Source organism: Paraburkholderia suaedae, from assembly GCF_040812055.1.
GTDB lineage: Bacteria > Pseudomonadota > Gammaproteobacteria > Burkholderiales > Burkholderiaceae > Paraburkholderia.
The window spans coordinates 113,913-171,583 of record NZ_JBFOAH010000011.1; the positions used below are offsets into that span (position 1 = coordinate 113,913).

Annotated in this window: 48 protein-coding genes, 1 tRNA gene and 1 pseudogene (2 of these 50 cut by a window edge); 32 read left to right on the forward strand and 18 right to left on the reverse strand. The window is 61.8% G+C overall.

Going from position 1 to position 57,671, the window contains the following annotated elements; genetic code table 11:
* Positions 1 to 516, reverse strand: the 5' portion of a protein-coding gene (locus ABQJ48_RS17125; RefSeq protein WP_367839190.1) for a hypothetical protein. It extends 228 nt beyond the left edge of the window; the window shows 516 of its 744 coding nt (coding positions 1–516); the start codon lies at positions 514 to 516; its stop codon lies off the left edge, out of view.
* Between the two features lie 604 nt (positions 517 to 1,120).
* Here ABQJ48_RS17125 and ABQJ48_RS17130 point away from each other — a divergent pair.
* On the forward strand, positions 1,121 to 2,152 hold the full coding sequence (locus tag ABQJ48_RS17130; protein ID WP_367839191.1) for an SGNH/GDSL hydrolase family protein: 1,032 nt from the start codon (positions 1,121 to 1,123) through the stop codon (positions 2,150 to 2,152).
* Positions 2,153 to 2,199: 47 nt separating this feature from the next.
* On the opposite strand, the gene ABQJ48_RS17135 is transcribed toward ABQJ48_RS17130, so the two are convergent.
* Positions 2,200 to 2,640 carry a YciI family protein gene (locus ABQJ48_RS17135; protein WP_367839192.1) on the reverse strand — a complete coding sequence of 147 codons (441 nt, stop codon included), beginning with the start codon at positions 2,638 to 2,640 and terminating at the stop codon, positions 2,200 to 2,202.
* Between the two features lie 399 nt (positions 2,641 to 3,039).
* Between ABQJ48_RS17135 and ABQJ48_RS17140 the strand changes: the two genes are divergently transcribed.
* A complete protein-coding gene (locus tag ABQJ48_RS17140; RefSeq protein WP_367839193.1) occupies positions 3,040 to 3,309 on the forward strand; it encodes a hypothetical protein in 270 nt (89 codons plus the stop codon).
* A 311-nt stretch (positions 3,310 to 3,620) separates the two neighbouring features.
* Here the strand turns inward: ABQJ48_RS17140 and ABQJ48_RS17145 are convergent, their stop codons facing one another.
* Entirely contained in the window at positions 3,621 to 4,148 is a 528-nt protein-coding gene (locus tag ABQJ48_RS17145; RefSeq protein WP_473094144.1) for a PRC-barrel domain-containing protein, read from the reverse strand.
* Between the two features lie 72 nt (positions 4,149 to 4,220).
* Positions 4,221 to 4,373 (reverse strand): hypothetical protein, encoded by a 153-nt coding sequence (locus tag ABQJ48_RS17150; RefSeq protein ID WP_367839194.1) that lies wholly within the window; start codon positions 4,371 to 4,373, stop codon positions 4,221 to 4,223.
* A 105-nt stretch (positions 4,374 to 4,478) separates the two neighbouring features.
* Here ABQJ48_RS17150 and ABQJ48_RS17155 point away from each other — a divergent pair, with 105 nt between their 5' ends.
* Positions 4,479 to 4,733, forward strand: a complete 255-nt coding sequence (locus tag ABQJ48_RS17155; RefSeq protein WP_367839195.1) for a hypothetical protein — start codon at positions 4,479 to 4,481, stop codon at positions 4,731 to 4,733.
* A gap of 38 nt (positions 4,734 to 4,771) precedes the next feature.
* On the opposite strand, the gene ABQJ48_RS17160 is transcribed toward ABQJ48_RS17155, so the two are convergent.
* The gene (locus ABQJ48_RS17160) at positions 4,772 to 5,230 is read right to left on the reverse strand and encodes a zinc-finger-containing protein (protein WP_367839196.1); all 459 of its coding nucleotides are present in this window, start codon (positions 5,228 to 5,230) and stop codon (positions 4,772 to 4,774) included.
* Positions 5,231 to 6,177: 947 nt separating this feature from the next.
* Here ABQJ48_RS17160 and ABQJ48_RS17165 point away from each other — a divergent pair.
* The gene (locus tag ABQJ48_RS17165) at positions 6,178 to 6,576 is read left to right on the forward strand and encodes an RT0821/Lpp0805 family surface protein (RefSeq protein WP_367839197.1); all 399 of its coding nucleotides are present in this window, start codon (positions 6,178 to 6,180) and stop codon (positions 6,574 to 6,576) included.
* Between the two features lie 29 nt (positions 6,577 to 6,605).
* Here the strand turns inward: ABQJ48_RS17165 and ABQJ48_RS17170 are convergent, their stop codons facing one another.
* The gene (locus tag ABQJ48_RS17170) at positions 6,606 to 6,956 is read right to left on the reverse strand and encodes a hypothetical protein (protein ID WP_367839198.1); all 351 of its coding nucleotides are present in this window, start codon (positions 6,954 to 6,956) and stop codon (positions 6,606 to 6,608) included.
* 147 nt (positions 6,957 to 7,103) lie between these two features.
* On the opposite strand from ABQJ48_RS17170, the gene ABQJ48_RS17175 reads away from it, so the two are divergent.
* From ABQJ48_RS17175 to ABQJ48_RS17225, 11 genes are all read left to right on the forward strand, one after another.
* A complete protein-coding gene (locus ABQJ48_RS17175) occupies positions 7,104 to 7,571 on the forward strand; it encodes an Hsp20/alpha crystallin family protein (protein ID WP_367839199.1) in 468 nt (155 codons plus the stop codon).
* Between the two features lie 24 nt (positions 7,572 to 7,595).
* A complete protein-coding gene (locus tag ABQJ48_RS17180; RefSeq protein ID WP_367839200.1) occupies positions 7,596 to 8,003 on the forward strand; it encodes an Hsp20/alpha crystallin family protein in 408 nt (135 codons plus the stop codon).
* 188 nt (positions 8,004 to 8,191) lie between these two features.
* A complete protein-coding gene (locus ABQJ48_RS17185; protein ID WP_367839201.1) occupies positions 8,192 to 8,761 on the forward strand; it encodes an Hsp20/alpha crystallin family protein in 570 nt (189 codons plus the stop codon).
* Between the two features lie 47 nt (positions 8,762 to 8,808).
* Positions 8,809 to 8,881: transfer RNA gene (locus ABQJ48_RS17190), tRNA-Lys, on the forward strand.
* 243 nt (positions 8,882 to 9,124) lie between these two features.
* Positions 9,125 to 9,832 carry a translesion DNA synthesis-associated protein ImuA gene (gene imuA, locus ABQJ48_RS17195; RefSeq protein WP_367839202.1) on the forward strand — a complete coding sequence of 236 codons (708 nt, stop codon included), beginning with the start codon at positions 9,125 to 9,127 and terminating at the stop codon, positions 9,830 to 9,832.
* Positions 9,762 to 11,231, forward strand: a complete 1,470-nt coding sequence (locus ABQJ48_RS17200; RefSeq protein ID WP_367839203.1) for a Y-family DNA polymerase — start codon at positions 9,762 to 9,764, stop codon at positions 11,229 to 11,231. The genes imuA and ABQJ48_RS17200 overlap by 71 nt, the downstream gene beginning before the upstream one ends.
* 6 nt (positions 11,232 to 11,237) lie before the next feature.
* The gene (locus ABQJ48_RS17205; protein WP_367839204.1) at positions 11,238 to 14,387 is read left to right on the forward strand and encodes an error-prone DNA polymerase; all 3,150 of its coding nucleotides are present in this window, start codon (positions 11,238 to 11,240) and stop codon (positions 14,385 to 14,387) included.
* 910 nt (positions 14,388 to 15,297) lie between these two features.
* Positions 15,298 to 16,620 carry an FAD-binding oxidoreductase gene (locus ABQJ48_RS17210; RefSeq protein WP_367839262.1) on the forward strand — a complete coding sequence of 441 codons (1,323 nt, stop codon included), beginning with the start codon at positions 15,298 to 15,300 and terminating at the stop codon, positions 16,618 to 16,620.
* Positions 16,617 to 17,357, forward strand: coding sequence for an SDR family oxidoreductase (locus ABQJ48_RS17215; protein WP_367839205.1), 741 nt, complete (start codon positions 16,617 to 16,619; stop codon positions 17,355 to 17,357). Before ABQJ48_RS17210 ends, ABQJ48_RS17215 begins: the two co-directional genes overlap by 4 nt.
* A 77-nt stretch (positions 17,358 to 17,434) precedes the next feature.
* A complete protein-coding gene (locus ABQJ48_RS17220) occupies positions 17,435 to 17,848 on the forward strand; it encodes a GtrA family protein (protein ID WP_367839206.1) in 414 nt (137 codons plus the stop codon).
* Positions 17,849 to 18,033: 185 nt separating this feature from the next.
* Positions 18,034 to 19,446, forward strand: a complete 1,413-nt coding sequence (locus tag ABQJ48_RS17225) for a UbiA family prenyltransferase (protein ID WP_367839263.1) — start codon at positions 18,034 to 18,036, stop codon at positions 19,444 to 19,446.
* Between the two features lie 125 nt (positions 19,447 to 19,571).
* Here the strand turns inward: ABQJ48_RS17225 and ABQJ48_RS17230 are convergent, their stop codons facing one another.
* The 3 genes from ABQJ48_RS17230 to ABQJ48_RS17240 all read right to left on the reverse strand — a co-directional run bounded on the left by ABQJ48_RS17230 (position 19,572) and on the right by ABQJ48_RS17240 (position 23,769).
* Positions 19,572 to 21,230, reverse strand: coding sequence for a hypothetical protein (locus ABQJ48_RS17230; RefSeq protein WP_367839207.1), 1,659 nt, complete (start codon positions 21,228 to 21,230; stop codon positions 19,572 to 19,574).
* A 480-nt stretch (positions 21,231 to 21,710) separates the two neighbouring features.
* Positions 21,711 to 23,117, reverse strand: a complete 1,407-nt coding sequence (locus tag ABQJ48_RS17235) for a sensor histidine kinase (protein ID WP_367839208.1) — start codon at positions 23,115 to 23,117, stop codon at positions 21,711 to 21,713.
* On the reverse strand, positions 23,104 to 23,769 hold the full coding sequence (locus tag ABQJ48_RS17240; RefSeq protein WP_367839209.1) for a response regulator transcription factor: 666 nt from the start codon (positions 23,767 to 23,769) through the stop codon (positions 23,104 to 23,106). Before ABQJ48_RS17240 ends, ABQJ48_RS17235 begins: the two co-directional genes overlap by 14 nt.
* Before the next feature lie 149 nt (positions 23,770 to 23,918).
* Here ABQJ48_RS17240 and ABQJ48_RS17245 point away from each other — a divergent pair, with 149 nt between their 5' ends.
* Positions 23,919 to 24,977: an ABC transporter substrate-binding protein gene (locus tag ABQJ48_RS17245; RefSeq protein WP_473094145.1), complete on the forward strand. Its 1,059-nt coding sequence runs from the start codon at positions 23,919 to 23,921 to the stop codon at positions 24,975 to 24,977.
* Positions 24,978 to 25,060: 83 nt separating this feature from the next.
* Positions 25,061 to 26,371: an MFS transporter gene (locus ABQJ48_RS17250; RefSeq protein ID WP_367839264.1), complete on the forward strand. Its 1,311-nt coding sequence runs from the start codon at positions 25,061 to 25,063 to the stop codon at positions 26,369 to 26,371.
* Between the two features lie 79 nt (positions 26,372 to 26,450).
* On the opposite strand, the gene ABQJ48_RS17255 is transcribed toward ABQJ48_RS17250, so the two are convergent.
* Together ABQJ48_RS17255 and ABQJ48_RS17260 are read right to left on the reverse strand one after the other, a co-directional pair.
* Entirely contained in the window at positions 26,451 to 27,494 is a 1,044-nt protein-coding gene (locus tag ABQJ48_RS17255; protein ID WP_367839211.1) for a YncE family protein, read from the reverse strand.
* A complete protein-coding gene (locus tag ABQJ48_RS17260; RefSeq protein ID WP_367839212.1) occupies positions 27,491 to 28,756 on the reverse strand; it encodes an MFS transporter in 1,266 nt (421 codons plus the stop codon). Before ABQJ48_RS17260 ends, ABQJ48_RS17255 begins: the two co-directional genes overlap by 4 nt.
* Before the next feature lie 59 nt (positions 28,757 to 28,815).
* On the opposite strand from ABQJ48_RS17260, the gene ABQJ48_RS17265 reads away from it, so the two are divergent.
* Together ABQJ48_RS17265 and ABQJ48_RS17270 are read left to right on the forward strand one after the other, a co-directional pair.
* Complete coding sequence (locus tag ABQJ48_RS17265) at positions 28,816 to 29,052, forward strand: hypothetical protein (RefSeq protein WP_367839213.1); 237 nt, start codon at positions 28,816 to 28,818, stop codon at positions 29,050 to 29,052.
* A 111-nt stretch (positions 29,053 to 29,163) separates the two neighbouring features.
* Positions 29,164 to 29,580, forward strand: coding sequence for a cupredoxin domain-containing protein (locus tag ABQJ48_RS17270; protein WP_367839214.1), 417 nt, complete (start codon positions 29,164 to 29,166; stop codon positions 29,578 to 29,580).
* 136 nt (positions 29,581 to 29,716) lie between these two features.
* On the opposite strand, the gene ABQJ48_RS17275 is transcribed toward ABQJ48_RS17270, so the two are convergent.
* From ABQJ48_RS17275 to ABQJ48_RS17285, 3 genes are all read right to left on the reverse strand, one after another.
* Complete coding sequence (locus ABQJ48_RS17275; protein WP_367839215.1) at positions 29,717 to 30,052, reverse strand: chaperone modulator CbpM; 336 nt, start codon at positions 30,050 to 30,052, stop codon at positions 29,717 to 29,719.
* 6 nt (positions 30,053 to 30,058) lie between these two features.
* The gene (locus tag ABQJ48_RS17280) at positions 30,059 to 30,988 is read right to left on the reverse strand and encodes a DnaJ C-terminal domain-containing protein (protein WP_367839265.1); all 930 of its coding nucleotides are present in this window, start codon (positions 30,986 to 30,988) and stop codon (positions 30,059 to 30,061) included.
* 273 nt (positions 30,989 to 31,261) lie between these two features.
* On the reverse strand, positions 31,262 to 32,014 hold the full coding sequence (locus ABQJ48_RS17285; RefSeq protein WP_367839216.1) for a TetR/AcrR family transcriptional regulator: 753 nt from the start codon (positions 32,012 to 32,014) through the stop codon (positions 31,262 to 31,264).
* 477 nt (positions 32,015 to 32,491) lie between these two features.
* Between ABQJ48_RS17285 and ABQJ48_RS17290 the strand changes: the two genes are divergently transcribed.
* Genes ABQJ48_RS17290 through ABQJ48_RS17300 form a run of 3 tightly spaced genes read left to right on the forward strand, consistent with a single transcriptional unit; the run spans position 32,492 to position 38,306 of the window.
* A complete protein-coding gene (locus ABQJ48_RS17290; protein ID WP_473094146.1) occupies positions 32,492 to 33,670 on the forward strand; it encodes an efflux RND transporter periplasmic adaptor subunit in 1,179 nt (392 codons plus the stop codon).
* Positions 33,667 to 36,840, forward strand: a complete 3,174-nt coding sequence (locus ABQJ48_RS17295; protein ID WP_367839217.1) for an efflux RND transporter permease subunit — start codon at positions 33,667 to 33,669, stop codon at positions 36,838 to 36,840. The genes ABQJ48_RS17290 and ABQJ48_RS17295 overlap by 4 nt, the downstream gene beginning before the upstream one ends.
* A gap of 2 nt (positions 36,841 to 36,842) precedes the next feature.
* Positions 36,843 to 38,306: an efflux transporter outer membrane subunit gene (locus ABQJ48_RS17300; RefSeq protein WP_367839218.1), complete on the forward strand. Its 1,464-nt coding sequence runs from the start codon at positions 36,843 to 36,845 to the stop codon at positions 38,304 to 38,306.
* 287 nt (positions 38,307 to 38,593) lie between these two features.
* On the opposite strand, the gene ABQJ48_RS17305 is transcribed toward ABQJ48_RS17300, so the two are convergent.
* Positions 38,594 to 39,349 (reverse strand): TetR/AcrR family transcriptional regulator, encoded by a 756-nt coding sequence (locus ABQJ48_RS17305; RefSeq protein WP_367839219.1) that lies wholly within the window; start codon positions 39,347 to 39,349, stop codon positions 38,594 to 38,596.
* A 373-nt stretch (positions 39,350 to 39,722) separates the two neighbouring features.
* On the opposite strand from ABQJ48_RS17305, the gene ABQJ48_RS17310 reads away from it, so the two are divergent.
* The 9 genes from ABQJ48_RS17310 (at position 39,723) to ABQJ48_RS17350 (ending at position 50,253) form a co-directional block, all read left to right on the forward strand.
* The gene (locus tag ABQJ48_RS17310; protein WP_367839220.1) at positions 39,723 to 40,793 is read left to right on the forward strand and encodes a VOC family protein; all 1,071 of its coding nucleotides are present in this window, start codon (positions 39,723 to 39,725) and stop codon (positions 40,791 to 40,793) included.
* Between the two features lie 35 nt (positions 40,794 to 40,828).
* Positions 40,829 to 41,785: a fumarylacetoacetate hydrolase family protein gene (locus tag ABQJ48_RS17315; RefSeq protein WP_367839221.1), complete on the forward strand. Its 957-nt coding sequence runs from the start codon at positions 40,829 to 40,831 to the stop codon at positions 41,783 to 41,785.
* Positions 41,782 to 43,752, forward strand: coding sequence for an acyl-CoA synthetase (locus ABQJ48_RS17320; protein WP_367839222.1), 1,971 nt, complete (start codon positions 41,782 to 41,784; stop codon positions 43,750 to 43,752). The genes ABQJ48_RS17315 and ABQJ48_RS17320 overlap by 4 nt, the downstream gene beginning before the upstream one ends.
* Before the next feature lie 273 nt (positions 43,753 to 44,025).
* Positions 44,026 to 44,766, forward strand: a complete 741-nt coding sequence (locus ABQJ48_RS17325; RefSeq protein WP_367839223.1) for an OmpW/AlkL family protein — start codon at positions 44,026 to 44,028, stop codon at positions 44,764 to 44,766.
* 163 nt (positions 44,767 to 44,929) lie between these two features.
* The gene (locus ABQJ48_RS17330) at positions 44,930 to 47,908 is read left to right on the forward strand and encodes a molybdopterin-dependent oxidoreductase (RefSeq protein ID WP_367839224.1); all 2,979 of its coding nucleotides are present in this window, start codon (positions 44,930 to 44,932) and stop codon (positions 47,906 to 47,908) included.
* A 10-nt stretch (positions 47,909 to 47,918) separates the two neighbouring features.
* Positions 47,919 to 48,782 carry a 4Fe-4S dicluster domain-containing protein gene (locus tag ABQJ48_RS17335; protein ID WP_367839225.1) on the forward strand — a complete coding sequence of 288 codons (864 nt, stop codon included), beginning with the start codon at positions 47,919 to 47,921 and terminating at the stop codon, positions 48,780 to 48,782.
* A gap of 181 nt (positions 48,783 to 48,963) precedes the next feature.
* Entirely contained in the window at positions 48,964 to 49,350 is a 387-nt protein-coding gene (locus ABQJ48_RS17340) for an MAPEG family protein (RefSeq protein WP_367839226.1), read from the forward strand.
* Between the two features lie 20 nt (positions 49,351 to 49,370).
* Positions 49,371 to 49,514, forward strand: coding sequence for a hypothetical protein (locus tag ABQJ48_RS17345; RefSeq protein WP_367839227.1), 144 nt, complete (start codon positions 49,371 to 49,373; stop codon positions 49,512 to 49,514).
* A gap of 142 nt (positions 49,515 to 49,656) precedes the next feature.
* Complete coding sequence (locus ABQJ48_RS17350) at positions 49,657 to 50,253, forward strand: TetR/AcrR family transcriptional regulator (protein WP_367839228.1); 597 nt, start codon at positions 49,657 to 49,659, stop codon at positions 50,251 to 50,253.
* Positions 50,254 to 50,341: 88 nt separating this feature from the next.
* Here the strand turns inward: ABQJ48_RS17350 and ABQJ48_RS17355 are convergent, their stop codons facing one another.
* A complete protein-coding gene (locus ABQJ48_RS17355) occupies positions 50,342 to 52,279 on the reverse strand; it encodes a DUF3772 domain-containing protein (protein ID WP_367839229.1) in 1,938 nt (645 codons plus the stop codon).
* Between the two features lie 811 nt (positions 52,280 to 53,090).
* Here ABQJ48_RS17355 and ABQJ48_RS17360 point away from each other — a divergent pair.
* On the forward strand, positions 53,091 to 55,172 hold the full coding sequence (locus tag ABQJ48_RS17360; protein ID WP_367839230.1) for a beta-galactosidase: 2,082 nt from the start codon (positions 53,091 to 53,093) through the stop codon (positions 55,170 to 55,172).
* Between the two features lie 46 nt (positions 55,173 to 55,218).
* Here the strand turns inward: ABQJ48_RS17360 and ABQJ48_RS17365 are convergent, their stop codons facing one another.
* Together ABQJ48_RS17365 and ABQJ48_RS17370 are read right to left on the reverse strand one after the other, a co-directional pair.
* Entirely contained in the window at positions 55,219 to 57,180 is a 1,962-nt protein-coding gene (locus ABQJ48_RS17365; protein ID WP_367839231.1) for an alpha-galactosidase, read from the reverse strand.
* 392 nt (positions 57,181 to 57,572) lie between these two features.
* A pseudogene (locus tag ABQJ48_RS17370) lies at positions 57,573 to 57,671 on the reverse strand (IS3 family transposase); its annotated part runs 51 nt beyond the window's last position; the annotation flags it as partial.

Sequence of the window (57,671 nt, forward strand, 5' to 3'; positions counted from 1 at the left end):
CCATTTGAACGGCAGACTGCGCTGCAGACCGTGACGCGCCTTGCATATCATGTTGCCCAGCGTGGAGACCGACAGACGGGGCCGCCGATACATGACCAGGTCGCCGTTGCACACGCCATCCGGCGCGAGCTGCAACGGAATCAGCAAGGTCAGCAGGTGGGAATCGTAATGGCGGCAATGACTCTCCGCGAGCGTTGCGCTGCTCGCAAACCGCAGCACGTGAAACGGTTCCAAAGGCAACCCGGTTTGCCCGGTCCTCGCGGCGGCCGCTCGTGCATTAGCACAGATGGTTGCCTCGAGCCGCCGAAAGGCATCGTCACGACGTAGCATCGCGGCCACCATGGCGCCCGACTGGGAACGTTGCGGCACGTTACCGAACGAATGATCGATGGCCTTGTTGATCTCGGCGATCGTTTCGGCAGGAATCACGCTGTGAAAAGATTTGAGAGCGACCCCGTCGTCGATTCGAATGCGCTTTGCGACGCTATGACTCCGTTCGTCCGGCATGGCTTGCATAGTTGACGTCCTACAGTCTTCGAAACCTGATCGTCATGAAAACTATTCTTTTGCATTCCGACATGATGTGCGCAACCGAACAGATGACGACGATGGGTAGTAGCGACCTGTACTGTGCGGTTTCTTGCAGATGGCGGAAACCCTGTCGCAACGCGGCATTTGCGGCTCTGAGTTGTGGCTCTGAATTCGAAGATCCGGCATCACATTGTTTGGAAGATCGTTTAAATGTCTGGATTGAAACTTCTAATGTATTCGACCTTGGTACTTTGGCACTTTTGATCAGACGACGTTGTCGACCCCACCGAGTCTCGTTTTGAAAATGAGCTCGTCGCGCCGCCCACTTAGTTCTGACAAGTTAGTACCTGCCGGTATGACGCGCTGCAAAGTTTTCGTCATTCATCGCTGTTCGCACACAGTTTCAATTTCCGCCGCAGCGTCGCACCCATTCGACTGAACGATCCGCACGACGCCGGACGTAAGGGGTAGTCGGCACTGCGCGCGAGGGCGCACGCTTTTTGCGTCATTGGGATGCTTATCGCGATAGCGCGGCCGGGCGAACCTCGTCACATGGCTGAAGCGCCCGACCGTTCAGGCAGGAGGAATGATGCGAGGAATCAACGACCAGGCACGTGCTGCAGTTTTTGCCATCACGATCTCACTGCTTGCGGCATGCGGCGGAGGGCACGGCAGTGGTACGAGCAGCGCGAGCAGTAGCGGCAGCCCCTTGCCTGCGGGCGGCGTCCATCTGCAAATCGTCTCGTTCGGCGACAGCCTGTCGGACGTCGGGACTTACCAGCCGATCGCCAACGCGGTTGGCGGCGGACGGTTCACGACGAATCCCGGCCAGGTGTGGACCCAGAATGTCGCGCAATACTACGGCGATACGCTCAGCGCGGCTTACACGATCGACGTCACACACAAGCTCAGTGCGCAAAGTGGCCTCGGCTACGCGGAAGGTGGCGCGACGGTGGCGACGCCGGCGAACCAGAGCGCCTTCCTGACCAGCGTGATCGGCAACATCGAGATGCCCGTCAATCAGCAGATTTCCAGCTATTTGAGCGCCCACCAGAGCTTCAATGCGAATCAGCTGGTGCTCGTATGGGCCGGGGCGAACGATGTGCTCAGGGCCGGCCAATTGCCGGCCGCCGCCCAGCCTGTCCAGACGGCGGCGATCACGCTGGCCCAGCTCGTCGGGCAGATCGTGCAGAACGGCGCCGCTCATGTGGTTGTGGTGAATCTGCCGAACGTCGGATTGTCACCCAGCGGCATCGCGTCGTCCGACGGCGGGGCCAACCTGACACAGCTTTCCCAACTCTTCAACGGCACGCTCAATGGCGCGTTGCAGAGCGATGGGCTGCAAGGCAAGGTGATCCAGATCGACGCCTACACATGGCTGAACCAGATCATCGCGAACTTCCGGGCCAATGGCTTTACCGTGTCGAACACCGGCGTTGCCTGCGATCCGAAGAAAACGCCCGACCAGACAGCACTGCTGTGCTCGCCGGCAACTTACATTGCGCCCAACGCTGACCAGACCTACATGTTTGCCGACGACCTGCATCCGACGACGCGTCTGCACGCGTTATTCGCCCAATTCGTGGAGCATCAGATTGCCAGCGCCGGTCTGGGGCATTAAACGCAAATGCGCGACGACCCCCGGACCGTGCTGTCGCGCGTTGCTGATCAACTACGCGCTGTACCCTGATTGGTTTCGATCTGCTGCCGCAGCTGTTGTTCGCGCTCCTGAAGCTCGGGCGTGAACGCTTCGCCAAAATCCGCAGCCTCGAAGAACGGGCGGATTTCGATTTCGGAGTCGCTGACCATCGGATTCGGGCAGCGGCGTACCCATTCGACCGCTTCGTCCATAGATTGCACTTGCCAGATCCAGTAGCCGGCGAGGAGTTCTTTGGTTTCGGCGAACGGGCCGTCGACGACCGTGCGTTCCTTGCCGGAAAATTTCACGCGCACGCCGTTCACGCTCGGTTTCAGTCCGTCGCCGCTGAGCATGATGCCCGCCTTGACCAGTTCTTCGTTGTATCGGCCCATCGCCTCGATGAGTTCCGTGCTGGGCATTTGACCCGCTTCCGATTCCGGGGACGCCTTGACCATGACCATCACGCGCATTGGTTTTCTCCAGTCAAAAGATGGGTTTCGGATCGTGTCGAAAGAGATTCGACGCCTTCATCAGCACGACGAACGGGGCGCAGCAAAATCGACATCTCCAAGGTGTCATGCGGTCGGAATTTTATAGGCGTTAGCAACGCCCGCATAGGCGTGACCGAATGGGGTCGAAATTTATGGGGCCTTCTTAAGACTCAAAGACGCTCGACGAAGAAGCGACGGGTGCTGAACATCGGGCCCGTTAGCGCCGCATCGCCGCTTGGTCGGCGCATCTTCCGGATGGGCAGCCGGGCGGCGGCATAGCGCTTGCTCGCTTGCCCGTCGCCGCGCGCCCCGAAACTGTCTGGCCAGGGCGTCGGTATTTCCTTCAATGCTAGCTGGCCAGAACTTCCCGGAGTCGTGATGAAACAAAACGCTATCTTTTGTGTGGTGGGCGCATTCGCCATGTTTTCTTCCAGTGCGTTTGCGCAAGGCAATCAGCCAAGTTCTTCCCAGAGCCTCAATGCAGGGGACAATGTGCAGACAGCGCCCGCACATAAAGCCACGCACGATCGCAAAATGAAATCCGGCAAGTCGTCGGCCGGCGCCGCCGGGCCCGCGACGCAGCCGGGTGGCACGCCCACGCCAAGCGGTCCCAATGCGCCGGTGAGCGCGAGCGGCTCCGGACAATAACCGGTGGCGGGCATGTGTGCCTGACGCGGTGCGCGCGCCGTCTCGCGTCTGAACGCAGGAACGTCGCGCGCGGAGCAATGCCATGCGCTAAGAGAAAAGCGCCGAACGCGACCCGGGCGTGACAACGTGCCGGTGCCAATCGCCCTCAGGCCAGCCCTCCATGCCGCGAACGGCGATCAACGCACGCCGGGTCATCCGGCGTTCAGCGAACGGCCGCAGCGCAAGCGCCGGCGGCTCAGGTCGGTCGTCGGGACCGGCCTCGCGACTCCCGACGCCAGGGCGGCGCTCGCGAGGCCGGGTTCACCTCGTTTCTAGATATCCCTCATCGGATCGACGCGGATGTCGGGATCGCTTTCGACGCCGCCGCGCGTCGCGCTCCAGTACGGCTCGCGCTCGTAGAACTGGTGGACCGAGGTGCCCCACTGCGGATCCGCCATCGACGGCCAATGGTCCTTGTCGAACCCCGGCGCGCTTTTCACGCGTTCTGCGGTTGCATCGAGATGGAAGCATTTTTCGTCGGTATCGAGCGTCAGGGCGCTCCACGGGATGGCGTGCAAGGTGCCGCCCATGCCGAGAAAGCCACCCGCCTTCAGAACGGCATAAGCGATCCGGCCGCCCCGCACGTCGAGCATGATGTCCGAGATATTGCCGAGGTCCTCCCCATCGGACGACAGCACCTTGTTGCCGTCGAGGCTTGCAGCCGCCATGACGTCCGGACCTGGGCCTTCGCCCACACCGGAGCCGGCAATACGCGCGCCCGCGGAACCGGACTGCGCTCCGGTCATCGGGGCATTCTGGGCAAGCGGGTCAACGGGATCGACTGGGTCGAGCGGGTCCATGATGTGTCTCCGTGATCATGATTGGACGTTCTAACCCGCAAGCATTGTGCCCGGGACGGTGCGTTCGATCGCTCATGCGTAGACGGTCCTGCGCGCTGGCGCGCGGTCGGTTTCGAATCCGCTGGGCGCGCCCTCGGTGAAGGGGCCGGGCTCGCCCGCGAAGCCGATCTCACGCACCTGGGCGGCGATGTAAGCCATACCGGCAAGGTCTGCCAGGCTTTTCATGACAGGCAGCCCAAAGGCCGTGAGCGATCCGCGAGAATCCTCTCCTCCGTCTCTGGCGCGGCATTTGCGCGCAAAGGTATCCCAGGTTCATCGTTGCAAGCCGCCATGAAAACTCGCTCGATCACCCATGTGCGCTGTCCATGCGGGCACCGCGGTTCGATTATTGAAAGCGTCGATGACGAAGCCGCGCCCAACGGTTGGCACTTCAGTTGTCTGCGTGACCTGAAGCACGAAGGCGACTATGAGGGACTCGATCCGCTATTCGCGGACACCATGCCAGCGTGTCCGGCCTGCGGACGATCTCTGGGCCCGGAACATGTCGTTGAGCGTGGCGAGCTGACGGCCGCCATGCCGGATTAGCCGTACCAGGCTGCGCATCGAATCGTGCCGAGCCCTGATCAGGACTGCGCGTTCTCTGGCGCAGCGCGGCGCGCTGCCAGGAAAGCATCCACGTAGCGCAGTGCCTGCTCGCATTGATCGAGCGTGAGGAGATGAACGGAGCCCGGCAGCGGATCGAACCCGAGTTCGGTTGCTACCCAGCGGATCGCCTTGGCACGCGCCTCGAACGGGTTGACGTTGTCGCGGCGCACCTTGCCCGCGACCAGCGGTTCGAGGGCGTCGTGCAGGCGGCTCTTCGCTTCGCGAAGCTGTGCATTCGCCAGTCGTCCGAGCGGCACATTGCGCGTGCTGCGCGAATGCACGCCAATCCAGGCCTGACAGGATGTGCAGATCCACACCGGCCCATGATCTTCGCGATACGGGTACGACGCTTCGCCACTGCGGGCGAGCAGCGCGCGCGCGCCGCAGTAGTCGCACAGCGGTTGCGGTAACGCCTTTACAGGTTTGCCAACGCGCATCAGGGCGCCTCCGGGGAAAGTGCAGGGAACCGCATAACATAGCTTGGATCGGCGGTACGCTTGTGGAATATGCGATTTTAGCGGCGTTGGGTTGGAATGCCCTTGAAGCCGGGCGGGGCGCGAGCTACGCCGCCCCGTTGGAGCAATTGATCGCGGCGAGGCGTGCGGTTCGGCCGGGGCACGATTCAAGTCATCAGACGTTACGTCGGTCGATAACTCCAGTGCAACGACTCCTAGCTACGGCCATCCATTGGCGACGGTTTGAATATCTTCCTTTCGGACCGAAATGCGGCCGACCTCGCCGCGCCCCGCACGCGCTAACCGCCGCCCACTGCCGGTCCGGAAGGCGCGGCCGGGGAGTTGGCGAGCGCGGCGGGGTGCACGCGGGCATTGCTGTTAGCCCACGAATGACATCCGGCTATGCGGCTTCATCTTGCTGGTTCTGCGGGCCTTGTCTTTGGCGGGGTAGGCAATGGGCCTGCCTTGCGCAATGCCATCGGGGACAACCAGCCTGCCAGCGCGGCGCGAAGCAAGTACTTTGTCAGTCTACTTGTCGCGACCGCTTGCGTGAGCGCACGCCAGTGGAAACCGCCGGCTTCGTGTTCGGACGGCGTTGAGCTGAAAGCGGCAGGGGTCGTCGGGATCCTGGCAGGATGGAGCGCTGCGCTACACCGCGTGTGCGCAGCAATGGCAGTTTCGCTGCCAGCATTGGGCCCAGCCATGCGGCGCGCAATCGGACCAAGGTCGTATTTGCAATACGGCGCATCTTCGGCCGAAACTGTATCTGTACGGCAGGGCCGCGTATCGTTTCGATTGGTTCGGATAACTGTCTTTTTCGAAAATCGCGAACGAATTCCAGTCGGATCAGGGCATCGCCGATGGCCCTGACGTGTGCCACGGGCCACCACATACCGTGTGGCCGAACCCGTTATCGACGGAGATGATCCATGCAAGCCCAGTTCCGCGTGACCGTACACCTGTTCCCGCACTGCATCGTGGGCGCTGCGCTGCTGGTGGGCGCGACGCTCGGCCATGCGGCGAACCTGAATTTCCTGCGCGATACGCCGATCAGCTACATGAAGGACGGTGACCGCAAGGCACTGAACGAGGCAGCACAGGTGGCGCTCGAAACGAAGAAGGATGGCGAATCGCTGCAATGGAGCAATGCGGGCACAGGCAACTCGGTCTCGATCACCGGCACGGTGACGCCGCAGTCGACGACCAAGGAGGGGGATAAAACCTGTCGGACTGCCACGCTGGTCGCGATTGCCAAAGGCCAGACGCAAACCTGGACGCCGACTGTCTGCAAGGTGGGCAGCGGACCCTGGAAGATCCTCAAGCAATGACAGCGATCGTGACAGATGCCTGGTGGCGCTTACGCTGCATGTGCATGTATCGTGACGGCGAAGTCCTGCATCGAGCTGCCGCAACGCGCTTCGAACCACCCAGCGTTCGGGATGAAGGTCGTATTGTCCGCTGTGCGCAGATCGGAGAATTCTTCCGGTGAAAACTGGCAGCCATGCCTCAAGGCGAGCCGCTCCAATGAACCGGCAAGCTCAATCGATTGCCGCCTAGCCCGACCCCGGACCAGAACAAAGCCATATCGCAAGGCAAAAAGCCCGCCCGCTGCAACCCGCGTGGCGCTGCGGCAATGCACTGCAATAAAAGATTCTGGCAGGCCATTTCCAGGCCCCTGACTTCGCCCGCCGCCCCTTGAAATTTCCACAGCAAGTCCTATCTTTGGTTTCGCTCAGGCAGACGCGCCCGCGGTATCGGGCGCGCTGTGTGCTTCGATTTGTTTGCCAACAGCTGGCGGGCGAACTGCAGCGCGTAGGCCCGTTCGCCTCCATGCTCCATTTGCGAGGATACGACCATGAGTGATCTCTATTCCGGAACCGACCTGTTCAGCGAATTCGACCGTCTGCAGCGCGAGATGGCGAGTCTGTTCGGCGGCTTTCCGTCCAGCATCCGCGCCGGCCGCCTCGGCGCCTTTCCGCAAATCAACATTGGCGCCACCGACGACTCCATCGAGATCGTCGCGTTCGCGCCCGGCATCAACCCCGCTGAACTCGAAGTCTCGATCGACAAAGGGTTGCTGACGATTGCCGGCGAGCGCAAGCCAGCGCGGCCCGAGGGCAGCGCCGGCAGCGGCGGCGAGCAGGCCTCCGACGACCTGCGCACCTACGCCCAGGAGCGCTTTGCCGGGTCGTTTCGCCGCGTGATCGAACTGCCGCAGAACGCCGACGCCGACAAGGTGCAGGCGCGCTACACCAACGGCTGCCTGTCGATTACCGTCGGCAAGCGCGAGGCATCGAAGCCCCGGGCCATCACCGTCCAGTAACGTCCGTTATTCGAGGAGCAAACCATGAACGACAAGACTCGGGTTGCCGAGCGCGACCAGGAAGCGGTAGCACGACGCGAGGGCGGCCGGCCGGCACGGCGGACGACGCTCACGCCGGCAGTCGACATCTTCGAGGACAGCCAGGGCATCACGCTGTGGGCGGACCTGCCAGGCGTCACCAAGGACAAGCTCGACGTGAAGGTGCACGACGGCAATCTTTATATCGAGGCCGAAGCGGTCGTGCCAACCCCCGCCGGTCTGCGGCTGCAGCACGCCGAAATCCGTGAACCGCGTTTCGCCCGTGCGTTCTCGCTGAGCCCCGACTTCGACACATCGAAGATCGACGCCAATCTGCAGGACGGCGTGCTGAAACTGACGATTCCGCGGCGCGATGAAGCAAGGCCGCGACGGATCGAGGTGCAGACCAGCTGAGCCGAAAGCCGGCGCTGCGCGACGCGCCGCCGCTCGCTGTCAGGTTGCCTGCGAAGGGGGGATTCGCGGGTGCTGACGCGAGGTGACGGCGGCTGCTCGCGGGGCAGTCTGGCACGTCGGCGCAACTGCGTCGCCTGAGTGCGATGAAGGACTTCCGGTTCTCCTGCCAGCTCATCGAGGAGGAAACGATGAACACCGAGCCGAAAAAGTGGAACCTTTTCAAATTTCTCCGCGGTTCAGGGCGCAAAGCCGATTCCGACTCGGACAGTGCGCAAAGTTCGCCGGCCAGTGAATCGGGACGTGTTTCATGGCCTGACCTTCCGCGTCTTTTCTCTCGCGATCCGTGGCGTGCCATGGAAGACTTTTTTCACGATCCGTTTGCAGCGCGCGGCACGCTGGAGCGATGGTTTGGCGACTTCAGCTCATCGCGTTTCCAGCCGCGGATCGACGTGGTCGACGAGGGGAAGATACTGCGCGTGACCGTCGAACTGCCAGGCATGGAAAAGGACGATCTGAAGATCACCGTCGAGGATGGCGCGCTGATGTTGCGCGGCGAGAAAAAACAGGATGTGCATAGCGAGGAAGACGGCTGCTACCGGCTCGAGCGGGCCTATGGAGCGTTCACGCGCACGATCCCGATGCCGGAATATGCCGATGCGGAGCACGCTCTCGCTAAGTTCGACAAGGGCGTGCTGACGTTGAGCGTGCCGAAGCAGGAGCCGCCGCGCGCTGTGAGCCGCACGATCGATATCGGGTGACGTGGATCGAGGCCGCGCGCTTGCGGGGTGAATCAGAGGAGTAGCTCGGGTCGTTAGCTCAGCCGGTAGAGCAGCGGACTTTTAATCCGTCGGTCACTGGTTCGAATCCAGTACGGCCCATTTCCCGCGCGCCTGGCGCGCGCGTGGCCCGTTTTGCGCAACGGACATCCATGGCACGTCGGCGCTGGCGGGTTGTCCGCCACGCCGATCTGTTGCTGTGCGAACGTCCGTGGAAGTTCAGACGCGCGCATCCTGATCCAGCCTTCGACCAGCCTTCGACCAGCCTCCCATTAAAAGTGTCAGTTCGCTGTCTCAAAATTGAGTGTAGGATACTGTATAAATATACAGGTTTTGAGCAGCCCCATGTCCACCGCTACCGTTCCGGCTGAAGAGATACACCCGTCCCTGTGGCGGGCGTCCCAGCTCGCCCGGGGTCGTGGGCAAGTCGTTGAGACGGGCTACCCGGCGCTATCCGCCGAATTGCCGGGCGGCGGCTGGCCGCTCGGCGCGCTCGTGGACCTGCTGGTGCAGCAGGCGGGCGTCGGGGAGTTGCGGCTACTGCAACCCGCGCTGAGCGCCGCCGGAAACCGGCCGATCGCTTTCGTGCAGCCGCCGCACACGCCAGACGGGCTCGGTCTGAGCTACATCGGCCTTGCCATCGAACAGGTGCTGCGCATCGATGCGCAGAAGACCGCTGATGCCCTGTGGTCGGCGGAGCAAATTCTGCGCGCGGGCAGTTGCAGCGCACTGGTTTTCTGGGCGCAGTACGCGAAATCGTCGTCGCTCAGGCGCCTGCACCTTGCTGCGCAGTCTTCCAGGACGCTGTTCGTGATGGTGAGGCCGCTCGCCGCCGCGCAGCATTCGTCGCCTGCACTGCTGCGCTTGGCGTTGCGGCCTTCACCGGACGGCCTGAGCGTCGACATCGTGAAACGACGAGGGCCCGCTCGCGCCGAGCCCCTCTCGATTCCCCTTCAACCTACTCCTGTTCTGCTTTCCCGACATGCGCGTCTTTCTCGCCGTCCACTTGCCGAAGTTGCCGCTCGAAGTCTTCCGACCGAAGTGGTCGCCTGAGCCGTCTCACGGGAGTGTCGTGCTTGAGAAAGACCAGGTGATCATCGCCGATGGCGTCGCCAGAGCCGCCGGAATACGTCTGGGCATGAAGCGCGGCGGCGTGCTCACGCTGTCGCCCGAGACGGCAATGCACGAACGGGACATGGGGCGGGAGGAAGCCGCGCAGCGGGAGGTCGGCGTGGCCTTGATGCGCTTCTCACCCGAAGTCGCGCTGCTCGATGAGGCGACTGTCGTCGTCGAAGTCGGCGCAAGCTTGCGTCTGTTCGGTGGACTGCTCGCGTTGTGCCGGGAGGCGAAAGCCGTGCTCGCGACGCTCGGGCTCAGCGCGCGCATCAGCGCGGCGCCGACCGGACAGGGTGCATGGCTCCTGGCGAAATACGGCAACCGGCGCGTGCTCAAGCTCGCTTCGCTCGAACAGCGGTTGTCCGCGCTGCCGATGGACGCCATGCCGGAAATCCGCCGCTTCGCCGACTGGTTCTCCGGTCTTGGCTGCGAGACCATTGCCGACGTCAGACGCCTGCCGCGTGCGGGCTTGCAGCGCCGCTGCGGCGAGCATCTGCTCGATTCGCTCGACCGCGCATTCGGCACCGCGCCCGAACTCTTCGACTGGCTTGAATTGCCGCCGACGTTCTCTGCGCGCATCGAAATGCCTGATCGGCTCGAACACGCAGACGGTGCCGTGTTCGGCGCGCATCGGCTCATCGTGCAGCTTTGCGGCTGGCTTTGCGCGAAGCAACTGGCGCTCACGGCGTTCAGGCTCCTGCTGGAGCACGAGCGGGGACGCGACGCCATCGAACCGACCACCATCGACATCGCGCTGGGCGAGCCGACATGGCGGGAAGAACATCTCGTCCGGCTACTCAAGGAGCGGCTGCATCGTATCGAATTGAGCGCACCGGTGCTGGCGCTTCGTCTTGAAGCGTCGAAGGTGGAGTCCGCCGCGCCGGCATCGGATACGCTTTTTCCCGAGCCCGGCGGCTCCAAAGAAGATCATGCACGCCTGCTCGAACTGCTCGTCGCGCGGCTCGGCGAAGAGCATGTCCTGCGACCTGCGCCGAGCGCGGACCACCGGCCTGAAATCGCCAACCGCTGGGTGCCGGTGACCCAGCAGGTAAGGCTTCAGGAACTGCCGCAAGGGCTGCCAAGGCCGACATGGATGCTGGACAATCCGGTGCGCCTGTTGATGCGCCAGCATCGTCCGTTCTACGGCTCGCCGCTGCGCATGGTCTCGCCGGGCGAGCGGATCGAGAGCGGCTGGTTCGATGGCGAGCTGGTCACGCGCGACTACTTCGTCGCCCAGGCGGACGACCAGAGCTGCTACTGGATTTATCGCGAGCGCGTGAGCAGCCGTGACGCGGAAGAAGAGCCGCGCTGGTTTCTACATGGCCTGTTTGGATGAAGCGCCATGGACTCGACTTTCAATATTCTGCCGGCGTACGCCGAGCTTTTCTGCTTTTCGAATTTCACCTTCCTGCAGGGTGCATCGCACGCTGAAGAGCTATCGGAACGTGCGGCGCAACTCGGCTATTCGGCGCTCGCCGTGACCGACGAATGTTCACTGGCCGGAGTCGTGCGTGCGCACGTTGCAGCGAAGGAAGCAGAGCTGCCGTTTATCGTCGGTTCGTATTTTCGACTCGTGAACGCTGACGGATCTCCTGCGTTCGGATTGATTCTTCTCGCCAGAAACCGTGAGGGATACGGCAATCTGTCCGAGCTCATTACGCTGGCGCGCACACGGGCGCCGAAGGGCGAATACAGGCTCACACCTCAGGACCTGTCACGACCGGAAAAGGAAAACCGGCATCTGTGCGGTATGCCGGATTGCTTTGCGATTCTGGTGCCGGACTTTCCCGCCAAAGAAGACGTGCTCGCCGCCCAGGTCGAATGGCTCGACCAGACGTTCACGGGCCGGGCATGGGTGGGTCTCGTGCTCCATCAGCGGGCGATGGACGACATCCATCGGGGCGCAGTCGAATTCGTCGCCCGCAATCAGGATGTGCCTGTCGTGGCGCTGGGGAACGTCGTGATGCACGTGCGTTCGCGCAAGCCGCTGCAGGACACCATGACGGCGATCCGCGTCGGCAAGCCGGTACAGGAATGCGGATACGATCTCGCGCCGAACGCCGAGCAGCATCTGCGCTCCAGGCTGCGGCTTGCGAATCTGTATCCCGCCGAGGCGCTTGCGGCGACCGTGGACATTGCAAGCCGCTGCACGTTTTCACTGGATGAGTTGCGCTACGAGTATCCGGACGAGCTGGTCCCGGCGGGCTTCACTCCAGCGGCTTACCTTCGGCAGGAAACCTACATCGGCGCGCAGCGGCGCTTTCCCTCCGGCATTGCGCACGCCGTGCAGGAGCAGATCGAGCACGAACTGGAACTCATCGCCGAACTGCAGTACGAGCCGTATTTCCTCACGGTGTACGACATCGTGCGCTTCGCACGAAGCCAGCACATCCTCTGCCAGGGACGCGGCTCCGCGGCAAACTCGGCGGTCTGTTACTGCCTTGGCGTGACCGAGGTGGATCCGGCGCGCGGCAACATGCTGTTCGAGCGTTTCATTTCGAAGGAGCGGGGCGAGCCGCCCGACATCGACGTCGACTTCGAGCATCAACGGCGCGAAGAAGTCATCCAGTACATCTACCGGAAATATGGGCGCGACCGCGCCGCCATTGCGGCGGCGGTCTCCACCTATCGGCCACGCGGCGCGCTGCGCGAAACCGGCAAGGCACTGGGCGTGGACCCGCAGATCGTCGATCTCGTCGCCAAATCGCATCACTGGTTCGACACCAGTCATGACCTGCTCAAGCGTTTCGCCGAGTCAGGACTCGATCCGCAGAAGCCTTTGATCCAGGCCTGGGCCAGGCTGGCGTCGCAACTGCTCGGTTTCCCGCGCCACCTGTCGCAGCATTCGGGCGGCTTCGTGATCAGTCGCGGCAAGCTCACCCGTCTCGTGCCCGTTGAGAATGCCGCGATGGCGGAGCGGTCCGTCATCGAGTGGGACAAGGACGACCTCGAATCGCTTGGCCTGCTGAAAATCGACGTGCTTGCACTCGGCATGCTGTCGGCCATCCGGCGCACGCTGGACCTCGTGTCGGAGCGGCGCGGGGAACGCTTCGAGATGCAGGACATTCCCGCCGAGGATTCGCAGACCTACGACATGATTTCGGCCGCGGACACGGTCGGTGTATTCCAGATCGAGTCGCGTGCCCAGATGAGCATGCTGCCGCGCATGCAGCCACGCATCTTCTACGATCTGGTCATCGAAGTCGCGATCGTGCGGCCAGGCCCGATTCAGGGCGGCGCTGTGCATCCGTATCTGCAGCGCAGGCAGCGCTTCGAGCCGGTGACTTATCCGAGCGACGCACTCAAGACAGCGCTCGGGCGAACGCTCGGCGTGCCGATCTTCCAGGAGCAGGTGATGCAGGTCGCGATTCTCGCGGCCGGTTTCACCGCGGGCGAAGCCGATCAGCTACGGCGTGCGATGGCCGCATGGAAGCGCAAGGGTGGCCTGGAGAAGTATTACGACCGGATCGTCAACGGCATGCAGCAGCGCGGCTACGACCTGGCCTTCGCCGAAGCGATCTTCGAGCAGATCAAGGGTTTTGGGGAGTACGGCTTCCCGGAAAGCCATGCGGCCAGTTTTGCGTTACTGGTCTACGCGAGTAGCTGGCTGAAGTGCCATGAGCCCGAGGCGTTTCTTGCCGCGATGTTGAACAGCCAGCCCATGGGCTTCTACTCGCCGTCGCAGCTCGTACAGGACGCACGGCGCCACGGTGTCAGGGTCTTGCCCGTCGACGTGACGGTGAGCAACTGGGACTCGCTATTGATCACGTTGCCGGACGCCGCGCGACCGGCAGTGCGCCTCGGTATGTCGTTGTTGCGCGGCATGAAGGAGGGTGTCGCGGAGCGCATCGAAAATGCGAGAGCGGTGCGGCCATTCAGCGGCGTGAAGGATCTGGCGCGCCGCGCGCAACTGGACCGGAAGGACTTGCATGTGCTGGCCGATGCGAATGCGCTTGCATCGCTTGCCGGTAATCGCCGTGAAGCGCTGTGGCAGTCGGTGGCCGCGGTGCCGGATAAGGACATGCTCGCGGTGGCCGCAGTGGAGGACGAAACACCGGAGCTGGGCACGCCGGACGAGGCCAACGACATCGTGGCCGACTACCGGTCCGTTGGCCTGACGCTCGGTCGCCATCCGCTCGAACTGCTGCGGCCGCAGTTGCTTGCCAACCGGTTGATGCCGGCGTCGACATTGCGCGGTTATCGCGACGGGCGTCTCGCGCGCGGATGCGGGATCGTCACGGTGCGTCAACGGCCCGGTACCGCGAAGGGCGTGATGTTCGTGACGCTCGAAGACGAGACGGGCAACGTCAATGTGATCGTGTGGCCGGGTTTGCTCGAGACGCAGCGCAAGGAAGCATTGGGCGCATCGCTGCTCGCGGTCTATGGCGTCTGGCAATGCCAGGGGGAAGTGCGCCATCTGGTTGCGCAGCGGCTCGTCGACATGTCGCATCTGCTGGGCGGTTTGGTCAGCACGAGCAGGGACTTCTGCTGAACCGGCCATCATCTGACTGTCAGCGAGTCCAGTTCGCGTTGGCCCTTTGCAAAGCGCATTCGCAGGTCTTTTCCGCAAAGCGGCGAAACAGGACACCGACCTGCATCTATTGGTCATCACCGCGGGCGAACTGCGGTGTGGTGTGGCGATAGTCCGGCATCGAGACGATAAGACGCAAACGGCCATTCCAGAACCGGGAACGTTCGTTCAATTGTTCGGGAAGAACAGTCACTGTCACGCCAGGCGTTGTCGCTCCGTTTATCTTTATGTGCACCCTTCACATGCAAGAGCACCGCCGATGGCGCTGTACCTGGTGAAGCTACCACCCGTGCACACACCGACCAATCCGACATAGATCGCCATAAGCTCAACCGATCGCGCCATCAATGCTGTGGCGCAACGAGACATGCCTATGATTGCACAAGGGACCAGGGCTTTTCCTGGCGTTAGTTTCTCGTTGACCGGTTACGCCGCTTTTGCACAAGCGCTCTGCCGGTGAAGAGCGGACCAGGCGCCGAACGCTGGCGAACTCGTTCAAAGAACTATCAGTTTTCGCACTGGCGACGCCGGCAAACATCGCGCGGCAAATGGGGCTCGCCAATGGCGACGAGCTCGGCACCTGTTTCGCCAGTACTTTGGTATGTCCCTATCGGAGTATCGCAGTTCTCACGGAGTCTGTTTCTCGCCTTGCATTGTGCTTTCGGCGCGAATCCCGGATTTGGCGTACCGCATCCGGTGGAGCGTGAAAAGGCCCTTCCAGGACGAGAATCCGACAATTGACGGCACACCGGCTCAGCAAAATGCTTGTTGCCTGAACAGTCGCCACCCGCCCATCCCCGATTCGACAATTGCTCCGCTCACATTTATGTTTTCCTCATCCGGCCCACTGCTTCGTGATTCCGCTACCGCTATGAGCGCATCGAAACTCTGGTCGTGGGGACACTATCCGCCAGCACCACAGATCGGCGATTCCGTGCGGTGGCGGGATGAACTTCAGCACTCGCTGGCAAATGCGCGCACGCGCAACGAAACAACGCTTCCCTATGGCAACGGCCGCAGTTACGGTGACAGTTGCCTTGCCGCAACCGGTCGCGTGATTGATCTAGGCAAACTGAACCGGTTTATCGATGCGGACTGGACCAGCGGGGTGCTGCGAGCCGAAGCAGGCGTCACGCTCGGCGAAGTGCTCTCGGTGGCCGTGGCGCGGGGCTGGATGCTGCCCGTCACTCCGGGCACTCAGTTCGCGACGCTTGGCGGAGCGGTAGCGAACGATGTACACGGGAAGAATCATCACCTGCGTGGAACATTTGGCAGACATGTCCGCCGATTCTCCTTGCTTCGATCCGATCGTCCTCGCGTCGAGTGCGCTTGTGGTGAAAACGACGCCTTGTTTCGCGCGACAATTGGCGGACTCGGACTGACGGGCGTGATCGAATGGATCGAAATTCAGCTCATGCCCATTCGCTCCAGCTGCATAGCGTTAAGCCGTGTGCGATTCGGCAACCTGAGCGAATTTTTCGCCCTGTCTGACGCGTTCGACCGCGAACACGAGTACGGCGTCGCGTGGGTCGACTGTCTCGGAGAGAAGCAAAATCTCGGACGGGGTGTCTATTTCTCTGGTGACCACGCGACCGACAACGATTTCTCGACACCAGGTCGACGCAAGCATCGGGTGCCGTTCACGCCGCCTTGCTCACCCGTCAACAGATATACGCTGAAGGCATTCAACGCATTCTATTTCGGGCGACAGCCTCGCCAGGTAGAACATGGCAAGGTCGACTTCGAGCGATTCTTCTACCCGCTCGACGCAATACAGGACTGGAACCGGCTTTACGGCCGACGGGGATTTCAGCAATACCAATGCGTGGTTCCAGAGGCGACAGCCAGCGATTCACTAACGGAAATACTTTCGACAATATCCCGTAGCGGCACCGGTTCCTTTCTCGCTGTGCTCAAGCGCTGTGGCGGCCTCGTGTCTCCAGGCCTGCTGTCCTTTCCCATGCCCGGAACCTCACTTGCACTCGACTTTCCGCAACGGGACCAACGCAACGAAGCACTTTTTAGCCGGCTCGACACTATCGTTCGTCAAGCGGGCGGCCGGCAATATCCAGCGAAGGATGCGCACATGAGCAGCGAAGATTTTCGCACCGCGTACCCTCAATGGCATGAACTGGAACGCCAGCGCGACCCCGCGCTTATGTCGCGCTTCTGGAAACGGACCACGCACTCATGAAAAACATTCTGATCGTCGGCGGCACCTCTGCCATCGCGGGCGCCTGCGCGCGGATCTGGGCGAGGGAAGGCGCGAACATCTTTCTGACGGGCCGCCAGAGCTCCCGACTCGAAGAGACCGCAAATGACCTTCGTGTGCGCGGTGCGAAGGAGGTGAGGACCTATGTTCTCGACGTGACTGACTACGCTCAGCACGCCGCAATGGTCGCGGCCTGTAATAGCGCACTTGGACGGATCGATATCGTTCTGATCGCCCACGGCACCCTGTCGGACCAGGCCCACTGCGAACGCGATGCCGAAGCGACAGTCCGCGAATTTTCGACGAACGCGACGGCAACCATCAGTCTGCTGACCTTGCTGGCGCGAACGCTCGAGAAACAGCGATCCGGTACGATCGCCGTCATCTCTTCGGTGGCTGGCGATCGTGGTCGTCCGTCGAACTATGTCTACGGCGCGGCCAAGGCTGCGGTGACGACATTCTGCGAGGGTCTGCGGGCGCGCGTGTTCAAGGCCGGCGTGCGCGTGCTGACAGTCAAACCTGGATTTGTCGATACCCCGATGACAGCCGGAATTGCGTTACCCGCGCTGCTCGTCGCTTCGCCTGAGCGGGTCGCCTCCGACATCATCCGTGCGATACAGCGTGGCAAAGATTGCTTGTACACGCCCTGGTTCTGGGCGGCGATCATGCTCATCATTCGCTCTCTGCCCGGCTACATCTTCAAGAGGGTCACACTGTGACGTTAACATCGTCCCGCACACGTCCCACGAACGCCGGCGAGAACAGACCGGCGCACCACGATAAATCCGTAGCCACTTTGGGCAACTCCCGGCTGGTGGTTGTATACGCGCTCTTTGCCGCTCTGTCCATTGCAGCCAATCTTGGCAGCCAGAAGCTGGCTTTCTGGATCTATCAAGGTCCGAGGGCAGTACTTCTGTCAGTGTGTGCAGGTACTGCCGTGGGCCTCGTCGTCAAATACGTACTCGACAAGGCGTGGATCTTTCGCTACGCGCATGACAGTGTCGCGCACGGCGTTCGAACGTTTTCCCTGTATGTCGTGATGGGTCTTGGGACAACCGCTATTTTCTGGTTCTTCGAGTTTGCAGCCGATGCTCTGTTCCATACGGAATCGGTGCGTCTTGCTGGTGGCGCAATCGGCCTGGTGCTTGGCTACCTTACCAAGTACCGGCTCGACAAGCGCTTTGTATTCACTGATCGCCGAATACGCTAATGCATGGATTGCCGATTAGCGCATCTCTGGCATGAAGGATGAACAATGTGTGCCGCGTCCGCGCCGCATGTGCGACGAGCAGCACAGCGACGCCCGCGAACGCTTCTATCGCCCAATTGCGATGATTGCTGTAGATCAGGATTAAGTCGCGGATCTCTGACCGAGTGAGCCTATCCATGTCGAACATGACCATACCATTGTGCGTAGACCTTGACGGCACGTTGACACGAACGGATTTCCTGATGGAAGGACTGCTCGTGCTTTTCAAACAAAACCCCTGGTCGATCGTCCTGTGCTTCGTCTGGATACTGCGAGGCAAGGCGTACATGAAAGAGCAGATTGCGCGGCGCGTCAATATCGACGTCGGCGTATTGCCCTACAACACGAAGCTGCTCGACTATCTGCGCAACGAACGTTCAACGGGTCGACCGCTCTATCTGTGCACGGCATCCAACGAGCGCTTCGCACGTCAGGTCGCGAGCCACTTCGGCATGTTCGACGGTGTCATGGCAAGCACGGAGCAACACAACCTTCTCGGGATAAACAAGGTCAAAGCGCTTGTCGAGCAGTTTGGCGATCAAGGCTTCGACTACTGTGGCGACGCCCGTTCCGATATTCCCGTTTGGCGCCAGGCGCGACGCGCGATAGTCGTTGGTGACAGTCACCTGGCCGCCTCGGCCCGCAAGGTCAATGCGGCAACAATCTATTTTGAACAGAAGAGGCACTATGTGCCCCTCCTGCTGGAGGAAATGCGCGTCTATCAATGGGTGAAGAATGTGTTGATATTTCTTCCGCTCCTCACGGCTCACCGTTTTACGGATATCCGCGCCGTGACGGCTACGTGTGTGGCCTTCGCGTCCTTCAGCCTGTGCGCCTCGTCCGTTTACCTGCTCAACGACATGCTGGACCTCGACGCCGATCGCAGGCACGAAAGGAAGCGCGGCAGGCCGTTTGCAGCGGGCAAGCTTCCTCTGTCTTTCGGCATTGCGATGACTGTCGCGCTGCTGGCCGGCAGTGCGATGCTGGCGACGCTCCTGCCCTGGCGATTCGGCGCCGTTCTTGCGGCGTACTTCGCCACCACGGTGGCTTACTCGTTCGCGCTGAAACGCCTCGCGCTTATCGACGTTTTTACGCTCGCCTGCCTTTACACAGTGCGCGTCGTTGCGGGCGGCGCAGCAAATGACATCTATCTGTCTTATTGGCTCATTCTTTTCTGCGTGCCGGTTTTTCTGAGCCTTGCGATGGTCAAACGATACGTGGAACTCGACAGCATCCTTCACGCTGGAAAAACGGAAGTAGCGGGCCGGGGATACATTACGCAAGATCTGTCAATTTTGCGCTCGTTCGGGACGGAATCTGGCTATCTGGCCGTGCTGGTTTTCGCCCTTTACCTCAATTCGCCGGAACTCCAGACTTTGTACCGCCATCCGAAGGCGCTCTGGGCACTGTTTCCCCTGACTTTGTACTGGATTAGCCGTATCTGGATGTTTGCGTTCCGCCGGCGCATGAACGACGACCCGATCGTATTCGCGTTCAAGGACAAGGTCAGTTGCGCGGTTATGGGACTGTGCGCAATCGCCATGTTTCTGGCAATTTAGCGGCATGGCCGCCGGTGTATGCGGGCTCTTACGCTCTCGCCGTACAGTGGGTGCGGCTTTGGCCTCGGTCGGCCACGGTGATGCACCTCATCTCGCGGAGAAACCCCCGCTTGTGCGAACTGAAATCAAAATGGGCAGGCAACGTACTGGCCAGGCTGAAACGTCGCCAGCAAAAGAGACCGCAGTGAAGGATCAAGACGTTGTCGCTGGACGATTACTGGAACATGCGGGAAGGAACGGAAGCTGAATCCGACTGGAAACGACTCGTCGAGAACCTTCTCGAAGGCCCCTTTATCCTTGAACCCTGTGAAATCAAAAACGCACGACCGCGCGTGCGCCTTCTCGATTCTTTGTTTCAAGCCGGCGACGGTATCGGGTATCGCATAGGGCGCTGTATCGATCCGGAGGATCAAGGCGTGTTGCGGATAATAAAGATTCGGCATCCCGTCCATGGTCGGACCCACATCCGGTGCACGTAAGATGACGATCAGATCCGCATCCGTGCCCACATTGCGATAGCGCTCAAGTGCATGGGTGGGCGACACATATCGGTGGTTGAAGACAGCTCCTGCCAACGTCGTAATGAATTCCGCCTGCGCAACAAGCAGGCAGAATGCCCCGTAGATCATTACGGGTATCGTAGGATAGTAGTTCTTTCTCGCACGGGTAACCAGACCGACGAGCCCAGCCATCACAAATACGAGACCGTAGCTTATAGTGCGCGGCGAATAGATATCGTAGTGAGTCAGGGTCCGCAGAAAGAATGCCGCCAAAAGGTAGCCTACGCCACATAGCGCCAGCAGGCGGCAAGCCTGCGCATCGATGTCTACCTGTGCGCACGGCGCGCAAGCCCATCCTCGGATTCGCCTCAAACCCCATAGCAGGATCAGCAGCAACGCCCCCGCGATAACAAGCTCCTTCCCGAGCTGACGTATGAACCTGAACAGCAGAAAAACGAACGTTTCTGGCGCGGGGACACGCCGCATACCGGTGCCAAAACCTGTCAAAGCCGTATTGAATTGTTGATACGCGACAAAAAAAATTGCGGCGGCTATGAATGCAGGCAATGTCTTCATGGCCGTCGTTCTACCGTACGAAATCCAGGTCGCGGCGAAAATCACCATTGCAAACGGCCCAAAAAAATACCGCGACGAACATCCGAGAATAAGCGCGCACGCGAGCAAGACTCCATACCGGCGCGATGAAGCATTGTTCCCTATTCTGGAGATCGCATAGACGGACAGGCAAAATGCGAACAGTAAGAGATTCTCAGACCATGTGTACTGGTAAAGCTCAAGGGTCAACGGGCTTATGATGATCAAAACTGGAACCAGCACGTTCCTGAAGGTCTTCATCAGGAAAAAAAAGCCAACGAACAGGAGGATAAGGTCGGTAACCTTGCTGCTTATGATCAACGCACCAAGGTTGGCCGAAGGCGCCGTCAAGGCGAGCACCAGCGGATAACCGCAAGGAAAGGTTGCGAAGTAGGCGCCGCCCACCGAGCAGCCTTGCCCGTCCCTGATCGATTGAGCAAGAAGCAGGTAATTCCAGGAGTCGATGGTTAGATAACCAAACGTGCTCGCCCAAACGGCACTAATGCCCAACACCCCAAAAACCGCGGCGGCATAAGCCCACTTCGTGGCATGCCATGGGATGGCGGCGCGCGCAGTATTCGGCGCAAGCCTGTCTTGAGTTTGGCACTCCGAACTGGAGGAACTGCCGTTCTCTCGGTACTGCGGCTCTAATAAGCCTGCAAGACGTTGAAGAGACCTGACTCTTTTCATCCTTCAGTTCCTCCAATATCACTCCCGTCGATTCGATCACTATGCAGCCATGCACGAACATTGCGCGCAGGTTGCCGCGGCGCGAGCAACGATAATGCGGATCCAGGCGAAGCATGGGTAGATCGATCCGATTGTGTCGTTTGCCAACGGAGCGGGGGAGATTTGCGCCGCGACCGTTTTGAAGCGCGCGCTTTCTGGATCTTGACGACCAACCAGCCGATGACTGCACTCGGTGGAACGGCGCGAACGGCATTGGAAGACCGAGGGACAACCTTGCGCTCGAACCATTCTTCCGCCGCAATGCGCTCGCGGAAAGTTACCTCGCAGACGAGCCATCGCGCCAGTTGAGAACGCGCCAAACGTTACGATGAAGCATAGAACCGTCGAGGACAATGCGCGCGGAACAGGCTGGAAATCAGGTGGGAATGTCCGATATCGTTGACATTCCAGGCTCTGCTGTCAGTCAGACACGCGTTCATGTCAACGTTGTTGCGCTTGTGCATGATGCGCCAACACCAGCGTCACAGCAAACCCGCCGGCCTCGGGGAAAGCGAAAGCGACTCGTCCGCCGTGCGCCTTCATTACTTCCTGCACGATCGCGAGTCCGAGGCCCGAGCCTGTGCGACGCTCGGCGCCGTCTTCGCCGAGCCGCTCGAATGGGCGCAGCACCGCCTCCCAGTGTTCGCGCGGAATGCCGCGACCGTTGTCAGTCACGGTCAGTGTCACGGCGTCACCCTGCGCCTGGACGCACACACGGATCTCGTCGGCCTTGCCATGCAGCAGCGCGTTGTGCAGTACGTTTGAGAGCGCTTCCTGCAGGCTGATCGGATCGCCGGCAATCACGACCTGCGGCGCGTCGCTCTCGAACGACACGCGCACGTCGCGCTCGTCGGCGAGCGGGATCGTGCGGCCGAGCACTTCCCTGGCGAGCCCGACCAGTTCCACCGGCTGCATGGGAACGGCTTCCTTGCGGTGGGTCACCATCGCGTGATTCAGCAACTGCCCGGTGAGCCGGCCGACGTCCGAGCAGGTTGCGCGCAGCGCGTCCAGACGCGTTGCGTAGCGTGCAGGATCGGTTTCGCAACTGAGCAGTTCGATCTGCGCATCGAGCCGCGCGAGCGGCGTGCGCATCTGGTGCGCGGCGTCGGCGATGAAGCGCTGCATGGCCGTCATCCGCACCGCGAGGTGGCGCATCAGACCGTTGATCGCGCCGATGATGGCGTCGATTTCACTCGGTGTGTCGGCGGCGACGGGCCGCAGGTCGGCGGGATCGCGCGCGGCGATGATGGTCTCGATCTGCGCGAGCGGACGCAAACCGCGCCGGATCGCGAGGCCGCTTGCGCCGATCGCGAGGACGCTCATCAGCAGAATCAGTGTCCACACCTTGAGGCTCATGTCGTTGGTCAACTGCTGGCGTGCGTGCGTCGTCTGCGCGACGGTCACGACGGCCCACCCCGGCGTGCGCTCCTCGGGCATATAGCGGGCGATGGTTGCCATGCGGATGCGCTGCTGCTGGTATGTGCCGTTCGCGAACTCGGGACCCTGTCGTCCGGCGACGGCGCTAGCCGGGCTCTGCAGATCGCCGTAGCCGGCCACCACGACGCCGCGCGAATCGACCACCTTGTAGTAGACGAGGTCGTAGCGCGACAGGGTGGACAGCGCCGCCACCGGCGGATTGAGCGCAAGCACGCCGCCCTGCACGTAGAGGTTCTCCGCCACCTGGATGACCGCGCCGGCCAGCAACTGGTCGTAGGCGCGCTCGGACGCGACGCCCGCGTAGTACCGCGCGATCACCGCAAGTGCCGCCGCACCCGACGCCACGACCAGCGCGATGAAAAGCAGCGTGCGGCCAAATAGCGTCTTCGGGAACCAGTCAGAGCGTCGCAATCTGATACCCCACGCCGCGCGCAGTGCGAATCTCGACCGAGCTTCCGAGCAGCTTCTTGCGCACTCGCGTCACGTATTGCTCGACGGCGTTCGGGGTCGGTTCGTTGCCGAAGCTGAACAGTTGGTTCAGCAGATCTTCCTTCGGGAAAACGCGCTGCGGACGGCTCGCGAGAATTTCCAGCAGCGCAAATTCCTGGCGCGACAGTGACAGCGGTTTGCCGTCGAGCTCGGCGAGCCGGCTGGCGCGGTCGATCACGAGGCCGCCGAGTTTGACGAGGTCGTTCGCCTGGCCGCTGTTGCGGCGCAACAGCGCTTGCACGCGAGCCTCGAGCTCGCGATAGTCGAATGGCTTGACGAGATAGTCGTCCGCACCGAGCCCGAGGCCGCTCACGCGATCGTCGATGGCCGAGCGTGCGGTCACGAGCAGCACCGGCACCGTGGAGCCCGCTGCGCGCAGGTTGCGCAGAATCGCGAAGCCATTCATGGAAGGCAGCATCACGTCGAGCACGAGCAGATCGAAGCGCTCGACGCCCAGCAGGCTGTTCGCCGTTGCACCGTCCTTTTCCAGGTCCACTGCATGCCCGAGCCGCGTCAGGCGGCTGCGGATTGCCGCGCCGATCTCCGCATCGTCCTCTACCACCAGAATGCGCATGATGACGTTCCTGCCGATCTGTTCAACTGTTCGATTGCGGGTTTTCCCGGGGAGCCGATGTCAGCATTTTCTCAGACTCGCCCGATAATCTTGCGACTTATGGAGTATGCAGCGACGGCATCAATACCAGAACTAGAGGAGACAGCAAGATGCAGCAGCGCGAGAGCGACGGAAATGATCGCGTGAGACCTTCATCGCGACGTCGTGCGCTGGTGGCCGCCGGTCTTGGCGCGGCGCTGTCGCCTGCGCTGGTGCTCGCCAGTCCGCCGCGCCGGGTGCGCGTCTCGAAGGGCTACGGCTTGCTCTATCTGCCGCTCCTCGTCATGGAGAAGCAACGGCTTTTCGAGCGGCATGCGGCCGGGCAAGGTCTGCGGGAGCTGAGCGTCGATTGGGTGCTGCTCGACGGCGGCAATTCGGTCGACGACGCCATGATGGCCGGCACGCTCGACTTCGCCGCCGCCGGTGCGCCCGGGTTCATCGAGCTTTGGGCGCGAGCGCGCGGCATTCCGAACGTCGAGGTGATCGGCATCAGTGGCCTGTCGACGACCTCGCTGTCGCTGAACACCAACCGGCCGCAGATCGTCTCGCTCGCGGACTTGGCTTCCTCGGACCGGATTGCGGTGCCGGGCATCCGCACGTCGCTCTCGGCGGTGGTGCTGCAGATGATCGCAAGCAAGCTGCTCGGGCCTGCGCATTTCGCCCAGCTGGACGCGATCACGGTCAACCTGCCGCATCCGCAGGCGATGCAGGCGCTGATCCGGCGCGAGAACGGCATTACAGCGCACTTCACGTCACCGCCATTTTCGACGCTCGAATTGCGGCAGCCGGGCATTCATCGCGTCGTCAATTCGAACGACGTTCTTGGCCCCATCACGCTCGATGTCGTGTTCGCGCCCAAGCGCCTGATGGATGCCGAGCCCGCGCTCGTGCGGGCCTTCCTAGGCGCGCTCGACGAGGCCAACCGCCTGATCGCGCAGGACCGGCAAGCCGCGGCGGCGATCTATGTCGCCGCGTCGGGCCTCGCGGTATCGCGCGACGGCGTGATGCAGATGCTGGCTGCGCCGCAGACGCGCTTTTCGGTGTGGCCCGACCAGCTGATGGACTACGTCGAGTTTCTGTACATGGTCGGCACGATCAAGGCCAAGCCGCGCACCTGGAGTGAGATGTTCGTGAGCCTGCTCGGCGATTTCCATCCCCCGACAACCTGACCTGCGCTGTGTGTTTTTCCATTTGCGCGCGACCGGTCAGGCGCGGCAAACGATAGACGACCAAAATATCGGAGAACTAAATGATGAAAACCGCCGCAACATTTGAACCTGAAGCCGCCGAAGAGCGGCATGTGATGTCGAAGATGGCGCGCCGCCTGATGCCGATCCTCGTCGTGATGTTCCTGATCTCCTTCATCGACCGGCAGAACGTCGGCTTCGCGAAGCTGCAGATGATGCAAAGCCTTGGTATGACCGAGACCGCGTTCGCTCTCGCGTCCTCACTGTTCTTCATCGGCTATTTGCTGTTCGAGGTGCCCAGCACGCTCGCACTGCACCGCTTCGGCGCGCGCGTGTGGCTCGCGCGCATCATGCTCACGTGGGGCGTCATTACGGTGTTGATGGGCTTCACGACGTCGATGCCAGTGTTTTGCGCACTACGCTTCGCGCTGGGCGTCGCCGAGGCGGGCTTTTACCCGGGCGTCATCTATTATCTGACGCTGTGGTTTCCACAAAGCTATCGGGCACGCGTGCTCGGCATTTTCACGCTCGGTAGCGCGCTCGCGAACATGCTGGGCTCGCTGGTCGGCGGCTGGCTGCTGAGCCTGAACGGCGTACTGGGCCTCGCCGGCTGGCAATGGGTGTTCATCGCGACGGGCATCCCCGCCGTGCTGGTCGCCATCATGGTGTTCAAGCTGCTGCCCGCGTCGTACCGGGAGGCGCGCTTTCTCAGCGAGCGCGAGAAGCACGTGGTTGCGGCCGCGCTCGAGCGCGAGAAGCCGGCGCACGCCGAGCATTCGCAGCCCTGGAAGGCGCTGCTCGATCCGCGCGTGATGCTGTTTGCCGGCACCTACATGCTGATGTCGACGTCACTGTACGGCGTGACCTATTGGCTGCCGACCCTCGTCAAATCGTTCGGCGTGTCGAGCAGCACTAACGGCATGTTGAGCATGTTGCCGTGGGCGCTGTCGGTGCTGCTGCTGCTGTACCTGCCGGCCAAACTGCGCCGCGCGAAGAGTATCCTGCGGGCCATCGCCATCGTTGCCACGCTGGGCGCGCTCGGCTTCCTTCTGAGCCTTGTCCTGCATTCGACGCCGCTGCGCTTCGTCGCGCTGGTGCTGGGCGGCGCGTGCATTCCGCTGTTGTATCCGTGCTTCTGGTCGATGCCGCCGCGCTACTTCACGGGGGCGCGGGCGGCGGCAAGCGTCGCGGCGATCAACTCGATCGGCAATCTGGGTGGCTTCTTCGGCCAGAACCTGATGCCGTTTGCCGGCAAGGTCGCCGGAACCGCGTTCGGTCCGATGATCGTGCCGATCGTGTGCCTTGCGGTGCTCGCGTTGGGCAGCTCGGTGGCCTGGGCCCGCTCGGAACGCGCGGTATCGGCCGTGCCGGCTTGAGTGAGATTCGGCGGGTGGCGGATTCGCCTTTCGTGTCCGATTTCCGATGCCCGTCGTCCTTTCGCAGTGACGGCAAGACCTACCGGGGCGCCATGACGCGTAGCACCGGACGTCCGCCGACGTTCTTCAGCGGGAAATAGGCGCGATGCGTTATTGGATCGACATCCACCACATGCGCGTTGGGCCCGATGCGACCTTCGCCGGTTTTCGACACGCTTGTCGAGCCCACGGCAAACATCGACAGGATGCCTGCTTCGCCAGCGATATAAAGCGTGCGCGCAGCGGGATCGAATGCAAGCACATCGGGGTCACCACCCACGTCGAATGACTGGACGACCTGCCTCGTGAGCAGGTTCAGCACCAGCAGTCTGTCGTTGCCTTCGCACGCGATAAACGCAAGGTGTGGTTGCGCAACGATATAGAGGCCGTGGTTGCCTCGTGCGCCCGGCAGATCGATCCGGGCGACGATTGCGTCAGTTGCAGGATCGATTTCGACAAGTTCTCGTCGCGACTGGACATTGACGAAGATGTGACGCGACACCGGATCGTACTGGGTGTTGCCCACTTCGCCGCCCAACGGGATTGCCTTCGTGCGGCGACTGGATTGCGTATCGATGACGGTTTCAGTCCCGCCTGTCTCGTCCGATACATAGAGTTTGCGGGTGTCCGGTGCAAATGCCATCCCGTCCGGATAAACGCCACCCGCCATACGAGCGGTGATTTTCAGGGTGGCCTCGTCGATGGCAACAACTTCGTTCGTACCGGTCGCCGACGCGTACACGCGGGACTGTGCCGGTACCACCAGCACGCCATGAACGGCGGCGATGTTTCCAATGCGGGCGACAACGCGTGAGTTCTGCGTATCGAAGACGATGACTTCGCTGTCACCGAGGTGTGCGATGAACAGCAGGTGCCGGTCAGGGTCGTAGCTCTCGTAATCTAGCCGGGTGGGGCGGCCTGGCAGCGGGATGTCGGCGACGTGCCGCAACGGTAAATCGACCGCGAATGAAGTGCCGGCGGCGCTCGCGCTGCGATGGATGACCGGTGCCGCAATTGCGACCACCACAAGCATGACGAGCAACATCGCAGCCGAGCGACGGTTGCTGTCGATACGCGCTTTCATGACGACTCTCCGTCGGGCCTGACATGACGAAATGCGCCGAGCAGCGAAAGATCGTAGACGATCTTTAGCGCACCGCACGCGACTAGCGGAGCACTGAGCCACCCAAGCCCCAGCAATACGCCTGATAGGGTGGGCGCGAGGGCGGCAGCCAGGCTTCGCGGTACCGCGGTAAAGCTGGCCGCCGCGGAACGCTCCCCGGGCGTGACGACCGACATCACGTAGGCGCTGCGTGTGGGCACGTCCATCTGGGAAAGCGCGCTGCGCGCGAGCAGCAGCGCGAGGCTTACCATGAGGGAAGGTGAAAACGCTGCGGCAATCAGGCATACGCTCGAGGGGATATGCGTGAATACCATCGTGTTGAGCAGGCCGATCCGGCGCGACAAAGGCGCCGCGGCCAGTTGAGAGCCGGCGCTGAGCAGCCCCGCCCAGAAAAAGAACTGGCCGGCTGCGCCGAGCGAAATTCCGAACCGCTGGATCAACCACACGGTCAGCAGCGAGTTGACCAGAAGCCCACCTGCGAAGGCGTCCACGCTAAAGAGCAGCGCGAGCCGGATGACGATTCCGCGCGAGGGCCCGAGCGCTCCACGCGGCGTATCAGTGCTGGGCACGCGTGCCGGCAGGCGCCGGTAGAGCAGCAGGATCGCGAAGCCGGCTGTCGCATAGACGACGAACATCACGCGTATCGCCGTGGTTGGCGAAGCACCCATATGGGCGCTGATCGAATCGGGCAGGCCGGACGCGAGGGCGCCGACTGCCGCGGACAACCCGCCGACGAGGCTATATCGTGCAAACAGGGCGGTTCGTGCGCCACCCGTTGCGGATTCGGCGAGCCTTGCATGCTCGAGCGGAAGAAATACGCTGACATCGCCGGAACTCGGGTTCAGCGTGCCGATGAACGCGACGACGAGTAGCGGCCAGAGCGATGACAGACCTGCGAAAGCAAGACCTGTGGCCGCCATCAGCGCCGCCGCGAAGAGCAGCAGGCCCCGTTGTGCAATGGAATGACCTATGAGACCCACCAGCACCGTCGCGATGGCCGACCCGAATAACGTGGCCGTGCTGATGAGCCCGACAGCCAGTTGCCCAAAGCCGAGCGCCAGCAGATAGCCGGGTAGCAGTACCGCGATGAAGCCATCGCAGATGCCGCGCAAACCGCGGGCAACAAGCAGGATCGAGGCGCTCCGCTCGACGCCTTCGGGAAGCAACAATGTTGACAACCGTGCGTTGATTGATCGCCTGGGCGTGCATCGACGTATGAGCATTGTCCTTGCAACCCTGTAAAGAGTCCGCAATAGAGCAGCATGCCATAACGCGAGTGTTCATGACTGTTCGCAAAGCCGGAAAGCGGCTTTCCGAGATCGGGCGGAATATTTCGAAGCCCGCTGTCGTTCTATTACCGAGGTTCGCCTGCACGGGCGAGCAACGGTCCTTCATCCGCGATGAATTCACGCGCGCAATGCGTGCAAGCCCGCTTGCGCCGTTGCGTGAAGGAGAAGCGATGTGCGCCGCGAAAAGTGATTTCCGGCGGCCCGACGATGATGAGCGTTCCTGCCGCTGACGCGCGTCGGTCATCGAGAAAACAGTTGATCCACTCAGCTTCGGGCCGGCGAACCCGGCGCCGTGGTTCGACGCGTCTTGCTGCAATGCGGCCCTTTCGAGGAGAGACATCATGATCGACAGAAACCATACTGCGTTGGTGCTGGCGGCGGTCGCGCTCGGCGTTGCGCCGCTGAGCGGTCATGCGGACGAGACGATCCATGTCAGGCTCACGGACAACACGATTCAGCTCGATCCCGGCACAGCGAAGGCCGGGCGGGTCACGTTCGAGGTGAACAACGCGTCGAACGGCAATACCGAACATGAGTTCGTAGTACTGAGGACAGACATGGACGACGCGCATTTACCCGTCCACAAAGGCGTGGTCACGGAAAGCCGGTTCAATAAGATGGGCGAGGTGGAGGACCTGGCGCGGGGCTCGACCAAGCGCCTGTCATTGAAGCTTGCGCCAGGACGCTACGTGCTGATTTGCAACCGGCCGGGGCACTATGAGATGGGAATGCATACATCGTTCGTTGTTGCACGCTGAGGCCGAGCACACCTATGCCGGCGTTGCACGCAAAGGCTACCCCCGTTTTCGCTGCGGTTACGCGCACGGATGCGATAAACCTCGATTGAGGACCCGGCCTCGCCGCGACGGGAAACAAACGCTGAATCAACCGGACCTAGCGACGCGGCTTGTCGACACGATCGCCATAACGAGCGAGGCGAGCGCGCAACGCGTCGATCTGGTCGAGCAGATCGAGTGCGAGCGCTACGCCCGGCGGGTTCAGTTCCAGATCGGTCGTGAGTCGCTGGGCGGTCATGGCTCGACGCAGACAAGTACCGCTGAACCGCCATTCCTCGATGCGCGCGCCTTGCGGCTCGAATGCGCCTTCTTCGACCCAACGGGCAACATCATCACTCGATGCGCCCGTGATGCGGCACAGTTCAATCAGCGTGAACTCGACGTGTTCCTCGACGATCTCGCCTTGAAGATAATCAGACTCGTTATCGCTCATGATGGATCACTCATAAAAATGCGCACGTGGATCGAACTTGAACGTCTCGCGCATCGCGATGTAGGCGGCTTTTTTGGCATCGGTATCGGCGGGAGGAAGCACAATGCCCAGCACGACGTAGAAATCGCCAGGCGGGTTGCCCGGAATACCTCGGCCGCGCAGCCTCAGGCGCCGGCCGGCTGCTGACCCGGCCGGCACGGTCACCGTGACTTGCCCGGCAGGGGTGGGCACGATCACCTCGGCGCCGAGCGCGGCTTCCCATGGCGCGAGGGGAACCTCTGTCGTCACGTCGCGGCCCTCGACGCGATAGCGCTTGTGTTCCTGGACCGCAACCTCCAGATACAGGTCGCCGGGCGGAGCGTTGCCGATGCCGGCGCCTCCCTGACCTGCGAGTCGCAAGCGCTGACCATCGAGAATGCCCTTGGGGATCGATACATCGAGCGTGCGCGTCTGATAGCTCACGTGCCCCCGATCATCGATGACGGGCATTTGCAGCGTGAAGGTCCGCTGCGCGCCGTTGTATGTGTCCTCCAGGCTGACGGAAACCCTTGCGTGATGATCTTCGCCCGGCCACTCGGGCGCGTGTTGGCGGGAAGCGCGTCTCGGGCGGGCACCGAAAAAGTCGCTGAAAAAATCGTCGGCGTCCTGTGCGCTCGCCCCGCCGCGGTATTCGAATCCGTCGCCGACATCGGGGCGCGGCCGGATTTCATCGCCATCCCTGAGGCCCGTGCCGAGCGCGTCGAATGCTGCGCGCTTTTCCGGATCCTTGAGAACCCCATAGGCCTCGCCCACCTCCTTGAAACGCGCTTCCGCGTCGGCGCTCTTGTTCAGGTCCGGATGAAATTTGCGCGAAAGCTTTCGATGAGCGGTCTTGATCTGCGCATCGGTAGCCGTTCGCGGAACGCCCATGACGGCGTAATAGTCCTTGTATTTCATGGTTTCCAGTATCGTCCGATCAATGGATGCAGATAGCGCCCGGCCGGTTGTACGAGCGCCGAGTTGTCTCCTCAATATACAAGGATGTGCTCGTGCGCGTGCTTGGAAGAGTTCGTCCTTGCTTTGCGCCAACAATCGGGAAGCCGCGCCCGTGTTACACGGCATACGCGTGGCAAGCGCGACGCTGTCGCCGCATGAAGCGTCCGGACTCGTAACGGCTGATAACCGCTGCTCGATCCGCTTGTTCGCTGCTAACGGGCTAACGGCCGTTCTTCAACGGGTCTTGACGTCGGAGCCTGCGGGTAGCGGACGTTGTGCGACTCTCTGCGCCTCCACGCGTTCGAGACCGAACGCCTGCAACACAATGGCCGCCGTGCGCTCGGCGAACGTGGTTTCGCTGAATCGAAGCGCCTTTCGCGCGCGGACCGTGCGCTTCGATGAGGCAGCGAAGTGCAGTTCAGCAGCAATGCCCGCGAGGATGGTGCCGGTCGCGGAGATCAGGGACATCAGCTGGTCTGCGACAACAAAGCGTCTCGCTGAGATCCCCCGCTCGCTATCTCGCAGCAGTCGCTGACCTAGACCTCTGCTCAGCGCACGCGCTGAAACCCCTTCGCGTATCAGGAGTTGCCCCCACACCGGCTCCCGATAGGCACGCAGGAGCGTATGACGCACGCAGACCGCGATCACTTCCGCCGGATCGGACAGGTCGCTCGCGAGGCGATCAAGCGTATTGGCGAATTCCTCGAACAGATATTCGACGAGCGCGGAGAAGAGGCCTTCCTTCGATTCGAAGTGGTTGTAGAAGGAGCCGAACCCGACGTCGGCTGCCTCCGTGATCTCGTTAATGGTTACGCCGTCCATGCCCTTTTTCACCACCAGTGCGAGCGCAGCATCGAGCAGACGGGCGCGCGTTTCCAGCTTGCGTCGGGCGCCGCGCGAATCGCGTCCGCTCGTCGTCTCCAGTGGCGCAATCGGCGCCTTGAAAGTGCGTCGGCGACTTGCCCGCGGCTTTAGCACGTCTGGCATGTTGGCTCCCCACTTATTGTATGTTGCGAATTTTAGATCCAAACGTCATGGTTGACAACATAATCAGTAATGGGTTTAATGTCACATGTTCGGATGCTCCTGTTCGGAAACGGAGCAGCGAACGGCGTCGCGGGAAAACCCCGGCAGACGGTCTTTCGCCAAGCTGCGCAAGACCGGTGGGCCGGCAGAGCAGCGCGATGCCTGGGCATGAAAGCACGCTGATCACATTCTGATTGCGCGCGTCCCATGGGGGATGTCGCATACCGCGCTGCATGCCAGCAACCGACCGATAACGGCGTGGTGTCGCACGCGATGACCGGACTGAAGCCTGCCCAGTGCCCAATTCGACGTTAAGTAGGATAACTAACGTTTCAATAAAACTTGTCTTGTGCGTCCGCGCTGATGGCGAGCCGTGCTTCCCGGCACGCCGGGTTTCCACAGCATCGGGCAACTTTTTACCTGGCTTATCACCTGCCTGTGAACATCGTGAACCACTCCGGTCTTAACGCGCAGACGCCTGCGCACCCGTTCCTGTCGTCCGTCGCCCGGTCATCTTTCCGAGGACGCCTTTTCATTGCGGCTTGCGGGGCGATCCTGCTCTCGGCCTGCCACCACCGCGAAACGGCTCCGCCGGAGCTCAAGCCGGTCGTCGCTCGCGCGATGCATCCCGACGGGCGCACGGCAAGCGCCTCTTTGCCGGCCCAGGTACAGGCACGGTATTCCACCTCCCTTTCGTTCAGGGTCGGCGGCAAGATCACCGAACGCAAGGTGCGCCTCGGTGATGCTGTCAAGGCAGGAGAGCCTCTTGCATCGCTCGATCCTACCGATCTGCGCAATAACCTCGTCAACGCGCGTGCACAACTCGACGCCGCGGAGCATCGCCTCGTGTACGCCAAACAGCAGCTCGATCGCGATCACGCTCAGGCGCAGGCAAACCTGATTGCACCCGCGCAGATGGAGCAGACGCAGGACGCCTACGCCACGGCGCTGGCGCAGCGCGATTCGGCCCTGGCCCAGATGGCGCTCGCCACCGATCACCTGCGCTACGCGACGCTCACGGCCGACCACGACGGGGTGATCACATCGGAAGACGCCGACACCGGCCAGAACGTTCAGGCAGCCCAGGCCGTCTACCACCTCGACTGGACGGGGGACGTGGATATCGTCTGTGACGCGCCGGAGCGCACGCTCGGCGCATTGACGGTCGGCAGCAAGGCGAGCGTGACCTTGTCCGCGCTCCCCGGAAAGACCTTTGAGGCGCGGGTGCGCGAGGTATCGCCCGCCGCCGACCCGCAAAGCCGCACCTGGCGCGTGAAGCTGACGCTGGCCGCGCCGAGCCCGGAAGTTCGCCTCGGCATGACGGCCAATGTTGCGTTCGACGCCGCCGGCAACGCGGCCGCAGCGCGTCCGTTCGCGCTGCCCGTGACGGCGCTCTTTCACAAAGGTGAGGAGCCCGCTGTGTGGGTGGTGCGCGCCGGCAGCGACACTCTGGAGCTGCGCCCCGTCAGCATCGCGCGCTACGACGAGCGCACGGTCGCCGTCACTGGCGGCCTGCACGACGGCGAGCGCGTCGTCATGCAAGGCGTTCACGCAGTGACGGCGAACCAGCACGTACAAGTGGTGGCTCCGATGCACCCCGAGGATTTTCCGTCATGAACGCCCGCGACCTCGAAACCGCGCGCGACAACGCGCCCGCCACCCCGTCCGACGCCGAGGCACATGGCGAAGGCGGTTTCAATCTTTCCGCCTGGGCGTTGCGCCGTCAGCAGCTCGTGATCTTCCTGATCGGGCTTGCGACCCTGTTCGGCGTGATCGGTTATACGCAGCTGGCGCAGTCGGAGGACCCGCCGTTCACGTTCCGGACCATGGTGGTCAAGACCTACTGGCCGGGCGCGAACGCCCGCGAGGTGCAGGAACAGATCACGGACCGGATCGGCCGTCAGTTACAGGCCGCGCCGTACGTCGACAACATCAAGAGCTACTCGCGGCCCGGCGAGTCGATGATCTTCTTTGCCATGAAGGACTCGGCCGCAGTCAAGGATGTCCCCGAAACCTGGTATCAGGTGCGCAAGAAAGTGGGCGACATCGCGGCGACGCTGCCCAAGGGAACAGTTGGACCGTTTTTCAACGACGAGTTTGGTGACGTCTACACGAACATCTATGCGCTTGAAGGCGACGGCTTTACGCCGGCGCAACTGCACGACTACGCGGATCAGTTGCGCACGGTCCTGCTGCGCGTGCCCGGCGTCGCCAAGGTCGACTACTTCGGCGACCCGGACCCGCATATCTTCGTCGAAATATCCAATGCGGAACTGACGCGGCTCTCCATCACGCCACAGCAACTCGCCCAGGCCATCGACGCGCAGAATACCGTGGCGCCCGTTGGCACCATTACGACGGCGGACGACCGGGTGTTCGTGCGACCGAGCGGCGCGTTCAAGGACGTGCAGGCACTCGCCGACATGCTTGTCACGGTCAACCAACGCTCGTTTAGGCTCGGTGACATCGCGAAGATCTCGCGCGGCTATGACGATCCGCCCGTCACGCAGATGCGTGTCGGTGGCCAGGCGGTCCTCGGCATCGGCCTGACGATGCAAAAGGGCGGCGACGTGGTCAGGCTCGGCAAGGCGCTCGATGCGAAAGCCGCCGACCTGCAGGCGTCGATGCCAGCCGGGCTCAAGCTGGTGCCCGTGTCGAGCATGCCTCACGCGGTCAAGCATTCGGTGAACGAGTTCGTCAGGTCGGTGGGCGAAGCGGTAGCGATCGTGCTTATCGTGAGCCTGGTTTCACTCGGCCTGCGCACCGGCATGATCGTGGTGATCACGATTCCGATCGTGCTGGCCGTGACGGCGCTGTGCATGCATGTGTTCAACATCGGGCTGGACCAGGTGTCCCTTGGCACGCTGGTGCTCGCGCTGGGGCTGCTCGTCGACGACGCGATCATCGCCGTCGAAACGATGGCCGTGAAGCTCGAGCAGGGGTGGAGTCGCATGCGCGCGGCGGCCTTTGCCTACACGAGCACGGCATTCCCGATGCTGACCGGCACGCTCGTGACGGTATCGGGTTTCCTGCCGATCGCGCTCGCGAAATCGAGCACGGGCGAATACACGCGCTCGATCTTCGAAGTGTCGGCCATTGCGCTGATCGTTTCGTGGTTCGCCGCTGTCGTTCTGGTCCCGTTGCTGGGCTTCCACATGCTGCCCGAGCACAAGGTCCACACGAGCGGTGCGCACGATCAGGAGCACGCCATCTACGATACGGGCTTCTACCGGCGTCTGTCGGTCTGGATCTCGGGGTGCATCGAACGCCGCTGGATCGTCGTTGGCGTCACCGCCGTGCTGTTTGCGATTGCGATGGCAGCGTTCACGCGCGTGCCGCAACAGTTCTTCCCCAACTCTGAACGGCCGGAACTGCTCGTCGACCTGCGGCTGCCGGAAGGCGCCTCGTTCGAGGCGACACAGCGTGAGGCGAAGCGCCTGGAGAAAGCGCTCGAGGGCAAGCCCGAGATCGAGCACTTTGTCGATTTTGTCGGTACCGGCGCGCCGCGCTTTTACCTGCCGCTCGATCAGCAGCTTCAACAGCCTAACTTCGCGCAGTTCGTGATCACCGCCAGAAGCGTCGAAGACCGCGACGAGTTGATGCACTGGCTCGATGCCAAGCTCGGCAAAGCGTTCTCCGGAGTACGCACGCGTGTTGCGCGGCTCGAGAATGGGCCGCCGGTGGGCTTTCCGATCAAGTTCCGTGTGAGCGGGAGCGATATAGCGACCGTGCACTCGATTGCCGAGAAGGTCGCCGATAAGGTCCGTGCCGATTCCCGCACGCGCGACGTTCAGTTCGACTGGGACGAGCCGGCCGAACGGTCGATCTCGTTCGAGATCGATCAGAACAGGGCACGCCAGCTAGGCGTTACCTCAGCGGACGTATCGAACTTCCTCGCCATGACGCTCTCCGGATACACGGTCACACAGTTCCGTGAGCGGGACAAGCTGGTCAACGTCGATCTGCGTGCGCCGAGGAGCGAGCGCGTGGATCCGGCGCAGCTCACCAGCCTCGCCATTCCGACGCCAAACGGCCCGGTGCCGCTCGGCTCGCTCGGACATGTGCGGGATGCGCTCGAGTATGGGGTGATCTGGCAGCGCGACCGGCAGCCGACGATCACCGTGCAGGCCGACCTTCGTGGCGACGCCCAAGGCATCGACGTAACCCGCGATATCGAGCACGCGCTCGCGGAGCAAAAAGCCACGTTGCCAGTCGGCTATCGCATCGAGGTGGGCGGCGCAGTGGAAGAAAGCATGAAAGGTCAGACCTCGATCAACGCCGAAATGCCGCTGATGATCATCGCCGTGCTGACGCTGCTGATGATCCAGCTCAAAAGCTTCTCGCGGACCTTCATCGTCGTGCTGACGGCACCCTTAGGGCTGATTGGCGTCGTCGCCGCGCTGCTTCTATTCGGCAAGCCCTTTGGCTTCGTCGCGTTGCTCGGCGTGATTGCCATGTTCGGCATCATCATGCGCAACTCCGTGATTCTGGTCGACCAGATCGATCAGGACATCGCGGCAGGGCAAGCGCGCTTCGACGCAGTCGTCGGTGCGACGGTGAGGCGTTTCAGGCCGATCATGCTGACGGCCGCCGCCGCCGTGCTCGCCCTGATTCCGCTCCTGCGTTCAGCGTTCTTCGGGCCCATGGCAACCGCGCTGATGGGCGGCATCACGATCGCCACGGGACTGACCATTTTCTTCCTGCCGGCGCTCTATGCGACGTGCTTCAGGGTCCGGCGCGAAGAGCGCGGGACGCAACAGGTCGTCGTCGAGCGTGCGGAGAGTTGATTATGAAACTTGCCTATAAGACATCCGTTGTCGCCGTAGCCGCGGCATTCGCACTGACGGCCTGCTCGTTCGGTCCCGGCGGCGAACCGCCGGCCATGCCTTCGCCCGAGCATTACGGCGCACAGGCGCAGCCCTCGAAGACCGTTGCCGCGGGCGGGGTTGCGCAGCAGTTCGAGATCGGCGCCACGTCGGTGCCGCAGTGGTGGCGGCTTTACAGGTCCGACGCGCTCGATGCGCTCGTCGACGAAGGCCTGCGCAACAGTCTGACGCTGGCAGCCGCGCAGCGAACCCTTGCGTCCGCGCAGCAGGAATTGCGCGCGCAGATCGGCGCGTCCACGCTGCCCTCAGTCGGCGGTGCCGCGCAGGTCGAACGCGCGCGTTCGCCCGTCGTGCCCGGGCTCGGCCCCGAGCAGGTGCAATACAACTTTTTTGCCGGGCAGCTTCAGGCCCACTACACGTTCGACCTGTTCGGCCAGACGCGTTACACGAACTCGGCGAGCGCCGCTCGCGTGAACGTGCAGGCCTATGAACTGGAAGCGGCCCGGCGCGCGCTCGCTGCCAACATCGTCGGCACGGCGATCAACGTGGCGGCGCTCGATCGGCAGATCGCGCTCACCGAGCGGCTCGTCGCCACGGCCAATGAGACTGCCGACGAGGACCAGCAGCGCTACGCGCTAGGCTCTGTGTCGCGCGCGCAGGCGCTCGCGTCGACGCAGGATGCTGCTTCCGAAGCGGCGACGCTGCCGCCTTTGCGCCAGCAGCGGGCCTTAGCCGTCCACGCGCTCGCGGTGCTGATGGGCCGCACGCCTGATAACGCCCCGAGCGTTCCCCAACTCGACAGCCTGTCGCTGCCCGAGCATGTGCCCGTGGTCGTGCCATCGCATCTGCTGCGCTCGCGTCCCGACATTCAGGCGGCTGACGCCGCCGTGAAGGCCGCTGCTGCCGACGTGGGCGCTGCGACCGCGCAAATGTTTCCCAGCCTGTCGCTCACGGGCGCGATGGGCCGCGGCGGCTTCAGCTGGCCCGCGGTGCTCTCGGGAGCGGGCGGACTTTGGGCGATCGGTGCGAGCCTGTCGCAGCCGATCTTCCATGGTGGCGCGTTGTTCGCGCAGCGCAGAGCCTCGCTGGAGGCCTACGATGCGGCGGTTCTGCACTACAAGTCCACGGTGCTGTCGGCGTTTCAGGATGTCGCGAATTCGCTGGCCGGACTGGATAACGACGCCCAGACGCTGGCATCGACGGAAAGAGCCGCACAGGCAGCGCAAGCCGCATTCGACGACACGGCGTCGCGCCACCGCATGGGATCGCTGCCTTCAACGGCGGCGCATGCCAGCGAGCAGCGGTTTCTCAGCGCACAGATCGCCTCCGTCCGCGCGGCGAGCCAGCGCATGAGCGATACCGCGGCGCTGTTCCAGGCGATGGGTGAGCTGCCGCCCGGTCAGCCGCAGGCAACGTCAAGAGAATGATCGTGCGTCCGTTAGTGCGGGTCGAGCGATCCGGTGAATCGTGTCGCTCTTCCTGATCCGCTGCGCGAAATGTCGACGTTCTCGTGCCGCCGCTGGCGGGTGGATCTGATGCCGGAATGAGTGCGCCGGTGCACGGGGCGACGCGATGAACCTGTCACCGGGTGGCATGTTCGGTATGCGCGGTTTGCCCGGAAGCAGGATGAGCGGAGCGAGCAAGCCGCGGTAGCGATGATCGATTGCTGACAGATAATCGTATCGGCAAACCACACCGCCACCGTCGTCCGCGCTCAATCCGCTTCGATGGCGTCTTCGACGGCTGGCAGCGGACGCGCTGCAATCTTCTCCGCCTCCGCGCGCTTGAGCCCGAGTGTCTGCAGCAGCATGGCTGCGGTACGCTCGGGGAAATGTTCTCCGTTGAAGCCAAGCTCCTTGAGCACGCCTGCCGCTGGTGCGTCTGGTGCGACGAAGTTCAGCTCGGCGGCAATGGCGCAGAGGACCGTGCCGCCCACCGACAGAAAGCCGATGAACGGGTCCGCGACCACGAAGCGCTTCCCGGCAATACCGGTACCGATATCGCGTAGCAGCCGCTGGCCTAGCCCGCGGCTCATCGCGCGCGCCGAAAACCCTTCCCGTATCAGGAAACGTCCCCACACGGGGTCGCGCCGCGCACGCATCACCGTATGGCGCACGGAGACGGCGATCACCTCCGCCGGGTCGGACAGGCCGGCGGCAAGACGATCGAGTGTGTCCGCGAAATCCTCGAACACGTTCTCGACAAGCGTCGCGTAAATCGCTTCCTTGGATTCGAAATGGTTGTAGAAGGAGCCAAAGCCGACGTCGGCGGCCTCGGTGATTTCGTTGATCGCGACGCCCTCCATACCCTTTTGCGCCATCAGCCTGAGCGCAGCGTCGAGCAGACGGGCGCGCGTCTCGCGCTTTCGGCGCGCGCCGCGCGGCTCGCGTTCTTCAGCAACGGCGACCGGGGAGACTGGGGCGGCAGGGGTAGGACGCTTTGCTGTCCGGCGAGTGGGTGTGTTCGGCATGATCGGTCCACATTGGGCTATATCCCAGTATAGATGTAAATCTCTATATTGACAAAACACTCAACTATGACTTTAATGTCATTAATGGCGGCAGAGCTGCCGCTTTGACAAACGACAGACGGAGTCACTGTGGAGACAGCAGGAAACAACGGTGCCGTGCGTTACAGCGATTGCCGCGCCTGCGTGCGCAATGGCAGCCGGTGCACGCAGAGCGGATCGCGCTACTCCCGCCTGACGAGCCGGTTGTCGACGACGCAGCCATGAACGCGAACCGTATCGCGCGTAAAAGCCTCGCCTTGCGGAGTAACGCCGTCAGCGCGCCGACCATGTCAACCGAAGACGCCCTCCGAACCGTCCAACTTTCCGTTCAGCCATGAAACTCGCTACTGCACAGCCGTCACGTCACCCCAATCCCACGACGAAAGCGTCGGCATTGGCCTATCTGACATTCGACCGGCCAGATCTCGAAACCGCTGAACGGTTTCTCAACGACTTCGGGCTTGAAACCGTATCGCGCGATGAAGCGCTCCTCCTACTGCGTGGAACCGGTGCGTCGCATTTCTGCTATGTCGTTCGAAAGGCGCCGCAATCCCGGTTCGTGGGTTTTGCGCTACGGGTCGACAGCAGAGCCGATCTGGATGCGCTTGCAAAAATACCTGGCGCGTCCGAAGTACAACGATCGCAGTTGCCAGGCGGCGGCTACGTGGTACGACTGACCGATCCTTCTGGCTTTCGCGTTGATGCAATATGGGGCCAGGCGCCACCATCGACGCGCTCCCATCGGGCGGCACTCCCATTCAACTCGGTGGACGCGGCGGTGCGGATCAACGGGACGCAGCGACCGCCCGAGCGCGCGCCGGAAGTCATACGGCTCGGACACGTGGTGCTCGAACTCGCCGATTATCAGGTCACCTGTGCCTGGTACACGCAGCATTTCGGCTTCATCCCCAGCGATGTTCAAGTGCTTCCCGATGGCTCGCCCGTCGTCGCGTTCATGCGGCTCGATCTCGGCGACAGGCCGGCAGATCACCACACGCTCGCGCTTGCACAAGGATTCGTGCCCACCTACAGCCATAGCGCGTACGAAGTCGTCGACGCCGACGCGGTCGGCATGGGCCAGCGCATTCTGCGCGACAACGGCTGGACGCACGCATGGGGCATTGGCCGCCATGTGCTGGGCAGCCAGATCTTCGATTACTGGCAGGACCCGTGGGGGGATAAGCACGAGCACTATTGCGACGGCGATCTCTTTACGGCCGATGCGCCAGCGGGTGTGCATGCGGTGAGCCGCGAAGCGATGGCGCAATGGGGACCGACGATGCCGCGCAGCTTCACGAAGCCCAGATTCACCCCTGCCAGCGTCCTCGCGTTGATAAGAAACCTGCGCCGCAGCCCCGACCTGACGATGAGCAAGCTGCGCACGCTGGCAAAACTTTTCGCATGAACCCACTGCTTCACAGAGAATCCGGAGATCTATAAATGGCACTTCATGTTCTGCATTACAGGCATCATGGCCGCGCCTACTGGGGCGTCGTCGCCAACGGTGCTATCACGCCGATTCCGGGCGAGTTCGAGACGACGGCGGAGTTTATCGAGGCCAATCCGGTTGAACGGCTATCCGTGCTGAGCGATCCGATTCTTTCCGAATCGGAGGTGCAATGGTTGTCGCCCGTGACCGCCAATCAGCAGTTCATCTGCCAGGGTGCGAATTACCGCCAGCATATGATCGAGTCCGGCATGGACCCCGATGTCAAGAAATTCAACATGATCTTCACGAAGGCAACCAGTTGCATCGTGCCGGCCGACTCGCGCGTGGTTAAGCCCAAAGAGGTGCAGTTCCTCGATTACGAGATTGAACTTGGCCTGATTCTCAAACGCGACGTCACATCCCGCACAACTGTCACCGACGAGAATCTGCATGACTACGTCGCCGGCGTGGTGATCGTGAACGACTACTCCGCACGCGACATCCAGATACCGCAGATGCAGTTTTACAAGGGCAAGAGCTATCGCACGTTCGGCCCCGTCGGTCCTTACCTTTGTCTCCTCGAGAAACACGATTTTCCGAAGTTGAAGGAGCTCGTGCTGACGCTGACGGTAAACGGCACCGTCCGTCAGAACGACTCCACCGCGGGTCTTGTCTACGGCCCCGCAGAGACATTGACGGAGCTTTCCGGCATACATGATCTTCGCACCGGCGATCTGCTCGCGACGGGCACGCCCGCCGGTTGTGCGTTGATCATTCCGTCGCCCGAAAAGCAGCGCGCCGCGGCGCAATTGACCGAAGCGGAGAAGTGGCGCCTGTTCCTGAAGATGCAGTCAGAAAGGCCACAGTATCTGCACGCGGGCGACGTGGTCGAAGCGAGTATCGCGAGTCGCGATGGATCGATCGATCTCGGCATGCAACGTAACCTCGTCGTGGACGAGGCAGCATGAAAGGTATCGAAAACCTCGAAGATGTCCTTGCCGTCGAAGCGCAAGGACTGCCAGCGGATCTCCCCTCGAGCACCTACGAGATGATCTGCCGGGGCGCGGCCATCAATCCGTCGGCACCTGCACTTTCGTTCTTTGCGACCGCCGACGATTACCGGAGCGCTGAGCGTTGGACGTATAGCGAACTCGTGCGTGATGTCACGCGAACGGCGAACATGTTTGCGCGCCTGGGAGTCAAGCGCGACTCAGTTGTCGCCTACGTTCTGCCCAACCTCCCTGAAACGCACTTTGTGATTTGGGGCGGGGAGGCGGCCGGGATTGTCTGCGCGATCAATCCGCTGCTCGAGAGCGACGCCATCGGCGAACTGCTCAACGCTGCATGCGCGAGCGTGCTCGTAACGCTGGCGCCGTTCCCCGGAACCGACCTTTGGCAGAAGGTGCAGGCGGTGCTCCACAAGGTCCCAGGTCTGCAGGATCTGGTGCTGGTGAGTCTGGCCGACCGCATGCCGGGCGAAAAGCGATCCGCTGCCCGGATGCTGGAAGATGGCGAGTGGTCGAGACTGCATGGGCCAGGCGGCGTTCACAGTGCCGTTCCCGCGCATGTCAGCATTCACGATTTCAGTACTGCAATGGCGCGGGAGCCCGACGAGGCGGTCAGCAGCATGCGTCGAACGAGCGTCGATCACGTGTCGTCATTCTTCTGCACGGGCGGTACCACGGGGCTGCCGAAGATTGCGATTCGCCGCCAGTGCAATGAGGTGGCCAATGCCTGGAGCGCGGGTCGATTCTTCGGCGAAAGCATCGGTCCTGGCAAAACGATTTTCTGCGGATTGCCGCTTTTCCATGTCAACGCAGTGATGGTGACCGGTCTGCTGGCGTTCTGGCGTGGTGCGCACGTCGTGCTTGGCACACCGCAAGGTTATCGGGGAGAGGGCGTTGTAAAGCGCTTCTGGGAATTTGTCGAGCATTACCGCATCAACTTCTTCAGCGGTGTGCCGACATTATTCGGCGCGCTGCTGGACGTTCCGGTTGGCGAGCACGATATCAGTTCGCTCGAGTATGGTCTGTGCGGTGCCGCCCCCCTGCCGGTGGAATTGCTTCGTACGTTTCAGGACCGGACAGGCGTAAGCATCCTTGAAGGCTACGGCCTCACGGAGGGCACCTGCGTGAGCAGCGTTAATCCGCCGCTTGGCGAGCGCAAGGCCGGCTCGATCGGCCTTCGCCTCCCCGGTCAGGCAATGAAGGCTGTAGTGGTCGACGAATCGGGCCGGTATGTACGGGATTGCGTTGCGGACGAGACCGGCGAACTGGTTATCTCCGGCCCGAATGTGTTCGTCGGCTACAGCAGACCAGAACAGAACCGTGGCATCTGGATGGAATGTGGTGACGGCGCGCGGTGGCTCAATACGGGCGATCTCGGACGGTGCGACCCCGACGGGTACTTCTGGCTCACCGGTCGGAAGAAGGAACTGATTATTCGCGGCGGACACAACATCGACCCAGCGGCAATCGAAGAGCCACTGCATCGCCATCCCGCCGTTCTTATCGCCGCGGCGGTCGGCCGCCCTGACATGCACGCCGGCGAGTTGCCGGTCGCCTATGTGCAGCTCAAGCCAGGCGCAACCGTGACCGAAACGGAATTGGCCGAGTTTCTGCGTCACGAGATCAACGAACGGGCGGCGTTTCCCAAGGGTATACGGATCGTAGATGCAATGCCGCTGACGGGCGTCGGCAAGATCTTCAAGCCGGCGCTGAGACGGCGGGAAACGGCAGACGCGGTACGGTCGGCTCTCGTGGAGGCTCGCGTCGACAATGCAACGGTTAGCCTCATTGATGACACGTCGCGCGGGACTTCACTCCACGTCGAACTTCCCGACCCCGCTTTCGAAGCACTGGCGACTTGCGTGCTCGGCCGTTTTCCGTTCGCCTTTTCGATTTCGGCCGCCGCCAGTTCATCACGGGCAGAGTAACCGGCAGGCACAGATTCCGCCGCGATAGACGCGAGCGGCAGGCCAATGTGACACCAGCCACAACAAAGGGGCGCGGTAGGTCATGTGCTCCGGCTAAAGACGAATCACGCGTACAGACCACGAAACCGTGTTTCAAACGTCTAACAGAACTGGAATATTAGAACTCCTAATGGTATTGCCTTGCAATGACAGGAGGAAAACAGTCGATTTAGCAATTCCAACGGCAACACCACTAATTCATAACATATTCAGACAAGAGACCGGGAGAGACATATGGGAGATTACAGGCGAATGGTCAACGTTGCCGTTATGGCGGCTTGCACCTGCTCGGCTGCGCTCACCGACAGTGCCAATGCGCAGTCGGCCGGAAGCGCGACGCTGTCGATAGGATGGCTTCATATCGCGCCGCAGGGCAACGCAACGCCCCTAACCGTGGAAAGCATTGGTGGCATGACGGTGAATCAGCAGGTAGCCGGTAGTGGGGCGCATGCCAGTTCAACGGATACAGTGGGCATTGCCACTGAATACTATGTCACTGACAACATTGGTGTTGCCATGCTTTTTGGACTACCACTGACGGTCAATCTGATTGGAGATGGCACGCTGCAAAAGTATGGCAACCTCGGCTCGACAAGGCCGATGCCGCCCGCCATCGAACTTCGATATCACCTGTTTTCAGCCGAATCCAAATTCCGTCCGTTCATCGGACTCGGCGTGAACTACACGTGGTTCACCCAGGTTCGGACAACCAATAGCCAGTTTGTCGAGGACAGCTTCGGACCTGGCGGCTCGGCGCATGCGACCCTCAGTTCATCGTGGAATCCGGTATTCGAAATTGGGGCAAATTATGCGATTACGAAGCACTGGTCTGTCGGAACGTCCGTCAACTACATGCCGGTGAAGACCAACCTTACGTTGAATGGACAGACCGCGACGGGAACGCAGATCGTTTCCAGATCGACACTCCGGCTCGACCCGCTTAGCGTCTTCCTGAACGTCGCCTATACGTTCTAGTGGGGTAGTTAGTCAGCGCGCCGATCGAGAGGTTCCAACGCTCATCGAAGACATCGAGCCTGGCACGAGCGCGTTCGGCCGGTTTGCTCGCACGTTCGGGAAAGCGGCCAGTCATGCCGTGGTCCCCCCGCTTGCACAGCACAGCTTTTCTTTGGATCGGATAATGAAACGACAGGTCCTCAAGACCATTCTTTTTGCGTTGCCCAAGGTTCTTGACCTGACGGCACGCCGCTTTCCCGCTTATCGTGATCGTCTTAAGCAGCGCGATCTCGTGGCCTGGATCGGGCTCATGGATGAAAGCATCGGTCGCGTCATCACGTTCAGGAACGGGCGCGTTCGGTCGCGCGCCGGCAGGCATGCACGGCCCGACGTGCGCATGGCCTTCAAGGATGTCGCGACCGCCGTGAAGTTCCTTTCCCCCAATCCGGACCAGGGCGAGATCATTCACGCCGCGAAGAACTTCAAGGTGGTCACCGAGGGCGAGGACGACCTGTTGGTTTGGCTATTGCAAACCCTCAGCATGATGCAGACCGTCGGCCTGCCGATGGGCACGCCCATGCGCGACGGCACTCGCCGCTACACCACCTGTACCAACGGCGGGCCTCTGTTCGTCTACGTGAAGGATGGCCGCGTCGTTCGGGTGACCCCCATCGATCTGGATCGCACGGATGCGGCAAGCTGGGTGATCGAGGCGCGCGGTCGCCGCTTCAGCCCCCCGCGGCGTGCATTGGTCGCGCCTCACGCGTTGACGCTCAAGTCGCTCGTCTACTCCGACAAGCGCATCCTTCATCCGATGAAGCGGGTCGATTTCGATCCTGACGGCGAACGCAATCCTCAGAACCGCGGCAAGTCGGGCTATGTGCGTATCAGTTGGGACGAGGCCCTGGAGATTCTCGCCAAGGAGATCAACCGACAGAAACGCGTTCACGGTCCGGGATCCATCACGTTTCCCATGTCGTCCCACCACCAGTGGGGCAATGTGGGCTACTACCTCAGCGCGCTGACGCGCTTTGCCAACCTGATCGGCTTCACCCGGGTCGCCGCCAATCCGGACAGTTGGGAAGGCTGGTACTGGGGCGCCATGCATCATTTCGGCAACTCGATGCGCATCGGCGTTCCATCCGGCTATGGTGGGGTCGAAGATGGCCTCAAGGAAGCCGAGATGATCGTCTTCTGGTCCTGCGATCCGGAAAGCACCAACGGAGCCTATGCGGGATTCGAGGGGACGCCGCGACGCCTGTGGGCCAAGGAACTCGGCATCGAGTTCGTTCATATCGACCCGCATTGCAATCCCACCGCGCAATTGCTGGGCGGGCGCTGGATTCCGATCCGACCGCAAACCGATGCTGCTCTCGCCACGGCCATCATGTATGTGTGGGCTGTGGAGGACTTATACGACAAGGAGTACGTCGCCACCCGCACGACCGGATTCGACGAGTGGAGGGCGTATCTTCTCGGCGAAACCGACGGGGTTCCCAGGACGCCCGAGTGGCAGGAGGGCGAGACCGGCGTGCCCGCCAAGGATGCGCGTGCGCTTGCGCGCCTGTGGGGGAACAGGAAGGTTCATCTGGCAGTCGGGATGACCGGCGCGGGGTTCGGTGGCGCGGGCCGCGGTGCGACCGGAGCGCAGTGGGCGCGCTGCATGATCATGATGATGGCGATGCAGGGCTGGGGTAAGCCGGGTGTCAATTTCGGCTGCCTGGAAGTCGGGGTTCCCCATGACCTCCATTTCTATTTCCCCGGCTACGCGGACGGCGGCATTTCCGGCGACCTGGTGTGGACCGCAAATGCCGTGAACAATTACCAGCGCATGCCGCACATCCTGACCATGAATCCCGTCAAGCAAATGGTCCCGCGGCAGCAATTGCCCGATGCCATCATCAATGGCCATGCCACGGGCTACCTCTGGGACGGCCTGTCTCAGGAAGCCCAGTTCGCGCCGTTCAGCTACCCCATGCCCGGGTATTCGCCGATCCACATGATCTATCGTTACGGCGGGTCCGCGTTTAGCACAGTGACGAATTCCGGGCGCTGGGCCGAAGCCTATCGGCATTCCAGCATCGAGTTTGTGGTCAATCAGTCGATCTGGATGGAGGGCGAGGCCCAGTTTGCCGACATCATCCTGCCTGCGTGCACCTCGCTGGAGCGCTGGGACATCGGCGAATGGTCGAATGCCGGCGGCTACGCGCACCACGGGCATGGCACGGTCAATCATCGCGTGCTGACGCTGCAGCACAAGTGCATCGAGCCTTTGGGCGAGTCTCGCTCCGACTACGACATCTTCACCGCCATCCTGACCCGGCTGGGCCTTGGCGGGGTGTTTACCGAAGGATGCAGCGAACTGGACTGGGTCAAGCGGGTCTTCGACTCCTCGGACCTGCCCGATCACATTTCATGGCGCGAGTTCTGCCGCAAGGGCTACTTCGTCGTGCCACCCGAGAAACCCGGGTTGCGCCACCCCGTGGACATGCGCTGGTTCGCGCAGGGCCGGCGCAAGGACCTGCAGGAACCCCATCCACTGCCATCCCAGTTCGCCGAAAAATTCGGCATGGGCTTGCAAACGCCGAGCGGCAAGCTGGAGTTCGTGCCCGAGTTGCTGAAGCGGCACACTGCTGACAACCCCGAGCGCCCACCGCTGAACCGGTATATCCCCTCCTGGGAGGGGCTGCGCTCGGACCTGGCGCAGCGCTATCCGCTGCAATTGATCGCCACCCACAGCCGTTATAGCTTCCACACTCATTGTGACGGCAAGAACTCTGCGGTCAACAGCATCGATGACCATCGCGCGCTGATTGGCGGCCACCGCTTCTGGCTGCTGCGGCTGAGTCCGACCGACGCGGCGATTCGAGGCATTGCACAGCGCGAGCTCGTCAAGGTGTACAACGACCGCGGCGCAGTGATCTGTGCGGCCGACGTGTCGACGCTGGTGAGCGCGGGAGTGGTCAAGTCGTACGAGGCGAGCGCCGAATTTCAGCTGATCGAAATAGACGGCGAGCAAGTCGAGATCGGCGGTTGCATGAACATGCTGACCCCTGACCGGCCTCAAACCGCCGGAACCAGCAGCATGAGCCCGAACTCCTGCCTCGTGCAGGTCGAGAAGTGGCGAAGCGCCGATGCGTTCCTGCTCGGTCGCGCAGCGTGAGGACTACAGAATGAATAAGTGGAACCTGGTTATCAAAGTCGGGAATTGCGAGAACTGCCACAATTGCGTCATTGCCGCCCGGGATGAACACGTCGGCAACGATTTCCCCGGATATGCCGCGCCCGCCGCAGCCCACTCCGACAGCCCCATCCGTATCCTGCGCCGCGTTCAAGGCGACTCGCATATGGTCGAGACCACGTATCTGCCGGTCATGTGCAACCACTGCGACGACGCGCCTTGCATGCGGGTGGGCGGCAGCGCCGTTCGCAAGCGCGCCGACGGCATCGTTATCATCGATCCGGAAAAGGCGCGGGGCCGCAAGGACATCGTGAAGTCATGCCCGTACAAGGCGATCGTCTGGAACGACGAGTTGCAAGTGCCGCAGACCTGGATCTTCGATGCCCATCTGCTCGATCAGGGTTGGGCCCAGCCGCGTTGCCAGCAGTCATGTCCCACTGACGTCTTCGAGACGGTCAAGCTGGATGACGCAGCGATGGCCGAAAAGGCCGCGCGCGAGGGGCTCAAGGTATTGCGGCCTAACCTGGGCACGAAGCCACGCGTGTGGTACAGCGGCCTGGAGCGCTGGGAAACCTGTTTCATCGGCGGCAGCGTCAGCGCGCGGATCGGAGAACTGGTCGAGTGCGTGAGGGATGCGGCGGTCGCCCTGTACGTCGGCGATCATAAGGTGGCCGATACCGTCTCCGACGGCTTCGGCGATTTCCGCTTCAGCGGCTTGACCCAGGGAAGCGGCCTCTACCGGGTCGAAATCCGTCATGCTCTGGGCAACACCTGGCGCGAATGCGAATTGGGCGAAAGCGTTCATCTCGGCGAAATCAGCCTCGCCCGGACGGAATGCGGCGTGGCGGCAACGTGATTACGAGCCGTCAACGAAGCTCCTGGGGGGTGAGCCTGCGGACATCATCCAATGGGAGACACAAGGAAGCGCGATGCCCCTGACAGGGAACAGGCCACGCTCCGGTCCGTGTCGAGGCACGGCATGCTAACGCTACCGCCAACCGCTGTTGTCTACTTTCCTGCCAAGGAGGCTGATTTACATGAACCATGTGGCTCTCGTATGCGTGGTAGTTCTGGGGCTATTACTTTTCGGCCTTGGGTTCTCAATCTCAGTCATGCGTTTTCGGGAAGGCACCGGCTCAGGCTGCGAGCCGGACCCCGCCAACCCCTTGCACAAGCTCACACGGGCTCATGCCAACACGGCCGAATACGCGCCGTTCCTCGTGTTGCTGTTTCTCTATCTCGGCGCGCGATCGCCTTCGACGGCCACAGTGTCGCTGATCGTCACGGCAACCGTGTGCCGCTGTTTGCTCGTCATCGGACTTATCGCATGGCCCACGATGGCCCGGCCCAACCTTTTCCGGTTCGTCGGCGCGCTCGGGACCTACCTGGCCGGGTTGGCGCTCTGCGCGATGCTGCTGCATTGAGACGCAACGGACAAATGAGATTGCGTGAGTCCAAGGCTATCCGCTGCAAACCGACGCATCGCGATCGCAAGGCCGACATGCCAGGTTTCCCGTCGAGCGTCATGCTGCCGATATCCCAACGTGAACTGCGCAGACTGTTCAGCCACGAGCAGATCGCCGCGTAAGACTACGGAGTGGGCGCTGGAAACCTTTGTCTGGCATAGGTCCGCTCAGGAAGATGTCTTTGAAACCGTCGACTAGATTATCGTAATGCTCTGCGCGTCTCACGCGGTACCGCGGATGCCGAACTGACCGGTACGTCATGTTATGAAGCCAAAACGCCTGACGCGCGCACAGCGCAAAGAGCAGACGCGTGAGCAGCTGTTCGAGGCCGCGCGCACGATGTTCGTCAAAAAGGGATTGGCCGCAACCAGCGTGGAGGACATCGCCAGTACGGCCGGCTACACGCGCGGCGCGTTCTACTCGAATTTCGACGGCAAGCTGGAATTGCTGCTTGAGTTGCTGCGCCGCGACCACGATAGCGCGCAGGCCAAGCTGCGGGCGATCGTGGAAAACGGCGGCGGGCGCGAGCAGATGAAGGCGCGTGCCATCGCACACTACAAGGCGTACTTTCAAGACTGCGCCAGCTTTCCGCTTTGGATCGAGGCGACGCTACTCGCCTGCAGAGACACTGCGTTTCAGGAGCGATTCAACGCCTTCCGGCATGAAAAGCTCAGGCGGGTCAGCGAGTACCTTCGCGCGCTTACGGAACACGATGGCAATGCATTGCCCTTACAGCCGGACGCCCTCGCACTCGGCCTGGTAAGCCTATGCGATGGTGTGAGGCTATTCAGAACGTCCGATCCGCAGATGGCGAGCGACGCGACGATAGATATGCTGCTTGCCGGGTTGTTTCCTGCTTAGTGTGGCGGTGATCGCCAAAATACTGTGCGAAGCGACTGGAGGGACTGGCACAGTCCGTTGCCTGCTCTTTTCGCGCGTGGACCGATGATTATTTATCCAGCGCCGCTACCGACAGAGCACGCGCGGCACCGGTTTCTGCGTCGAAATGACTGACGTCATGGTCCGGGATGCGTCGAATGTCTCCTTCGATGCCGTTGATGCTGATCATGTCGCCTACTTTGACCGGCCGCTCGCCAAGCAGTATTAGCCCGGAGATGAAGTTTTTGACGATCTCCTGCAGACCGAATCCGATACCTACCGATAATGCGCTGACTATCCACGCCAGGTTTTGCCATTTGACGCCGAGCATGGACAGGGTTTGCAGCGCGACAAGGACATAGCCGACGTTGGCGAACACCGTCATGAGCGAGGCACGCATACCCGAGCTCATCTGAGTTTTCGGCAGCAATTCGGTGTCCAGCCATTTGCGTACCGATCTAACCAGATATAGGCCCACTGCACACGTCACGAGTGCGGTGAGCATACGGGCCGAGCCAATATTCAGAGCAGGCAGCCGCTCGCCCCCTAGTACCTCGACCATACTTTTTATCAGGCCAGAGGGCGTCGTTCCCAAGCCGCCCGTGAGCAGCGCGATGACAGCGGCGAGCACCAATGCGCTACGGGCGATGCCAGAAAACACCGTTGCCACCTGTTCGAGCTGGACGTCTCGCAGCCCGAACAGATGCTTGATCGTTTTGCCGCTCGCGTGACGTGGCGAAAAGACACTTTCGCAGACGTCGTGCGTGAGCTTCATCAGCAGATAGAGGCTGCACAGCACGAGATAGCACCAGACGAGTTCATACGTCAGAAATCGCGCCACCGAAACGTAACCGCAGAGCAGTGCAATCACAGAAGCTCCGACGGCGAGCGTGATGGCGGCGTGAATCATGCCCGCAAGGGTAGAGCGCGCTTCGGGGGGCTCTCCCGCAGCGGCGAGCGCAGTACGTACCCCATTTGCCCGCAGCAGCGATGCTCCAATAGTGAGGGCGACCACCAGCGCCACGACGCCGCGGGAAAAGAGGGTAAGTTGCAGGCTGGTGTCGGCGGCCATATTGAGCTGTTCGATGGCGCCGGAAAACAGCAGCAGTGTAGCCAATAGGCGCGGAAAGGGGCTCAGCGCGCGAGCAACCGGGTCGGCGATGGCTGGCAGGCGCCACGAAGGATGTCGCGTAGAAAGCCACGCACGACCGAGGGCCGCGACCAGCGCGCAGGTCAGAACATGTTTGATCAGTCCATCGGCGAAGCTCTGGAGGACAGGATCCAACGTCATCTGACGGGTAACGGCGAAAACAACCAGTTGTACCGCGCATACGGCGGCTGTCATGTTCGCAAGCACCGTCGATACCGCAATGGCGCTGCGTCGCAGCCGACCTTCGGGAAGGCGGCGCAGGCAAAGCGCCCCTAACGTTCCCTCCACAATATGAGCTCCGATTGTCGTGACGGCCAGCGCGAGCAGCATCATCAGTGTGGTCACGAGCCGCTGGCCCGGTTGCCATATGAATTGAATTTGCCTGCTGACTTTCTCATCGAAGCCTCGCAGACGTTCATAGTCGGACGCTTCACGATGGAGCACAGGCGCCCAGAATGCAGCGCTGAAAATGCTTGCGGAGCGAAGTGCCAGTTGGTCTTTCAGATGGTCGTGCAGTAGCCGCACAATCTGCGCGCTCACGTTGGCGAGGTTCTGCTTGATCATTCCCGCTTGCCTGAGTTCGGCATCAAGTTGCGCCTGCTGTTCAGCGAGCGAGCCGCGCTGTCGGGCGATTGCGGGAGTTTCCGCATTCGATCCAGGAGTGGCGGCCGCTCCGAGTACGTCGATCTGCGCTTGCGTTTTCGCGCGATCCGGCTGCAGTGACGTGCTTATCAGCCGATCGACGTCTTCGGCTACGTGCCGGCTCACAGCATCCAATTCCAGGAGTTGGGCATCGCTTGTCGCGCTCGAAGCGCGCTGCCTGATTTCGTCCTGCTTGTCTTGAAGTGCCTCCAGCATTTTCAGCGCGTCGGGCCTCATAATCGTGGAGGACAAAGGGGAAGCAGGAGCATGTATGGCCGGGGGCGGCGGCGTTGCGCATAAGGCAGCCGGCGTCAGGCTGGGCACTGTTAGGGCGATAAGGCGAAAAATGATCAAAGGTACGGGTCGCATGACGAAAACGCAGTGAAGGGCGCGCGGTTAGAGGTCCGCGTCGTGCGTGAGACACCCATGTGCAGTGTTGCGCCGAGATTGTGCTGAGCCGTAAATCCGGGCGCGCTGGTAAGCGCGTTGCAAGGCTAGTCCGGGGACAGCCCGCGCTCACGACAACGTTGACACCCCGTTCATACGTGATAATACCATCATATATGAGTAATAATGCCACAACGGACGGACTTTGCGCAAGGTCAACCTCTTGCGGCCACAGCTGTGCGACTGTGATCCCGAGGCCGAAGAACTGGGACTGTGCGACCGGCGGACCGCACGGGTACGCCTTTCGTGCCGCGTGCGCCGGTTCGTGGCGATCGAGCAGGCAGAGAGGTACAAGGCCCACAGGCCGGGCGAAACAAAGAGGGTGTAACCGGACAGAGCAGTTCGGTGCTGGCCGGTATGCGGGGCAGGCATTGACTTGCTGTTTTTCCCGCGCCGTTTGCGGTTGTGGACGGCGATCGAGGCTTGACTAGCTACCCATCGAGCATTTTGACGTGTGGACTCGCGCGCCATAACGTCACAAAGTAGACGGAACGTGAGCCATGGAATACATGGTCGCCTTCCTACCGTGTCGCGGGGGCTCGCTCCAAGGTCGAATTGCCCTCAGCTCATCGACATGAGGGTGAACGACGGCTACTCGTTGCTGTCACTAACAGTCCACCGCGGGCGGGCGGTGCCGCGTCGTCGTCCGTGTATTCCGCTGCGCCACTTCTCGGTAGTCTCGAGGGAGATGCAATCAATGGACACAAGAGAATCGTCCTCATTCACTGCACTCCTGGCAGTGGGGTCGGCACCCGAGGGTAGCAATGACCCGAACAGCGGCCTGAGCGGAGCTCACCCCGTCGATTTCCCAACGTCCGCAGGCGGGGGCACCCATACCTTTTCTTTCAGCCAGGACGGCGAAAGCTTTCTGCTCGACGGCGAGCCTTTCCAGATCCGCAGCGCAGAGATGCATCCGGCCCGCATCCCCGCCGGCTACTGGCGGCATCGCATCCTGACGGCCAAGGCGATGGGGATGAACTGCATTGCGTTCTACGTGATGTGGAATTACCACGAAACGAGTCCAGGCATTTTCGATTTCAGCACGGAGAACCGCGACATCGAAGCATTCATGCGGCAGTGTCAGCAGGAGGGGATGTGGGTGTTGCTGCGGCCAGGTCCCTATATTTGCGGTGAATGGGATCTGGGCGGCATTCCGTCGTACCTGTTGAGTTACCCGGACATCCAGCTTAGGACCGACTCTGCTCACGATCCTCGCTACATGTCGGCGGTCGCACGCTACATCAGGGAGTTGAGTCCGCGCATTGAACCACTATTGGTGATTCACGGTGGACCGATCCTGATGATTCAGATCGAAAATGAATTCGGCTCGTACGCCAGCAACCCGGCTTACCTCGAAGCAATACGGCAGCTCTGGCTTCGAGAAGGGATACAGGGGCCGTTCTATACCGAAGATGGCATCAGGCAGCTTGAACAGAATCGCACGACCGTCACTGGCGGCGCGATTGCGCTGAGCAATGGCGATGCCCAGCAAATCGCGGCCGTCCGGCGACAATTTCCGGCCGTTCCGGCGATGGCCGGCGAAGTGTATCCCGGGTGGCTCACGCATTGGGGCGACGAGGCTTTCAACGATACAGCCGTCGATATTTCCGGCACGCTTGACGCCCTCATGCAAATGAAGCTGTCATTCAACATCTATGTCATTCACGGCGGCACCAGTTTTGGCTTTTATGCCGGTGCAAACGTGGATGAGGATACAGGCGAATATCAACCCGACATTACGAGCTACGATTACGCGGCACCCGTCAGCGAGCAAGGCGTGGCGACGTCGAAGTACATGAAGTACCGCGGCGTCATCGCCCGGTATCTCTCGACGCCGTTGCCCGATTTACCCGAACCCGTTCCGACGATCAGTCGCAAAGGAGGCCAGGCCCTGATGCCGGAACTTTGCACGTCAATCTGGGACAACCTGCCCGCAGCGCTTCCGGCCGCACAAACCGTCGCCCCACAGCCGTTCGAGTTATACGGCCAGGCGTTTGGATTCGCGCTGTATCGCAAGGAGCTGCAGGGCTACCGCGGCGGTATGCTGGATATCAAGAATGTTCATGATTACGCAACCGTGTTCGTCGGCGAGCAATACATAGGTGGCGTGTCGAGAGCCTGGATGCCGGAGCGCTGCGCGCAACCGCTGAATGTCAAGCATCATGCGCCGCTTGCATTGCCGCTTGCAGGGTCGTCGCCGGACGGCGCCGTATCGCTTGAAATCCTCGTCGAGGGCATGGGGCGCATCAACTACGGCCACGCGATGATCGACCGCAAAGGCATCGTCGAACCGGTCACGCTGCAGGATGCGCAAGGCCATAGCGACACGCTCACCGGCTGGGAAGTCTTCCTGTTACCGATGGATAGCGCGTTCATCGCGAACTTGCGCACCTTCTGTACGAATCCCCGTAAAGCCGGACTGTTCTTCGAAGCGGCCTTGCCGTTGGATACAGTCGGCGATACCTATCTGGACATGCGTAACTGGACCAAAGGTGTGGTCTGGGTCAACGGGCACAATCTGGGTCGCTATTGGAACATCGGTCCGCAAAAGCGCCTGTATTGTCCAGCACCCTGGTTGAAGCAGGGCGACAACGAGATCATCGTCTTCGATCTCCATCAGATTGAAGCGAGACCGATTGAACTGGCGCGCACGCTGTCGTAAAGAAAGCACTAGAAGCCAACACCGGAAGAATCCGCGGCCACCTCGATTACCCTTCGTCACCGGCTGGCATCAGTTCCAGAGTGAGTACTTCGAAAGGCGCGAGCGGGACAGTGTGCGGCTGGTCCGCGTCGAGCACCGACGGAACATGCGAGGCACGGCTGCGCCATAAGCTGCGTGTGTGGAATCGTTTGGCCGCGCCGGCCGGCAACTCTAATTGCCGTCGCAAATCGAGCACGAGGCTCTTCGCGCGGCTATCGGGATTGCGCAGCGTGATAAACGCCTTGACCGGGGACCATGCCGCCCAGCCATACACATCGAGCCGGTCCGGCGCACCGCCAATCCAGTGGCTGTCGCGCAGCACGTCGGCGTTCGCCCGGGCCCATCTGGCCGACTCGGCGAGGACATCCCAGTCGCCGTCGCCCAGCAGCGACGGCGTGATGTACAACTCCTGCAGTTGTGCGCCACTGCCGAAGTACGAATGCACTTCATTTGCGAAGTCCTCGCCTTGAGCGGTGTTCAACCGATCGTTGTGCTGCGCGTAGATGATGCCGTGGAGCATCAGCGAGTTGAGCGGAAACAGCGGACTTCTCACGACGACGTTGTGATAGGTCTGGGCGTCGCGGTAAGTGATCCAGCGTTCGCGACTGCTGCCTACGCCGGCCAGCTCGTCGTCCTTGCCGCCGCGCCAGATCGAGTCGGCGTAGCGCAGCCAGAATGGCGACGGATAGGTGCCGACGGTGAGGTTGATGAAGGTGTCGGGCCTGGTCTTGCGGATGTCTTCGATCAACTGGATCGCCGCGTCCCAATCGCTGTCGAAGCGGCTGCCGGGGACGATCGTGTCGGCATTGCCGGTGCCATCGAACTTGAACTGATTGACGCCGTGCTGCGTGAGCAGTTCCATCGCGGCTTCATGGAAGCGTCGATAGTATTTCGGCCCCGACAGCGCGAAGCGCTCATCGATGATCTCGTATCCGGTGGCGCGGCCCCGCGTCACGCGTTCTTGCCGCGCCGAGCCATAGCCGCCCCACGGCGATAGCCACACGCCAGGCGCCGCGCCGTACCGGGCAGCGGCGTCGCGCAGCGGCCGGAACCCTTGCGGAAAATCATTGCCGAAATGCCAACTGCCGCTGTGGTCGTCCCAACCGTCATCGAACAGGAAGGAATCGAGTTGTACGCCGCGCCTGTCGTGCAACTGGCGGCCGACATCGTCGATGCGTTCGAGAGCTTGCTGCTGCGTGTATGGCATGAGGTAACCGATGTCGTACCAGCCGTTGTAGTGCAGGAACGGGCGGCACGGATGAGCTCGTTCGCGTTCGAGATAGGCCGCGAAATCGCGGCGTAGCTGGCCGTCGCCAGCCACGCCCGCCACCGCCGAGTAGACGACTGTCTTGCCCTTTTCGAGCGGCAAAGCGCGCGACAGGATGAACCTGACCGTGTCGCCGCACACCTCGCTTTCAGACAAGGGAAGCTCGAATCCGAGGTAGACGTTGCCCGCGATCACAGGCGTTCCCTTGAACTCGCCGCTGGTTTGGGCACCGGCCATCCGCGTCTCCAGCAGCGAAACGGCGGTAATGTGCTCGTCGTTCTTGATCGCGGTAATCGCCACCTGCAGGCGCAAGTACTGTGAGCTCTCGCGTTGCTCCACGCTCCACTCGACGCGCAGGCGATCCTGTTCGTCACCGAGGAGCGCACGCACGCATCTGCCTGCAATCCGTTCGCCCAGTCTGGACGCCTTGGGATTTGCCGTGAGCATTTCTTCGCGCAGCGGCGCAAGCAGCTTCAGCTCGGCAACGCCCAGCGTGCAACCGTCGGCCAGCGATAGCGCAAACGGCGCGGTGACCGGCAGCGTACGCACGCGTACGCGGTCGGTCAGGGTGAAATCGGCCAGATGCTCGTGCCTGACGGTGAAGTTCAAGGCAATCGCCGCGTTACCGAAGGAGTGCCGGTCACCTTTCGTCTGCAATATCGGCGTGCCTGGACGCGTTAACGCAGTTTCTTTGGCGTGCATGGACCAAGCCCACGATGAGGAGGGTACGTGATCCATAGAGTACTTCGGGCGGATTGGGCAAGTGCATGAATTTTTATAGTCGCGATACCGCACCGTCAGACGCTCAACCTGACGGCGGTTCAGATGAAGCCGTTCCGCGGCCCGCGACGGCATCAGCACGCCGCTCGCAAACGGCCTGTACCACCTTCAACCGCTCCAGCTCCGGCATCGACATGGTGATCGTCCCAGTTGCGTTCATGGCCAGCGCTCCTCAAGCCATGCTGGCCACCAGCCTGCACCCGCAAACACGACATTGTCATCTGGCCGCTACAGCTCGACCGGTGCTAACTAACCTGATGTCGAATTGCATAGGGTTACTAACGATATCAATGCTACGAAAACGGCTGGCGCGCCAGCATCCGTGCTCCGGCAAACGGAAACTCCAGGTGCAGTTCGTCGATCCGGCGCATCAGCAACTGGTCTGCCTCGCTCGCAGGTTGCGCCCGGTAATA

Excerpts from the sequence above, each read along its gene's own strand:
- ABQJ48_RS17315 (WP_367839221.1), top strand. The coding sequence starts at position 40,829 with ATGGCACTTCATGTTCTGCATTACAGGCATCATGGCCGCGCCTACTGG.
- ABQJ48_RS17130 (WP_367839191.1), top strand. The coding sequence starts at position 1,121 with ATGCGAGGAATCAACGACCAGGCACGTGCTGCAGTTTTTGCCATCACG.
- ABQJ48_RS17160 (WP_367839196.1), bottom strand. The coding sequence starts at position 5,230 with ATGCGCGTTGGCAAACCTGTAAAGGCGTTACCGCAACCGCTGTGCGAC.
- ABQJ48_RS17275 (WP_367839215.1), bottom strand. The coding sequence starts at position 30,052 with ATGAGCGATAACGAGTCTGATTATCTTCAAGGCGAGATCGTCGAGGAA.
- ABQJ48_RS17185 (WP_367839201.1), top strand. The coding sequence starts at position 8,192 with ATGAACACCGAGCCGAAAAAGTGGAACCTTTTCAAATTTCTCCGCGGT.
- ABQJ48_RS17310 (WP_367839220.1), top strand. The coding sequence starts at position 39,723 with ATGAAACTCGCTACTGCACAGCCGTCACGTCACCCCAATCCCACGACG.
- ABQJ48_RS17265 (WP_367839213.1), top strand. The coding sequence starts at position 28,816 with ATGACTGTTCGCAAAGCCGGAAAGCGGCTTTCCGAGATCGGGCGGAAT.
- ABQJ48_RS17280 (WP_367839265.1), bottom strand. The coding sequence starts at position 30,988 with ATGAAATACAAGGACTATTACGCCGTCATGGGCGTTCCGCGAACGGCT.
- ABQJ48_RS17255 (WP_367839211.1), bottom strand. The coding sequence starts at position 27,494 with ATGAAAGCGCGTATCGACAGCAACCGTCGCTCGGCTGCGATGTTGCTC.
- ABQJ48_RS17175 (WP_367839199.1), top strand. The coding sequence starts at position 7,104 with ATGAGTGATCTCTATTCCGGAACCGACCTGTTCAGCGAATTCGACCGT.
- ABQJ48_RS17285 (WP_367839216.1), bottom strand. The coding sequence starts at position 32,014 with ATGCCAGACGTGCTAAAGCCGCGGGCAAGTCGCCGACGCACTTTCAAG.
- ABQJ48_RS17140 (WP_367839193.1), top strand. The coding sequence starts at position 3,040 with ATGAAACAAAACGCTATCTTTTGTGTGGTGGGCGCATTCGCCATGTTT.
- ABQJ48_RS17200 (WP_367839203.1), top strand. The coding sequence starts at position 9,762 with ATGCGCGTCTTTCTCGCCGTCCACTTGCCGAAGTTGCCGCTCGAAGTC.
- ABQJ48_RS17150 (WP_367839194.1), bottom strand. The coding sequence starts at position 4,373 with ATGAAAAGCCTGGCAGACCTTGCCGGTATGGCTTACATCGCCGCCCAG.
- imuA (WP_367839202.1), top strand. The coding sequence starts at position 9,125 with ATGTCCACCGCTACCGTTCCGGCTGAAGAGATACACCCGTCCCTGTGG.
- ABQJ48_RS17230 (WP_367839207.1), bottom strand. The coding sequence starts at position 21,230 with ATGAAAAGAGTCAGGTCTCTTCAACGTCTTGCAGGCTTATTAGAGCCG.
- ABQJ48_RS17250 (WP_367839264.1), top strand. The coding sequence starts at position 25,061 with ATGAAAACCGCCGCAACATTTGAACCTGAAGCCGCCGAAGAGCGGCAT.
- ABQJ48_RS17215 (WP_367839205.1), top strand. The coding sequence starts at position 16,617 with ATGAAAAACATTCTGATCGTCGGCGGCACCTCTGCCATCGCGGGCGCC.
- ABQJ48_RS17225 (WP_367839263.1), top strand. The coding sequence starts at position 18,034 with ATGACCATACCATTGTGCGTAGACCTTGACGGCACGTTGACACGAACG.
- ABQJ48_RS17335 (WP_367839225.1), top strand. The coding sequence starts at position 47,919 with ATGAATAAGTGGAACCTGGTTATCAAAGTCGGGAATTGCGAGAACTGC.
- ABQJ48_RS17210 (WP_367839262.1), top strand. The coding sequence starts at position 15,298 with ATGAGCGCATCGAAACTCTGGTCGTGGGGACACTATCCGCCAGCACCA.
- ABQJ48_RS17240 (WP_367839209.1), bottom strand. The coding sequence starts at position 23,769 with ATGCGCATTCTGGTGGTAGAGGACGATGCGGAGATCGGCGCGGCAATC.
- ABQJ48_RS17305 (WP_367839219.1), bottom strand. The coding sequence starts at position 39,349 with ATGCCGAACACACCCACTCGCCGGACAGCAAAGCGTCCTACCCCTGCC.
- ABQJ48_RS17180 (WP_367839200.1), top strand. The coding sequence starts at position 7,596 with ATGAACGACAAGACTCGGGTTGCCGAGCGCGACCAGGAAGCGGTAGCA.
- ABQJ48_RS17330 (WP_367839224.1), top strand. The coding sequence starts at position 44,930 with ATGAAACGACAGGTCCTCAAGACCATTCTTTTTGCGTTGCCCAAGGTT.
- ABQJ48_RS17245 (WP_473094145.1), top strand. The coding sequence starts at position 23,919 with ATGCAGCAGCGCGAGAGCGACGGAAATGATCGCGTGAGACCTTCATCG.
- ABQJ48_RS17340 (WP_367839226.1), top strand. The coding sequence starts at position 48,964 with ATGAACCATGTGGCTCTCGTATGCGTGGTAGTTCTGGGGCTATTACTT.
- ABQJ48_RS17165 (WP_367839197.1), top strand. The coding sequence starts at position 6,178 with ATGCAAGCCCAGTTCCGCGTGACCGTACACCTGTTCCCGCACTGCATC.
- ABQJ48_RS17145 (WP_473094144.1), bottom strand. The coding sequence starts at position 4,148 with ATGGACCCGCTCGACCCAGTCGATCCCGTTGACCCGCTTGCCCAGAAT.
- ABQJ48_RS17350 (WP_367839228.1), top strand. The coding sequence starts at position 49,657 with ATGAAGCCAAAACGCCTGACGCGCGCACAGCGCAAAGAGCAGACGCGT.
- ABQJ48_RS17135 (WP_367839192.1), bottom strand. The coding sequence starts at position 2,640 with ATGCGCGTGATGGTCATGGTCAAGGCGTCCCCGGAATCGGAAGCGGGT.
- ABQJ48_RS17155 (WP_367839195.1), top strand. The coding sequence starts at position 4,479 with ATGAAAACTCGCTCGATCACCCATGTGCGCTGTCCATGCGGGCACCGC.
- ABQJ48_RS17205 (WP_367839204.1), top strand. The coding sequence starts at position 11,238 with ATGGACTCGACTTTCAATATTCTGCCGGCGTACGCCGAGCTTTTCTGC.
- ABQJ48_RS17320 (WP_367839222.1), top strand. The coding sequence starts at position 41,782 with ATGAAAGGTATCGAAAACCTCGAAGATGTCCTTGCCGTCGAAGCGCAA.
- ABQJ48_RS17300 (WP_367839218.1), top strand. The coding sequence starts at position 36,843 with ATGAAACTTGCCTATAAGACATCCGTTGTCGCCGTAGCCGCGGCATTC.
- ABQJ48_RS17260 (WP_367839212.1), bottom strand. The coding sequence starts at position 28,756 with ATGCTCATACGTCGATGCACGCCCAGGCGATCAATCAACGCACGGTTG.
- ABQJ48_RS17295 (WP_367839217.1), top strand. The coding sequence starts at position 33,667 with ATGAACGCCCGCGACCTCGAAACCGCGCGCGACAACGCGCCCGCCACC.
- ABQJ48_RS17355 (WP_367839229.1), bottom strand. The coding sequence starts at position 52,279 with ATGCTGGAGGCACTTCAAGACAAGCAGGACGAAATCAGGCAGCGCGCT.
- ABQJ48_RS17325 (WP_367839223.1), top strand. The coding sequence starts at position 44,026 with ATGGGAGATTACAGGCGAATGGTCAACGTTGCCGTTATGGCGGCTTGC.
- ABQJ48_RS17365 (WP_367839231.1), bottom strand. The coding sequence starts at position 57,180 with ATGCACGCCAAAGAAACTGCGTTAACGCGTCCAGGCACGCCGATATTG.
- ABQJ48_RS17270 (WP_367839214.1), top strand. The coding sequence starts at position 29,164 with ATGATCGACAGAAACCATACTGCGTTGGTGCTGGCGGCGGTCGCGCTC.